Raw genomic sequence first — 57671 nt, forward strand, 5'->3', positions numbered from 1 at the left:
GATCTGGTGATTCTAGCAAAGTGGTCACACCTGTTCCCATCTCGAACACAGAAGTTAAGCACTTTAGCGGCGACAATATCTAGCCCAGCGTTAGTGAAGATAGCTCATTGCCAGGTAATTCGACATCCATTTGGATGTCTTTTTTTTATGGGTTTGAATGCACTACTGAACTTGTGATTATGGTATAATATTTAACATGGTGATATTATGAAAAATTTAAAAGAATATAAAACAAATTCCGTCGATGAGACAATTCAGTGCGGAAAAACATTAACAGAAGCATTTACAAAAGGAGCGTTGATTGCTCTTGCTGGTGATTTAGGAGTAGGAAAAACTGCATTCACAAAAGGAATTGCATTAGGACTTGATATTACTGAAGCAGTAACGAGTCCGACTTTCACGCTTCTCAAAGAATACGAAGGACGTCTAAATTTAAAACATATTGATGCCTATCGATTGGAAGGTATAGACTCTGACTCTTTGGGTCTATTCGATCTTATTGATGAGGGGAATGTTGTGGTATTGGAATGGAGCAATTTTTTAGAAGACCTTGATTTTGCACCAGATTATATTGTGACAATTGACTATGTTACGGAAAATGAGCGTTTGATTAGAATTGAGGAACTTTCATGAATACATTAATTATTGATACATCACATACTTTGTTAGCTGTAGGATTGGTTATTGACGAGGTGTTAGTTTACAATTACCAAGAACAAGTTAATAAGTCTCACTCTGAGCAATTACTTCCAATTGTAGATGCAGCATTAAAAGCACATGGTATTAATCCTCTTGAGATTAGTAATGTAGTTTTAACTGTTGGACCAGGTAGCTATACTGGACTCAGAATAGGAATGACTTTTGTGAAGACCTTTGCAATTGCGAATCCAAATTTAAACGTCTATACCGTGAATACACTTGCAAGTCTAGTCGGTAATAAGTCTGGGTTTGCATTTATTGATGCCCGATCCAAGCGAACATTTGGTGCCTATGTGGATAATGGTGTTGTTCGTGATCAACGTGTCTATATGATTGACGAAGTAACTCAAATAAATGCGGAGTTGTATGGAGACTTAGACTTAATTGAAAATGACAAAGAAAAACGTTACGGTTCAATTTTGGAGAACATTGTTTCCATTAAGCAATTGTGGAAACCTGTAGCATCAATTGATACACTTGTTCCTGATTATCTCAAATGATACGCAGAGCAACACAGCGAGATTTAATTCAAATCGTTGGTATTGATGAAAAGGCACTTAACAATCACTGGTCGCTCCAGACCTATCATGATGCAATAAATAATGACAATTATTGGTTTTTTATTTCTGAAGAGAAAGCACTAATCAATGGTTTCGTAATTGTACTTAATCTTGATACGGAGGCGGAGATATTGCAGATTGCAGTTTTACCGCAGCAACAACGTCAAGGTATTGGTACTTTACTGCTAAACCACGTTGAACAAGAAATGCAGTATCGAGGTTCAATGTTTCTTGAAGTGGCTTCAAATAATGTCAGTGCGTGTGCACTGTACTCACATTTAGGTTTTGAAGATATCGCTGTTCGTCACAATTATTATGATGATGGTACGGCTGCACATATCTTAAGGAAGGATTTAAAATGAAAATATTAGCAATTGAATCAAGTTGTGATGAAACTTCAGCAGCTGTCGTTGAAAATGGTCAAGACGTATTAAGCAACGTTGTCTCAACACAAATAGATATACATAAACAATTTGGTGGTGTGTTTCCAGAAGTTGCATCCCGTCTACATGTTGAAAAAATAAACTTCGTAATAAAAGAGTCACTGGAAAAAGCTGATGTAACATTTGACGATATCGATGCTATTGCTGTTACTGAAGGTCCTGGTCTAGTAGGGTCATTGCATGTAGGTGTTACTGCTGCAAAATCGCTCGCATGGGCATTGGATAAACCGCTTATTCCTGTTCATCACATTGCCGGACATATTTATGCAAATAAACTTTCTGGTACTTTGGATTTTCCGTTATTATCACTCGTTGTTTCTGGTGGTCATACTGAATTAATTTATATGGAAAGTGATTATCATTTTGAAATTATTGGAAAAACTCAGGATGATGCGGTTGGGGAAGCCTATGATAAAGTAGCGCGTCTTCTTGGACTTTCATATCCGGGTGGTCCTGTTATCGATAAGATGGCTCAACAGGGTAAGGCAAACTATATCTTGCCCAAAGTAAAAACAGAAAATCCGCTAGACTTTTCTTTTAGTGGTCTTAAATCTGCAGTTCGTCAGTTGACCTTACGAGAAGAACGCAATGAACGTCCTGTTATCGTGGAAGATGTTGCGTATGCATTTCAACATGCTGCGGTAAATGAACTAGTGACACGAGTAAAATTAGCACTCGCATCGTATGATGTGAAAACACTTGCATTAGCAGGCGGTGTTGCTGCGAACTCTGAGGTTCGAAAACAAATGAATGAATTAAAAGATACTTATCCGGAACTTAACATTCTTCAACCACCTTTGTGGGCATGTATGGATCAAGCAGCAATGATAGGACTTGCTGCATTTACAGCATTTGAAAAAGGTGCGCGTGCAACTTGTGAATTAACAGCACAATCTAACAAACAACTCCAATCTTATTAATATTTTCACATTCTATCACTACTGACTTTGTGATATGATTTACACGGTGGTGATAACATGATTAATCAAATCAATTCAAATAATGTACCAAAAGCAACAATGCAGCGTTATCCAATATATCTTAAAGCGCTTCGAAAACTCTATAATATGGGTGTAGAACGTATTTTATCCCGAGAGTTGTCGTTGTTTGTTGATATCGAATCAACAACCATTCGACGTGACTTTTCCTTTATTGGATCTCTTGGAAAACAAGGATATGGCTATGACGTGAAGACGCTTATTGACACCTTTGATAACCTATTAGGGGTTAGCTTTGATGAGGAATTAATTCTTGTTGGAGCGGGGAATCTTGGGCGTGCAATCTTGAACTATAACCGATGGAATCATGTTGTCGGTGAAATTTCGTGTGCATTTGATATTGACCCAAACAAATTAGGTGAAGTATCGGATATTCCGATTTACCATATGAGTGAACTCGAAGAGCGGATTCCAAAAGGATGCCGCATTGCAATAGTAACTGTATCTAAAAATGTGCAAGAGACTATTGATCGTCTTGTAGATTTAGGAATCGTCGGGATTGTTGACTTTTCAAGTGAGCATATTCAAGTTCCTAAAGATGTTGTCGTAAAAACTGTTGATGTTGTTTCGACAATTCAGGAGCTAATCTTCCAAACAAATAATATTCGATAATAAGAGGTGTAGAATGATATCGTATTTAACAATTAGAGAAATATATGACTTAATGTCTTATGGATCAGACATCGAGATAGATGCCATCGAGTATGTGCAACTTCAAGGATGGATTCGTACCAATCGTAAAGGTAAAAATGTTGGTTTTATCGAATTGAATGATGGAACTTACTTTAAAAATGCCCAATGTGTTTATGCTGCTGAGATTTCCAACTATGATGAAATCGGTAAATACGGAACTGGAACTGCGATTACAGTTACAGGAAAGTTTAAGCGTACACCAGATGGTCGTCAGCCTTTTGAAATTGACGTTACTGAAGTAATTTTAGAAGGGGCTGCATCGTCAGACTACCCAATGCAAAAGAAACGTCATAGCTATGAATATTTACGAGAAATTGCGCACTTACGCACTCGTACTAATACCTTTATGGCTGTCTTTAGAGTACGTTCAGTATTATCCATGGCAATTCATGAATTCTTCCAAAACCAGGGATTCGTGTATGTTCATTCGCCAATTATTACTGGAAATGACGCTGAGGGTGCGGGTGAAGCTTTTGTAGTTACAACCCGTCACGATGATAAATATGAAGAAGACTTCTTTGGTAAAAAAGCGAGTCTAACAGTTTCAGGACAATTGCATGGTGAAGCATTTGCGCTTGCATTCCGCGACATCTATACATTTGGACCAACATTTAGAGCAGAAAAATCAAATACTGCACGTCATGCGAGTGAATTCTGGATGATTGAACCAGAGATTGCGTTTGCGGATCTAGAAGATAACATGAACTTAATTGAAGATCTTGTAAAATATACGATTGAGTATGTTTTAGAAAATGCTCCAGAGGAGATGAAATTCTTCAATGAACGTATTGATACAACGATTCTTGAGCGTCTCAATGGAATCGTAAATAGTGAATTTAAACGTATGCCATATACGGAAGCAATCGAAATCCTTGAAAAAGTAAATGACCGTTTCGAGTATAAAGTTGAATGGGGAAGTGACCTTCAGTCAGAACATGAACGCTACTTGAGTGAAGAAGTTGTTAAGGGTCCTGTATTCTTAACAGACTATCCGAAAGACATTAAATCATTCTACATGCGATTGAATGATGATGGAAAAACGGTAGCAGCATGTGACTTACTGGTCCCTTATGTTGGGGAGTTAGTTGGTGGATCACAACGTGAAGAACGATTGGATCTTCTTGAAGAGCGCATGGACGAGTTAAACATTCCAAAAGAACACTTACAGTGGTACTTAGATTTACGCCGTTATGGTGGCGTTAAACATGCAGGATTTGGAATCGGATTTGACCGTTTCCTAATGTACATTACCGGTATGCAAAACATTCGTGATGTTGTGCCATTCCCACGTACACCAAGAAATTTAGAATATTAAGCGTGAGGTTTCTATGGACTATAGATCAAACTATGTTCCGAAGACTAAAAAAGTGAACTACAAACTTGTAGTTCCTTTTCTGTTTGTATTGGCATTACTGATTGTTTATGGGATTAATGCATTGCGCCCTACACCTGTAGAGAATCAAGAACAATTCGCATTCTGCCGTATGACACCAGAAGAGTCACGGAGTGTGATTAAAAAGAATTTAACCGATAATGTGATTGAGTTCTCCGATTATGGCGTCTACGGGCAATCTTTGGGCTTATATGGAGCAGATTATCAAGTGACTACTGCAGACCCATTCAATGGACGTACGGTATTCCTAACTAACCTTTGCACGGGTACAGAACAAGTGTTCCTTATGGGTGCGGAGTTGGATGCAAAGATTCCAATGAACGCACTGGATCCCGGATTCTACATTATCGAAGTCAGTGTTGGGTTTGAACGTTCACGTCTTATTGCAGATGAAAAAATGGATGAAGTCTTTCATGCTACATCTCGTAGTGGAGAAGCACGAGAAGTACGCTTAATCGCAAACAAAAATTTATTTAATACAAATGAAGAAACAATTATGGATCAACACTATGCATTTTTAGATGTGAAAAATACGCAAATAGATGCGAATACTTATGACGTAGTACTTGACCCAAGTGGTCTTTATGACGATATGGGCATGATTCTACATGGTAGTGAGTTTAAGGATTTTGTTGAGTCAAAAGAAATGTACCGTATGGCGGAAGCTATTGAAGCACATCTGACCAGTGCCGGCTACAAAGTGAAAATCGTTCGTGAGAAAGATAAACCTCGCGATACTAATGATGTGAATGGCCGTCTCCATGCTGGTTATTTAGCGGATGCAAAATATTATGTGAACTTAACAATGTTGCAGCAACCATATCCTAAGGAAACAGGAGCATCAATTATATATTCAAGTCATGCAACAAGCCGTATGGCATCGACGATTGCGAAACAGCTTGAAGCACAAACTACACTCGAATTGTTTGACTATGGTTCTAATGAAGGAATCGTGCAAACATCCAAGGTAGAAGGTTATGATAATAACGCTAAAATTCGTGAAGCAGGCGGTCGTTTTACGGGTGCAGGCGTACTCGAAGAATTTAAAGAATGGAATATTTTTGCCAAAGACAGTAATCGTGGAATGCAAGGAACTGTTATTGAATTTGGCTACATCGAAGACACAAAGGCCTACACAACTTGGTTTGCAGAGTTTGATCAAATTGCGAAGGCTGTCGCGGATGGTATTGCCATTGAATTAGCAAGTTAGGTGAAAGTATGATCGTACAAGTTAGAAATGCTACAAAATCTTTTGGTTCGCAAGATCTATTTAAAGATCTCAATATGCTGATCAAAGAAAATGAAAAAGTAGCACTTATTGGTGCAAACGGTGTTGGTAAATCAACACTTTTTCACGTGTTGTCGGGAGAAATTACGTTGGATGAAGGGGATGTCTTTTGGAAGTCAGGTGTGCGCACAGGATTTCTCGAACAAATTCATGTAACCCAGGATAGTATTCTCGTTAAGGATTATTTTGATGAGGTCTTCCAAGATGTTTTCGAACTTCAAAACCGTCTGAATGAACTGGAACTGATCCTTCAGGAGGATCCAAGCGAGAAAAACTTAAAACAATTTGATCGGGTTCAACATGAATTCTTGCGTCGAGGCGGATATACCTACGAAACGGAAATCCATACAATTCTGACACAGTTTAATTTCTCAGTTGAAGATCTCAATCGTTCGTTAAGCACATTTTCAGGTGGTCAAGTAACGCGGTTGGCGTTTATCAGACTTCTTTTAAGTAAACCAGATATTCTCTTTTTAGATGAGCCAACAAACCATTTGGACATATCAACGATTGAATGGTTAGAAGGTTACTTGAATAAATACGATGGTGCAGTGGTTGTGGTATCTCATGACCGCTTGTTCCTTGATCGTGTATGTAATGTTGTTGTTGAAATCGATGATTATCAAGCGACACGATTTGAGTCGAACTATTCTGGATATCTCAAACAAAAAGAAGTCATGATTGAACGTCATAATGTTAAATATGAGAATCAACAACGCGAAATTGAGCGGCTTGAAAAATTAATTGAAAAGTTCCGATACAAACGAAGTAAAGCTGCATTTGCGCAGTCAAAAATTAAATATCTAGACCGCATGGATAAACTCGAAAAGAAAACTGAGTCGAAACGTGAATTTAAAGCAGATTTCAAAGCGCGTTTACGTGGTGGAAAAGATGTCTTGACTGCTAATGAACTTCAAGTTGGTTATGATAAACCGTTGTTAGAGTTTAGTGGTATCTTTAACCGTGGTAAGCGGTATGCCATTATTGGTAATAATGGAACTGGTAAATCAACATTGCTTAAAACTATCTCAGGTCGTATGGAACCATTAAGTGGAGAGGTTCTTTTGGGACATCAAATTGAAATGGGATACTTTGACCAACAATTGTTGGAGTTTAACATGAATAAAACGGTCCTTGAGGAGGTCTGGGATGGATTTCCGGAACTTGATCATACTGAAATTCGTACAGCTTTAGGACGATTCTTGTTTAAAGGAGAAGAAGTGTTTAAATCTGTGGGTGTTTTATCAGGGGGCGAGCGGGTTCGTTTGGCCCTAGTTAAGCTCATGTTGAAACAGGATAATCTTTTAATTCTTGATGAGCCGACAAACCACTTAGATATCCAAGGGAAAGAAGCATTAGAAAAGGCTTTAAGTGATTATGATGGGACGATGATTTTTGTATCCCATGACCGTTACTTTATCGAGAAGATGGCAACGGACACATATGTCATTAAAGATGGTGCGATAACACACACTGAAAAGAAAGTGACTGAAATTCTTGCGGAGTCGAAACAACAAGTTGATGAGCAAAAAGAAATCAATAAGCTTTCATATCAGAATATTAAAAAAATGAAGAATCGTATTAAAAAAATCGAGGAAGAACTTGTTGAGTTATCTGAAGATTTAGAAGTGCATCGCGAATTGCGTTTTGATCCCGACTATTATCACGACTTCGAAAAAATGGATGAACTTAATGCAGTAATTGACGGTATTCATAATGAAATCAAACACCTCGAAATTGAGTGGGCAGAGATTGCTGAGGCTTTAGAAGAGAGTAACAACGGATAGGGCTTGGTTAATTAGATTTTATTGTGTATAATGAGAATGGAAAAAAAAGGAGTAGGTATACTACTATATGGCTAAATGTTTAGTGGCTCAATCAGGTGGGCCAACATCAGTTATTAACGCAACCGTTGCGGGTGTCGTTAAAGCAAACCAATTAAACCCAGTCTATGACACAGTCTTAGGTGGTCTTCATGGAATCGAAGGAATTCTTGATGAACTATTTGTGGATCTTACACACATGAGTGAGGACGAAAACCGTGTGTTACGTCAATCACCTTCAAGTGCTTTAGGATCATGCCGTTACAAATTAAAGCGTGAAAACAAAGCAGATTTCGAAAAACTCTTCGCAATCCTTGAAAAACACGATATCCGTACAATGTTCTATACAGGTGGTAACGACTCAATGGATACAGTTGCTGCTCTTGATGAATATGCAAAAGCAAACGGAATCGAAGGTTTCCAATTTGTTGGATGTCCTAAAACAGTTGACAATGACTTAATGGTCATGGATCATGCTCCTGGATTTGCTTCAGCAGCTAAATTCATTGCAACAACAGCTTACCAAACATGGATGGACTCAACAGTCTATACGCGTCAAGATGTTTTCATTCTTGAAACAATGGGTCGCGATGCAGGTTGGTTAGCAGCGAGTGCATGTGTTTCAGGTATCGTTGATATGGTCGTTCTTCCAGAAGTACCATTCGATAAAGAAGCATTCTTAGCAACTGTTAAGAAACATGTTGATGCAAAAAACAAATGCTATATCGTTGTCAGTGAAGGGGTACGTTACGAAGACGGAACATACCTTGCAGCTGGAGAATCAAAAAATGATACATTCGGACATGCTGTTTTAGGTGGTTCAGGTCACGCATTACGTGAAATGATCCTTGAAGCAGGTGTATCAGAACGTGCTAAAGTTCAAGACTTAAGCAACGCACAACGTTCACATGCAAGTGAGCAATCAAAAGTTGACGTTGAAGAATCATTCAAACTTGGAATGTCAGCACACATGCGTTCAATCGATCCATCATTTACAGGACAAACTGTATATGTTAAACGTATTGAAGGCGAAACATACGACGTAGAATTCTTAGCAACTGCATCAAGCAATATTGCAAACCACGTACGTCACTTCCCAACAGAGTGGATCTTACCAGAATATGCTGGAATCACTCAAGAAGCTCATGATTACTTTGCACCACTCTTAGTAGGTCAACCAGAAATCATGCGTGATGAAAAAGGATTACCACGCCAAGTAAAACCTTACTACATGCGTTAATAAACCTTAAAGCCATTGCTTGTGAGCAATGGCTTTTTCTTTTGACAAAAAATTATTCATGATGAAAGCGTTTAGATGCACGATAACCGCTATATAAGTTGACTATATCGCATACAAGTGGTTTAATTTAGATGTACACGAAAAACACAATTCAATATTGATTTTTTGTGAAACGAGTTCTCAAAGTTACAAATTCAGGTTTTTGAATGGGAAGGGAATTTGTAAGAAATCTTGAGGTGCTTGATGGGTTTAATAACTTGTATACCAATTCAAAGTCTTCTTAGACACAAAAAAACCCACTCTTAAGTGGGTGAATTGTTTAATTGGCGGAGAAAGAGGGATTTGAACCCTCGCGAGCTATGAACTCCTATCGGTTTTCGAGACCGACCCCTTCAGCCTCTTGGGTATTTCTCCAACGTGATGATTATAGCAAAAATAATTATCAAATGGAATAATATTCTTGAAATTCAAAAAACTTAGGAGTATTATTGATTTTGTCTTTTTAAGGAGGGACAGTTTATGGATGATTACATTTTACAGATTCTTAAAGCGAATTCAGTAGCTAAAGACCAAGTGAAAGACACACTTGACTCTCATGCAGATGGGCTAGAAGCAATCAAAGAAATGAAACAAAAAATTGATCAAGAATTGGAAACATATTTAGCAACAGAAACTGAGTCTATCTTAAACGAAACAGATTCATACCGTGCATCGATGAAACCCAAATACGATCAAGAATATCAAGAGCGTGTCTCAAACCTTGTTGATCGATTTAATGGTGCCAAATCCGAATGGTACTCAAAGCTGTATGAAAGGATAACCCTTCCAGATGGCAAGTGATTATGCAATGGCTGCGAAGGCACGTTCTTTGTTTTCTCAACATTTAACGGCTGAGCAATATCGTATAATGACAAACTATAAAGATGTCCCAAGTATTGCAGCATATCTAAAAAATGATACGCGCTATGCACAGGTATTGGATGGCATCAACGAATCGTCGATTCACCGTGAGGTTTTGGAACAAAAAGTTCGTATCATGGGACAGGTTGAGTTTGTTAAGTTAATGCATTACGTGAAAGTTAATCGGGTAAATTTCTTTTCCTACTATACAAAGCGTCGTGAGATTGAACAAATTTTATTTGTTTTACACTCGATTGAATCGGGTGTTGATCATCATGTGAATTATTACATTGATGATATTAATGAAATGTTGTCGTTTGACGTACATAAGTTAGCAGAGTTAAAAAGCTTCTCTGCATTGCATGATTTTTTAGAACTTACAGATTATCGAGGTGTCTTGACGGGACTTCTTGATGAAAATGTTGATATTGGGAAATGTGAATATGAACTGAATGCTTATTACCAAGATTTCTTTAAGAAACTAATTCAAAAAGAACCAAGTAATAAAGATATTCAAGATGCCTTCAATCTTGAAATTGAATTGAAAACAATTGGCTATGTGTACCGTCTCAAAAAGTATTATGATACGCCTGCCGAAGATATCCTTGCAATGATCCATTATGAACCATACCTCATCCCTGTTGCGCGTATGGAAAAATGGATTCGTACCATGAATGCAGAAGAGTTCTTAGATGCTTTTCATAAGTCACCTTATGGTAAATACGTCGAAGCCCCAGAAGAAGTCAATATTGAATTGCATCTCAACAATATTCGTAAGTTAATTGCGCAACACTATTTGCGGTTTACAACGAATACGAATTTAACCATGCTTTCATATATGACATTACTAAGCTTTGAAATTGATAATATAATTGATGTCATCGAAGGTGTTCGATATCAAATGAATTCCGAGGAAATTATGAAGTTGCTTACGAAGTAGGAGGTGTTTCTGTGGCAATTGAAAAGATGCGTTTGGTGTTAACCGTGACGACGCCAGACAATGTCTTGAATATGATAAGTGCGATAAAAGAGTATGAGCATTTCCATCCCGAATTGTCGACGGATGTTATGACAAACGATGATGGTGGTGAGCCGTATGTGGCAGATCATATCTATGAAGCTTATTTATCAAGGATTGAGCATTTAATACACGAATATGATATTCATATCAAACCAACATATGTAAAAGATATGGATTTAGAAACTGTTGAAAAAAATATTGCAGCTGCGGAGGCGGTATGTGATAAGAACGTGGCGATTGCAACGACTATTTCAACATTACACAAAGATGATAAGATTGCGTTGGAGAACTTGCAGTCTTATCCACTTGATGAATTGGATGAAGGTTTCATTACATTTAAATTTGGACGGATGCCGCTTAATTCGTTTCAAAAGTTAACCTTGTATCATAGCGAAGAATTTGTGTTTACAGAATTACATCGTAATAAGCACAATGCGTGGATTATCTATGTATGTCTTAAATCAAAAGAGGAGCATTTTGCTGAGTTCTTTGAGTCAATGTATTTTGAACCTATAACGATTCCAGAATCACGTGAGAAAACACTTGCATTTGATTTTGCAGGGCTTCTTAACGAAACCTATGGCTACGTTAAAGAACAAGCAGAACGTGAAGCTTTCTATAAATATATTTCGGTTTACAACGGTCAAACAACAATGACTGGTTTTGTATCTGAAGGAAACTTGGAAGCGTTTGATCAATTATTCGATGATCGGGTTAAAACGTATGACTTCCCACCAGAAATCCAAAAAGAAATTCTGGCGCCAACAGCATTAAAGAATAATTGGTTCTCATACCCTTTTGAAATGCTTGTTGAAATGTATGGACTTCCAAAATATGGAGAATATGATCCAACGCGTTACTTTGCGATTACGTACTCCCTATTATTCGGAATGATGTTTGGAGATGTTGGACAAGGACTCGTAATTGTCTTGGTCGGATATTTGCTTGCTAAGAAAAAAGATATGATGTTAGGACGCATTATGTTCCGCTTGGGATTCTTCTCAATGTTCTTTGGGATAATTTATGGTTCAGTGTTTGGAAATGAAGAATTGCTGACGCCGTTCTTAAAACCCTTGGGTCTTCCGATTCATGTTGCGAGTCCAGACTTTACAAGTAACCTCTTGATTTCTACAGTTGGAATCGGAGTTGTCCTGATTCTTGGATCGATATTGATAAATATTATTGTGTCGTTGAAGCACAAACGCTATACCCGAGCTTTATTCTCGCAAAATGGACTTGCAGGACTAATGTTCTATGGGTTTATGATGGCTTGGATTGTAACAATGACATTGGGATATTCAATTATGAACCCCCTCACAATTATTGTGTTTATTGTTGTTCCACTCTTATCAATACTCTTCCACGAACCTTTATCAAATCTAATTGCAAAAATGAAGGTTACACCGCAAGAGGGTTGGGGTGGTTATATAGTGGAAGGCTTCTTTGAATTGTTTGAAGTTTTACTTGGATTTGTGACCAATACATTGTCGTTCTTACGTGTCGGTGGGTTTATCCTTAGTCACGCAGGGATGATGAGTGTCGTTATGGTTTTAAAAGATATGTCAGGTGGTGCAGGATTTATCGTCTTTATTATCGGTAATATCATTGTCATCGGGCTTGAGGGTCTAATCGTAGGGATCCAGACATTACGTCTACAATACTACGAAATGTTTAGTCGTTATTATGATGGTGGCGGTAAGCCGTTTAAGCCAGTTAACTAAGGAGGAATATGACGATGTTAAGTTTATTAGAAATTATTTTACCACTAGTGTTAATCGCGGTAATTACGTTACCACTCATTCCAGTATTTAGAGGAAAAGTTGATGTTCGTAATGCAAAATTTAGAGTTTATATGCAAGTATCAATGTTCTTTGTTGCATTGATTGGAACAGTATTAATTACTGGTGCTACCTATGCTGCGGAAGAAGTTGCAACAGGGTTCCAAGGAAGTTTTGGACAAGGTATGGGATTCATTGCTGCTTCTATTGCTGTTAGTGCTTCAGTATTGGGTGCGGGTTATGCCGTAGGTCAAGCTGCTCCTGCTGCTATCGGTGCGATCTCAGAAAACTCAGAAAACTTTGGTAAAGCAATGATCTTCGTTGCGCTTGCTGAAGGGGTTGCTATTTACGGACTTCTAATCGCTATCCAAATTATTGCTAAATTATGAAAATGTTTCTTATCAGCGACAATATTGATACTCAAATGGGATTACGTCTTGCGGGTATTGAAGGAATCGTTGTTCATGAAGCAGATGAACTTAAGGAAGCCATTCAAGACGTCTTGCAAGATGACACCATTGGTGTCTTATTGTTAACAACAAAACTTTTCGACTTGGATCGTGAGCATATATTAGATTTGAAATTGACTCTGAAACAACCATTAATTGTTGAAATCAGTGACCGTCACAAGTCCCATGAAGTTCAAGCAATGATTGATGAGACAATTTCTAAAATCGTTGGAAAGGTGGTTTAAATGGAGAATATTAAAGCAAAAGTTACTCAAGATATCGTTGATTCGATTATTGAAGATGTAAAGCGTGAAACAAATGACATTAATTCTCATTTTGATAAACGCCTACAACAAGAAGTGGATGAATACCGAGAAAAAAAAGAAAGTATTATTAATACAAAACTCGAAACACTGCGCGACAAAGCCGATCGTGAACGATTTAAACTCGAATCAGAAATGCGCTTTGAAGTTGCGAAAGCATTGCGTGAGAAACGCAATGCATTACTGGCACAGTTTGAGAAAGAACTCAAAGATGATCTTGCTCGATTCATACAAAGTGACGGGTATGTTGCGTATTTAAACGGAACCCTTGACTACTTAGAATCGCGTATTGATTTAACGCGTGCCAAAATTTTAGTTCGTAAACAAGATTATGAACTCTTAAATCGTAAAGTTCATGCAGAATATGCTGATTTAAAAATGGGTGGACTGATGTGTGAATTTGAAAATAGTATTCTTGATTTCTCATTAGAAACGCGGTTTAAAAATGCAATGACAGAATTTATCAATGAAAGTAAAGTAAACATTTAGGAGGCGTCAATATGAGTACAGTATATTGGATAAATGGTCCAATTATTAAAAGTCGTGATGTTGACAACTTCGTAATGTCAGAAATGGTTTACGTTGGTAATAGTCACATTATGGGTGAGGTCATCGGAATTGATTCTGAGTACGTCACCATCCAAGTTTATGAATCAACAACATCAATGCGTGTGGGTGAAAGCATTACGCATACTGGGAAACCGTTGAGTGTTGAACTTGGTCCAGGTTTATTAGGAAATATTTATGATGGGATTGGCCGTCCATTAAAAGGTTTATCAGAAAAATACGGATCTTATTTGGAAGTGGGTCAAAGTATGCGAACACTTCCAGACTCAAAAAAATGGAATGTTACATACAAGGTTGCGAAAGGCGATTTTGTTAAACGTGGCCAAGTTTATGCGATTTTCCAAGAAACAGGTTCCATAGAACACCGTTTAATGGCAACACATGAAGGAATTGTTTCCATTGACCCTGTTGATGGTCCATACGGGCTTGATGACGTTGTCTTACACTATGAAGATGGAACAACACTCTCAATGTCCGTACATTGGCCAATTCGCCACGAACGTCCTGTGACAAGCCGTATCGATGCTAAAGAGCCACTTATTACGGGGCAACGTGTTATTGATACGTTGTTCCCAATTGTTAAAGGTGGAAGTGCCGCAATTCCTGGTGGCTTCGGTGCTGGAAAAACAATGCTCCAGCATCAACTTGCAAAATGGTGTGATGCAGACATCATTGTTTATATTGGTTGTGGTGAACGTGGTAACGAAATGGCACAAGTTCTTGAAGAGTTCTCCGAATTGGTGGACCCTAAGACAGGCCGTACAATGCTTGAACGGACTATCTTAATTGCGAATACATCAAACATGCCTGTCGCTGCACGTGAAGCGTCAATTTATACCGGAATCACATTTGCTGAGTACTATCGGGATATGGGGTATCATGTTGCCTTAATGGCAGACTCAACGTCTCGTTGGGCCGAAGCTTTACGTGAACTTTCAGGTCGATTGGAAGAAATGCCTGCGGAGGAAGGATTCCCAGCATATCTTGCATCACGATTAGCACAATTCTATGAACGAAGTTCTTTTGTAAACACATTAAATGGGGATATTGGTTCAATTAGTATTGTTGGTGCAATTTCACCTCAAGGTGCCGACTTCTCTGAACCGGTAACTCAAAACACCCAACGATTTATTGGAAGTTTCTGGGCATTGGATAAATCATTGGCGTATATTCGCCATTTCCCATCCATTAACTACACCCAAAGCTATTCCGAATATTTAGTCCAATTACAAGATTGGTATACCGTAAACATAGCTGAAGATTATTTGGATCTTCGCCAAATGGTTTTATCCGTTCTTAATGAAGAAACAAGTTTAATGGAAATTGTTAAATTGATTGGGCAAGATGTTCTTGCAGACCGTCAAAAACTCGTCTTGGAAATTGCACGAGTCATTCGTGTTGGATATCTTCAACAAAATGCTTTCCATAAGTTTGATAGTTCAGTATCGTTGCAAAAACAATATGAAATGCTCAAATTAATTAAGTATGTTTTTGATCAAAGTCAAAAATTACTGGATCAAAAGAAAACGATGAATGCGATTATCGAAACACGTATCTTTGAAGAAATCATTGGTCTAAAGTATGTAATCGATGAGGATTTATCACAGTTTAAAGCTTATTATGACAAAGTTGATGCAGCACTTGCATCGATAGAATAGGAGGACATTCATGAGTATCTATTTTAAAGGATTATCAAGTATCAATGGTCCTCTTGTTGCAATAGAGGGTGTTGAAACAGCATCATACGATGAACTTGTTGAGTTAATTGATGAAAATGACCACACACGTCTAGGACGTATCATTGAAATTCAGGGAGACCGTGCCCTCATCCAAGTCTTTGAAAGTACCGAAGGACTCTCAAAAAATAATGTTGTTTCAAAATTAACGGGCCGCCCGATTGAGATTGGGTTATCTGAAGAAATTCTTGGTCGTTCTTTCAACGGATCTGGTGCTCCGATTGATGGGCTTGGTCCGGTCTTTATCGACAAACATGCTGATATTAATGGCCGTGTTATCAACCCAGTCGCACGAACATATCCTCGTAACTTCATCAATACTGGAATCAGTGCGATAGACGGACTTAATACCTTGATTCGTGGTCAAAAATTACCAATCTTCTCGGGAAGTGGTTTATCCCATAATGAACTTGCGGCACAAATTGTGCGTCAAGCGAAATTACATGGGGATTCTGGTGAAGACTTTGCGATTGTCTTTGCGGCAATGGGTGTTAAGCATGATGTTGCGGCTTTCTTTAAACAAACATTTTTAGATCATGGGGTTATGGATCACGTTACGATGTTCCTCAACCTCGCCAATGATCCAATTATTGAAAGAATTCTCACGCCACGTTTTGCATTAACGGCTGCTGAATACCTAGCATTTGAAAAGAACAAACATATCCTTGTTGTTATGACTGATATTACTTCGTATTGTGAGGCACTTCGTGAATATAGTTCCTCTAAAGAAGAAGTTCCAGGTCGTAAAGGATATCCAGGATACCTCTACTCCGACCTTGCATCGATGTATGAACGTGCTGGATGTATCGAAGGAAGTACTGGATCTTTAACACAAATTCCAATTCTCACGATGCCAAATGATGATATTTCACATCCAATTCCAGACTGTACGGGATACATTACTGAGGGTCAAATTGTATTGGATCGAGGTATGACCCAACAAGGTATCTACCCACCAATTAATGTGTTACCATCATTATCACGCTTGATGAAGGATGGTATCGGTGAAGGATTGACGCGAAAAGACCATTCCAGTGTTTCCGCACAATTGTTTGCAGCCTATGCGAAAGTAATTGATGTTCGTAACCTTGCGTCTGTCATTGGACTGGATGAACTTTCACGACATGATCAACGCTATCTTGGGTTTGGTCGACTCTTCGAACATTTCTTTGTAGGTCAAGGTGGAAATAGTAACCGACCAATCACCGAAACTTTAGATATTGGTTGGCATCTTTTATCACTGTTGCCAAAATACGACTTAGATCGTCTTGATGCAGAGACACTTGAGGCGTTCTACAATAATCAAGAAGCCATCAACTATTTCAAGGTTAATAGCCCAACTGTGATTGATGATAGCCTTCTTGAAGGCAATAACTAGTGTTAATTACCAAAGGTAACTTACTCGCAAGCAAAGAATCACTTCGATTAGCGAATTTGGGCTATGAGCTAATGGATCGAAAACGTATCATTCTCATGCAAGAACTTTCAAAAATGATGGATGATGTTAAAGATTTACGTGAAGTGATTGATAATGCATACGAAGAAGCATATATTGCACTTCAAAAAGCCAACGTAAGTTATGGGGTTATTGATCGCATTGCGCAATTAATGCCTGTCGAAGAAGATATAAAAATCGTCTATCGTTCGGTAATGGGAATTGAAATTCCCAAAGTATCACTGGAAGATAAACCATTAGAAATCCCATTTTCTCTTGGAATTACCAATTCAAAATTAGATGATGTCTACCTAAAAATGCGGGCCGTAAAATATTACACCGTGAAATTAGCAGAACTTGATAATGGCATGTATCGATTGGCTAAAGCCATCGAAAAGAGTCGTAAACGAGCGAATGCTCTGGATCGTGTTGTTATTCCGAATCTTGAGCGAGACATTAAAACAATTTCAGAAGCCCTTGAAGAAAAAGAGCGTGAGGAATTCCTGCGCATGAAGATGGTAAAAAAACTCTAGCAGCACAATTTGTGCTGCTTTTTACATTTAAGAATAAATTCTCAAATATACACGTTTAAAAGACTTTGATAAGCACCTGTAAAAGTGATAGAATGAAGAAGATGTGATAAGGAAAAAGGAGATTAGTTTATGATTAAAGGAATTGCTGCATCAGCAGGAGTATCAGTATCAAAAGTATTCAAATTACAACACCCAGAATTTGTAATTGAACGTCGTGATGCAATCGTTGAGGAAGAATTAGCGAAATTGCACAATGCAATCGCTGCAACACAAAAAGACATTGAAATGATTAAAGCAAAAGCGGTAGGACGCCTTGCTGACGAAGAACTTGCTATTTTTGATGCTCACTTAATGGTTTCACAAGACCCAGAATTTGTTGGCCAAATCGAAGAAATGATCAAAAATGACGCAGTAAACGCTGAATTTGCGGTTGAACAAGTATCAAACATGTTTATTGGTATGTTTGAAAGCATGGAAGATGAATACTTCCGTGAACGTGCAGCTGACATCAAAGACGTTACCTTCCGTATTAAAGTTCACGTACTTGGACTTGTGATTCCTGATTTATCAGCAATCAATGAAGAAGTCGTGATCGTAGCTGAAGATTTAACACCTTCAGACACTGCTCAATTGAACCGTGAATTTGTAAAAGGATTCGCAACTGAAATTGGTGGGCGTACTTCTCACTCAGCAATCATGGCACGTAGTCTTGAAATTCCAGCAGTTGTTGGAGCAGGTTCATTACTCGATAAATGCGAACATGGTGATGAAATTATCTTAGATGCAATCGCGGGAACAATTATCTTCAAACCTACAGACGCACAAAAAACTGAGTATGCTGAAAAAGCACAAGCATTCGCAGATCATAAAGCAAGTTTACTTGCACTTAAAGATGCAGAAACAGTTACAACAGATGGACATCACGTTGAACTTGCTGGTAACATCGGAACACCAAAAGACGTTGAAGGTGTTATCAACAATGGTGGAGAAGGTGTTGGATTATATCGTACAGAATTCTTATACATGGATGCATCAGAACTTCCTAACGAAGAAGATCAATTCCAAGCGTATAAAGCAGTTCTTGAAAATATGGCTCCAGGTCGTGTTGTCGTTCGTACGCTCGACATTGGTGGTGACAAAGAGTTATCATATCTAAAATTCCCACACGAAATGAACCCGTTCTTAGGATACCGTGCGATTCGTCTATGTCTAGACCGTCCAGATATCTTCCGTGTTCAATTACGTGCACTCTTACGCGCAAGTGTATTCGGAAAATTAAGCATCATGTTCCCAATGATTGCAACAATTCAAGAATTCCGTCAAGCAAAAGCACTTGTTGAAGATGAAAAGAAAAACTTATCAAAAGAAGGTATTGCATTCAGTGATGATATTGAATTAGGAATGATGGTTGAAATTCCTGCAGCAGCAATGTTAGCAGACCAATTTGCTAAAGAAGCTGACTTCTTCAGTATTGGTACTAATGACTTAATTCAATACTCAATGGCTGCAGACCGTATGAACGAAAAAGTTTCATACCTTTACCAACCATATAGCCCATCAATTCTACGCCTCATCAAACTTACCATTGATGGTGGACACAAAGAAGGAAAATGGGTCGGAATGTGTGGAGAGATGGCTGGAGACGAGCGTGCAATTCCATTGTTACTAGGACTTGGACTTGACGAATTCTCAATGTCAGCCTCATCAATTCTTGAAGCACGTCGTATTATCCGTGACTTAAGCTTTGCTGAAATGCAAGATTTAGCTACTAAAGCATTAGATATGCCAACAACTGAAGATGTTCTTGAGTTATTGGCTGCAAATGTTAAGTAAGCACGAGCAATCAGTTTTATCAAATATTGACACTCACATTTTTGATTACTTTCAAAATGAAACGAGCGGTCATGATTACTATCATATTAAGCGTGTTGTGGATATCACTTCACGCTTAATTGCTTTAGAGGACGAAGCCCGGTATTTGGCACTTCTGATTGCGTATTTTCATGATGTTTTTGATGACAAAGTTAATCCGACAGATGACTTGGACAGCTCGTTACGCGAGTTGTTTATATCATGGAATCTTGACTTTGATGGACTAGAATCCGAAATAATTGCCGGTGTCGCACAAATTGGTTACAAGGGTGGACATGGCGTTGTAAATAAAACGTATGCGGCTCAGTATGTGAGTGATGCGGATATGATTGACTCAATGGGGGCGATCGGCATTGCACGAACCTTCTATTATGCAGGATCCAAGGGAACACCGATTTACGATCCTTCGCTCAAAGGTGTCACAATCGAGAGTTATGATGACTATCGCAATGTGCAACGTAATGCTATTGATCACTTTGATGAAAAACTATTAAAGCTCATTGACTGGATTAAGACGCCTGAGGGTAAACGTATGGCACAAGAACGTCATGATGTCATGCAGGCATTTAAAAATCAGTTCTACAAAGAAATGGATATTTAATCATGGCAAGGGATGAAAACATAATGGTTTTTGTACATGGCTTAGGTCAAGATGCGACTGCATGGAATGATGTCCTAAAAGTAATGCCTGATACACTTACACTTCGAGTTCCAAGTTTATTGAAGTCTACTGGTACGCAACAACTCACATATCAAACACTTTATGAAAGTTTTGAGACTATGTGCTTAGAATACAAAGCACCAATCCAGTTATGTGGACTTTCGCTAGGGGCAATTCTATCTCTAAATTATGCCATCGATCATCCAGAACGCGTTGAATCACTGGTTTTGATTGCACCACAATATCGTATCCCTAAGTTCCTCTTTACAATACAAAATGGAGTTTTTCGGATTCTTCCTCAAAAATTTTTTAAAAATATGGGGTTTTCAAAGAATGATACGCTATCATTAATGAAATCAATGACACACTTAGATTTCACATCGCGTTTGGATGCAGTTCATATGAATACATGGGTTCTATGTGGTACCAAAGACCGAGCGAATCGCAAAGCGGCAGAGTCATTAACCACTTTGCTTTCGAATGCAACCTTTAAACAGGTGAGTGATGCAGGACATGAAGTCAATAAAGATAACCCGTTAGCGCTTGCTGCAATACTCAATAGTATTGTGTGTGGTGAATAATCAATACAAGTTTCACATAAAAATTCACGGAATATTCAATTCTGTCACGTGAATAACGATGATAAACCCCTCAAAATCTGTTAAGATAATATAAAGGGGGTATTACTATGAAACAATCAACAAAATTTGGATTAGGAATTGCTTTTGCAACCGGTTTAACAGTAGCTGCGGGTTCATTCGCATACTACCAGTTACGAGACTCAGAAGCAGCTCAAAACAAACGTAAAGCCAAAGAAGCCCTTGATTATCTTCAAGAAAAATATGGTGAAGAAATCATGGAAGGCAAACGTATCGAAATTTTAGAAGACTAAGCAAAAGGGAAACCTTTTGTTTTTTCTTTTCTTAATAAGAGTCACATATTCTAACATTATCTTATGGTATTTTCACCGTAATGTCTTGCTATACTTACACATGTAAGAACTCCTTCTTACGACTCAATAATAAGATCTTCTCCTATAATTCATTCCCTGTGAATTTAATGTATCTTATTATTCCATATTCTTTCCCCTTAAGAGAAAAACGAGGCACATAATCGCCTCTTTTTTTTATTTCAAATGTAATCACACATTCTAACACGAACCTGTGAAAGTTTATCCGTATTTGAGGGCTATACTTACAAATGTAAGAACTCCTTCTTACGACCCTAATAAGATCTTCTCCTACAATTCATTCCCCTATGAATTACAATGTATCTTATTAATCCATATTCTTTCCCTTAAAAGAAATGAGGCACATAATCGCCTCTTTTTTTGTGTTTGATATGAAGTTGTCGTGAAGAAATTGGAGAACTGGGTGATGCTATGAAGTGCTATGCTATAATCAAAATGGTGATATTATGGAAACAATACTTGTAATTGAAGATGAATTTGAAATTCGACGCTCACTCGTTAAGAACCTGGAAAAAGAGGGGTTTTTAGTTTATGCGACGGGTTATGCGGAGGAAGGATTTGACCTTCTTAGAAAACATCCAATAGATCTCATTTTATTAGATATGATGCTACCTCAAATGCAAGGGGATGTGTTTTTGGAAACATTGCGCCAGCAGAATCAAACGATTCCAATAATTGTTATAAGTGCTTTGAGCGATGAGCAAATTCAATACAAAGCATTTGATCATGATGTTGACGATTATGTCGTCAAACCATTTTCGATGAATATTCTCACATACAAAATTAAAGCAGTCCTCCGGCGGATTCCAAAAGATACAGCACCCGAAGATATGATTAATTATGCAGGCTTAGTGCTATCAATTGATAATTATGAAGTGCGTTATCACCAAACTGCTATTATTCTGACAGCTAAAGAATTTGAGATTTTGCAGCTTTTGATGTTAAATATTGGACGTGTGTTTACCCGTGAGGAAATTTTAACACTGGTTTGGGGTTATGACTATTTTGGCGATGCTCGTAATATTGATGTGCACGTCAAGAATCTTCGTAAAAAACTTCCAATTCAATGTATTGCAACAATTAAGGGCGTTGGTTACCGTTTGGAGGTGAAATCATAATGAAGTACTTTAAAAACCTCAAACTCTTTCCGAAAACATTTGCACTGACTTTAATTACAATCTTAACAACAATCATGGTCTTTGCGTTTGGCTTCAAATTTATGTATACATCGTATATTAATAGTTTTCTTGATAAGCAATTTAACAGTTCCGTCTCACAAGTACAGAATATGCTCGAAACTTCATCAATGGATAATCTTATTTTGAATAATAAGCTAATTGAATTTGAGCGTAGTGCGGGAGTGTATATTGTCGTTACAGATGCATATCGCAATGTTGTGTATCCGTATACTGGTGGGATTTATCTGCCATCTTTGGAAACGGCAACGACCCAAATTATTTCTGGTGATGTGAATATCTCTGCAAGTGTTGTGGGCACCACATCAACGGCGCGAACTAAAGAGTTTCAATTTCTTAATGCGGGAAATGTGTATACAGCCCGGATTGCCTCGAATACGGGTATTGATAATGAAATGTTCTCGTCAATATTTTTTAGTGTGATGCCGTACATGGTTATTGTTGGTCTCATTGTTTCGGCACTCATATCTTACATTTATGCGCGGTATACCGCTCATAAAATTATTCACTTGAATCACATTATGGAAAAAATGGAGTCGTTTCAATATGTCGCTTTAGATGCACCGGTTCGTGGTGATGAAATCGCAACCTTGGAAAATCAGATTGATCACTTATACAAACGTCTGATGCATGAGATGGATACTATACAAAAATTTGAAAAGGATCGCGATATCTTTATGAAAGGAAGTATTCATGAGCTTAAGACACCACTTATGGTCATGAGTTTGTATATTGAAGAGTTAATGCATGATGAAGAACTCCCGTTAAATTACCAGGAGATAATTTACGAACTAAATCATAAATTAGTGCACATGAATGCTTTGATTAACGAAACGCTAAAGGTTAGTCGCTTAGAATCAATTCGAGATATACCAAATCTAATTGTTAAAGAGCCATTAGAGACGGTACAGGCCTTGTATCATCCTATGTTGGTTGATAATCGCCAACAACTTGATCTAGATATTACGTCTTCAACGGTACCAATGAGTGAATTAGATTTTAGTCGTGTCACTTCGAACTTAATTGGAAATGCGATTCGCTATGGAACCGTTGATTCTACGATAAAAATGATACTCTCTGATACTGTGCTCAGTGTTTCAAATGTCTATGAAGGGGCATGGGATGACAGTGTCAATCTTTGCGCACCGTTCACGAGCATGGGACAACATGATGACAGTCATGGACTGGGCCTCTATGTTGTATCGATGATTCTCAACAAATACAACTATTCCTATAATTATATATACGATTCACGTGAACATTGTTTTACCTTTACCATATTTTTAAAATAGAGCCTTCGGGCTCTTTTTTTATCTTTACACTAACTTCATCTTGACCCCATGAGTACTCCATATCTTATTGTTATGATGGGTTCGAAAGCGAGGAATATACATGAATATTTATCAGCGGGCACTCACGAGTATCTCGAAACGAAAGGGAAAAACACTCATCTTATTTATGGTTGTTTTTCTTCTTGGAAATTTAATTGCGGGTGCGGCGGCGGTCTACAATGCAACACAGCAATTAGAAACATCGATGAAAGAACAGTTGGGTGCAAAAGCACGCATTGATCTGGACTTTATGAATTTGAAACAGAATGATGTCATTATGCCATTAACCGCAGACCAAGCGGATGCGATTGGTGCGCTTCCTGAGGTAAAATCAGTTTCGTACCAATTAAATACGCATATGGGTTCAGAAAAGCTAAAGCGCTATACTCAAGAAAAGCAAGATGAGACAACCAATGGCATCATGATTTCTGGAAGTGCCAGTCTTGCGGACTTTGCGAATTTCAGTTTAGTGGGAAGTAGACATGAACTCCCAGATGCATTTATGAATGGAAAGCAAAAAATTATCGAAGGAAGGTATCCCAAAGCAAGTGACACCGAACGTGAAATTCTTATTTCCAAGAAACTTGCATCACAAAATGCGCTCGAATTGGGATCTGAAATTACATTGGATCATAGCCTAGTAGAATTTGATCCGAAAGCACAAGACATCAACGTTAAACAAAAGGAATCGTTTACCTTTAAAGTTGTAGGAATATTTGACACGACAGACTCAGCGTCAAGTAATGACCCGATGGCATCTTTTATGGAAGAAGGACAACACAATACCCTGTACACGAACTATGAGTTTCTAGCGGCCTTAGATCTAGCGGATGCTAAAGTCATGGCAACATTTGAAAAAGGTTTTTGTAACAGTGTTGAAACATGTCGTACCATGGTAACGCCCACGTATGAATTAACGTCACCCGATGTTATTGATCAGTTTGTTGAAAAGGCAAACCAACTGCTTAATAGTAAGCAATTTAAAATCGAAACGACTAAAGACAGTTTTGATGCCGTTGCTGGATCGCTAATGAACATGAAGGAAATGTCGAACACGATTTTACTATTTGGAGTTGGAGGATCTGTTTTGGTATTATCATTAGTTCTTATCTTGTTTATGCGTGATCGCAAACATGAGTTTGGTATCTATCAAGCTTTAGGTGAGACAAAACTAAAATCAATGTTCCAAGTACTTCTAGAAGTTATCTTGATATCGGTACTAGCGGTAAGTTTAGCGCTCTTTACTGGATTGAAACTGGCAGGCGGCTTATCACAGTCGATGATTCAAAATCAATTAAAACAACAAGAAACACCACCGGAAGGAAACTTTGTCATGAGTATTGGAGGGTCGGAAAACCAACTTACCGATATTACTGAGGAAGAGATTGCAAAAAACTTTAAAGTTGAAATTAGTCAAGAATATGTTGTGGTCTTTTATAGCATCATGCTTGGAACAACACTTGCTGCAACCATGGTTTCATCGATATATATTTTAAGACTTAAACCAAGAGAAATTTTACTATAGGAGGTATTTATGTTAGAAATCGAAAATGTTTCATTTAGCTATCAGGATGGTACACAACGCAAAAATGTCTTGGATGATATCAGTGCAAATTTTGAAAGGGGTGTTTTCTATACTATTTTAGGTGAATCGGGATCTGGAAAGACTACATTACTTTCAATGTTGAGTGCTTTAGATATCCCGGAAAAGGGACGAATTCTGTGCGATGGTCGTGACATTCAAAAGACAGGACTTCAGAAGTATCGGCGCAATGAGATTGGTATTGTCTTTCAGAATTTTCATTTGATCCCGTATATGTCAGGCTTACAAAATGTATTGGTAGCGATGTCTATTACCGACAATGAAGTAGGTGGAACACAACGAGCTCTTGAAATTCTAGAAGATTTAGGAATTACTGAACGTATGGCGAAACGTCCAGTAACGCAATTATCTGGGGGTGAACAACAACGTGTTGCGATTGCGCGTGCTCTTGCAACGGATATCGATATTATGCTCGCAGATGAGCCAACAGGTAATCTCGATAAGAAAACCCAACAGGAAATTATTAATGTCTTCAAAACATTGGCGCATGAATATAATAAATGTGTTATTGTCGTTACACATTCTAATGATGTATCACGAGGTAGTGACAAAGTGTATCGAATGGAAGCGGGCAGACTGGTCGAAGGATAAGTCACATTTTCTTCCATAGTTCTATCGTGTTCTCATCACAAAGATACAATATACTAACAGTGTAAGATAATTCTTACATATGTTAGTTCTCCAAATAATTCATTCCCCTTTGAATTATCAGATATTACATATTCTTCTCCCTTAAAAAAACGAGGCTCATAATCGCCTCTTTTTTTTTGCAGAAACAGTCACATTTTCTTCCATAGTTCTATCGTATTCTCATCACAAAGATACAGTATACTAACAGTGTAAGATAATTCTTACATATGTTAGTTCTCCAAATAATTCATTCCCCTATGAATTATCAGATATTACATATTCTTCTCCCTTAAAAAAAACGAGGCTCATAATTGCCTCTTTTTTTTCGCAGAAACAGTCACATTTTCTTCCATAGTTCTATCGTATTCTCATCACAAAGGTACAGTATACTAACAGTGTAAGATAATTCTTACATATGTTAGTTCTCCAAATAATTCATTCCCCTGTGAATTATCAGATATTACATATTCTTTCCCTTAAGAAAAAGAGGCCCATAATCGCCTCTTTTTTGTTATATTAAAAAAATGAAACATCTGTATTATCCATGAAAATATAAAAAACTCATAATTATTAAATTTTGATTAACTTGTTCAAAAATTAATTTAAATTATCTTCAAAAATGACATACAATTTATATATAGAAAATCAGGGGGGGGTATTCTATGATTACAATTATAAGTGAGGACGTCTTTAAAAGCCATGAGCTTCGAGACGCTTTAACGGGCATAAAATCCATTGTTGATGTGGTATCGCCATTAGAGGCATTGACACAAAACTATGGAGATATTTGCTTTGTTATGGATGCGCATATGGAACGATTCAACTGGATTGATTATTATGAGATTTTGAAATTTCAAAATAAGAATTCTGCGATTGTATTGTTACATGATGATGGTGATGAAACGGAACTAGAAATCATTCAACGTGATATTCGATTCCATACACATCGCGATGCTAACATTGATCTGATTAAAGCCTATGTACTGAAAGCTGTAACAGAATGTGATTCATTGAAAAAGACACGTAACTCTGGCTACGAGCCAATTCGTTATTTGGATAATGATTTAGAAATAAATAACCTGACGAATACAATACAACGGGGTAAACAAATGGTTTCATTAACCGCGATTGAAAAAGAAATTCTCTTGTTGCTCATCGATGCGAAAGAGAATATTGTAACACGTCAAGAAGTTATGGAAACACTCTATCCAGAAAAACGCGATGATGAGAGTGTGAACCACCGTTTCGTTGATGTTCACATTAAGAACATTCGTGACAAACTCGGCCGTGATTCAATTCGAACCGTCCGTGGTCGTGGCTATTTCATCAACTTAAATGCAATTTTAGGATAATTCTCTGTTCAAAATACATTGAAACTAATTTAAAAAAAGAACAGATTACAATAAATAAATTAATAATCAGAAGAAAGCACCAAATCAGTCACAATTCGTTTGACAAGATAGGTGCTTTTCTCTATAATTAAGTAGCGTTAAAAAAGTAGGTGAGAGTATGATTTTTGTTAGAAATGATTTGGACAAGCTAACGTCACAACGTATCGATCTGGATGAGGCTGTGGAATTAGACCCAACACGACTTAAAGAAAACCCTCGTCTCTTAGGTTTACGTGATATCTTCGCAGTAGGTCATGGTTATTATGACAGCCACTCTTCAAGACTGATTTTAGATCTTCGGGTTGAGGGGATCATGACAGTGCCTTGTGCGATAACGTTACGTCCATTTGATATTGAATTCTCAGTACGTGTGGATGATATGTTTAGTTTTGATCCATTAGGACCAGAAGACGAAGGTATAGAAGAAGTTGAAGGGGAAACACTTGATTTGTCTCCATACTTTATGGATGCAATCTTTGCTGAAGTTCCACTGAAAGCAGTTCACCCGGATTTGGAAACATATCCTGAAGGTGATGGCTGGGTAGTGATGACTGAAGAAGATTATATAAACGAAAAAAGTCAAGAAATTGATCCTAGACTCGCGAAATTGAAAGATTTCAAGTTTGATTAAACGGAGGTGAAAACATGGCAGTTCCAAAAAGACGTACTTCTAAGGCTCGTAAAAACAGCCGTCGTACACATTACAAATTACCTAGAGTAACTCTAGCTAAAGATCCACAAACAGGTGAGTGGAAAGTACCTCATCGTGTTGACCGTAAAGAGGTTAAATAATAAAAATAGTCTTGGATAACAAGACTTTTTTTATGTGATTTTGTGGGAAAAGGAAGTGACAGGATGAAAAACAAAACGGTAAAACCTTATGCAACAATCTTCATCGTCATAGCGAGTGCCATCTTAGTGATGTCACTTTTAAGTATGCGATTCTTACCGATGCAGTATCGATTGATACTAATCTTTGCGTGTGGGGCACTTTCAATGTTAGTTTTACTCTTAACAAAAAAATCAATATGGCGATATACATTAGGTGTTTCTATGTTGATTATTGCTTTTGGTTTTGTGTTGGGACAACAATTTGTCGATAATCTATCCGATGCTAAAGACTACGAAGTCTTGGAATTTGTGGTAGTACGTCGCAATGACGTTGTTGATGCAGATACAATAAATAAAGTTGGCTATTACGGACATTTTTCTAAAGAGACGTTAGCGGACGTTAAAAAAAATAATGAACAAGTTGCTAAAGCAGAATTAATACATTATGGTGATACCAACCAATTAGTCGATGATCTTAAGTCAGAGAAAATTGATGGTATTTTATCTCAAAGCAACGTTTTACAAGATATAATGTTCTTTGAAACAGATTTCGAATCATGGGCTCATGTATCTGAAAAAATTGTCTTTCAAGTAGCACGTCCTGAGATTGTGAAACCTGTAGATGTTACGAAGGAGCCTTTCACAGTATTAATAAGTGGTGTTGATCTCTATGGTGATGTAGTAACCCGATCACGAAGTGACATGAATATGATTGTTGCAGTAAATCCAACAACCCAATCATTGCTGAGTGTAAGTCTACCACGTGATACTTATATACCGCTAGGGTGCGAAGATGGATCACTCGATAAACTTACACACGCAGGGCTTTATGGAATCTCGTGTACTGTTAAAACTGTCGAGAATCTTATGGACCAGCCGATTAATTATTTTGTCCGGATAAACTTTACAGGATTAGTAGATATAATTGATATTCTGGGTGGTGTAGAGGTTTACTCAGATAATGAGTTTACGACAGATTCAGGAATGCATATCAAAAAAGGCATGAATACTCTGGATGGTACGCAAGCATTAGAATTTGCACGTGAGCGTTATAATATCGAATCAGGTGATCTTGCTCGGGTAGCGAATCATCAAGCCTTACTAAAAGGAATTATTACGAAGATTTCGTCATCTGAACAAATGATGAAAATTCCACAATTGAGTCGATACTTCAAGGATATGGTCGATACCAACTTAACAGAGGACGACATATCAAAATTACTGTCACAACACCTATCTCAAAACAACAGTTGGACCATCCATGAGGCAATACTTGGCGGAACCGGTGATATGCAAGAGGTTTATTCCTTACCATCGGATTACAAGTATTATGTTTACTGGCCAAATGCTGAAAGTTTGCAAGAAATTCGACGTCAAATTGATGATATAATGACAGTGGGTGAGGAATCATAATGGATACCAAAAATTCTGAAAAATTTATTGATGCATTTGTAACGATTGAAATGTTCTTGAAAGACTACTTGGGTAGCCCCAATGTTGGGTTTTCGCAAATGGTTCATATGGCCGCACCGAAACACCCGGTGATTGGAACCTATAAAAACGAGCTGACTGAGTTTGGCCAGCTTCGTAATGCTATTGTTCATAATCGTGCAGGGAAAAATGAAGCAATTGCTGAGCCTCATGATTCTGTAATTTCGACAATGGAATTGATTATCCAAGCTTTAGAATCGCCTCGTCGTATTCGCGATGTCTTTCCGATGAATCGTGTGTTTGTTGCAGAAGGAACCGAATCGTTCTCGAAAATTTTAAAAATTCAACGTGAGCAAAATTATTCGGCTGTACCTGTTTATCGAGATAACCGATATGTTGGCTTATTACACACACGCCTTTATCAAATGTTCTTAGAACAAAATGCTGACGCTACGTTAGACCTTAAACAATATACTGTGAACGATATTCTCAAGTACTATGAAAAGGACTCACGAGTAATTTTTGTAAGTGGTGAGACAACACTGTATGATGTGTTAAAGATATTTAATCGGATGCATGAAAAGGGACAATCTATGATTGCAATGATTATCACCGAACAAGGATTTGTGAACGAAAAACCGATTGGAATTATTACGGTAGCAGATGTGCCGAAAATTCTATCAGAACTTGAATAATGACCCCTAAAAATGATAGACTTTAGGTTGATGACTACACGTTAAAAAAGGAGTTTGTATGACTGAATACTTCGTAATGAGAGATGCGTCTTTGAAACGCTTCAATACACTAAGATTAGATGTTAAAGCTGATACGATTGTAATGCCACACACGATTAATGGATTCGTGCAAGCATTGCGAGCATTTAAAGATAAAAAAATTGTAATTATTGGAAATGGATCAAATATGATGTTTGATCAAGATTATTTTGATGACAGCACGGTATTTATTATCACATCGATGATAAACGATATCGAACTCAATGATGGAGAAATCGTCGTTGAAGCTGGGACACGTCTCAATCGTCTCGCATGGTTTTCATGTGAACAATCCATTGGTGGCTATGAATTCTGCGAAGATATTCCTGGTACCATGGGTGGTGCATTGATTATGAATGCCGGACAATGGCAGTATGCTATTGGTCAATATGTAAACTGGATTGAAGTGTATAACTATGAGACAGATCAGGTTGAACGTATTGTGCCAGATGAAGCATTCTTTGCTTATCGCTATTCACGACTCACACAAATGCCCGTCTTCATGTTGCGTGCTGGACTAAGTGCTCCTGAAGGTGATTATAACGAATCCCTTGAGAAGATGCTTTACTACCGCCATGAACGTTACGTTAAACAACCGCGTAATTTTGCAAATGCGGGAAGTGTGTTTAAACGTCCAAAAGACAAAGATGGAAACTCACTCTTCGTATGGAAATTATTCGATGGTGTCAATCTTCGTGGCTTCACATCTGGGGGAGCAATGGTATCAGAAAAACACCCAGGATTTATTGTTAACACAGGAAACGCAACGGTTGCGGATATGAAAGCTGTTATCAATGAATGCATGACACGCGTTAAAGATACGTATGATGTCCAACTTGAATTAGAATGGCGCGTAATCCGCTAAGGAAGTAGAAACTATGAAAAAAATGACCGTTGTCGTTATGTTCATAACCATACTTTCAAAAGTATTGGGATTTATACGAGACATAACGCTTAGTTCTAACTTTGGATTTGGTGCAGTTTCAGATTCATTCACACTTGCTATTACCATTCCAAATAGTGTTCTTTCAATCATTGGAGCAGTCTTGGTAACGGGAATTATCCCGATGCTAACACGAATTCTTAATGAAGACGAAGATCGCGCAAACCGATTCACAAGTAATATATTAAATATCATGTTGCTATTCTGTATGGTCATGATGGTCTTGATGTTTGTATTACCAGAATTTGTAATTTTCTTGTTTGCTTCAAATTTAAGTCATGAAGCGATGTTGTACGCAGTACCGTTTTTACGAGTTATTGCCTTTGGAATCTTCTCGATTGCCATAGTCCAACTCGGAAGTGGATATCTAAACGTCAAGAAAAATTTTATTATCCCTGCGTTGGTGACAATTCCATCAAATATGATTGTTATCGTCGCAATTATTATTGCAAATAAAAGCGGGAATACGCTCTTACTTGCATATGGACAACTTGCTGCTTTAATTTTCCAAGCTGCAGTCATATTCATTTATATGAAAAAGATGGGCTTCGATTACCGTGCAGTAATTGACTTAAATGATAAAGATTTACGCTTAATGGTTACATTAGCATTGCCGTTACTCTTATCAGCTGTCTTGGGTCAATTAAATGATATTATTATGAAAAACTTTGCGACAGTCCTTGTGCCGGTCGGTGGATACAGTTATATGTCTTATGCTACAAAACTTATTGGGTTTGTATCAGGGATCTTCATTACTGCAATTCTTAATGTATCCTATCCAACGATTGCTCAAAATGTTGTAAACAATGATAATAAACGTCTTAACAAGTCAATCAATGATGCAATCCTAATGATTTTCGTGTTTGTAACACCAGCTGTTGTTGGATTTATTACATTAGCACGTCCTATCATTGAATTTGTCTTCTTGAGTGGTGAAGTAACTGCAGCCGATGTAAGTATCATCGTCCCAATCTTTGTTGCTGATGCACTTGTGCTTCTTGCAATGGGTATGCGAGAATTACTCTTTAGAATTCACTATGCATATCATGACATGAAGTCACCGGTACGCAATACGGTCTTTGTGACGATTGTCTTTATAATTGGACTTATCATTTTCCCATTCTTATTTGGAAAATTAGGACATCCACTCGCAGGACTTTCGTTCTCCTATTCTGTGGCTGCACTGATTGCAGTTGTTCCACTCTTCAAGAGTGCTAAGAAACTGATAGGAAAAACATACTTCAAATATATCGTTAAAGATATGACGAAAATTCTGTTGTCTGCTCTAATGATGGGGGTATTCCTCTTGTTAGTAAGAGGGCCATTACTAAGTGTGATGCCAGGTCGAATCGGAACATTGGTTGCGATTGCAGGTGCAGGAATTGTTTACGTTGTTGCATTAATTGCACTCCGTACTCGTTTTGCACTCTCACTGCTATCAAGTGTTCTCTTTAAAGAAACCAATTAATACACGAATTTAAGACTCAAGGACTTTCCTTGAGTCTTTTCTTTTGCTAGTATTAATAGGAAAAGGGGAACGCTATGCAATCATTTATTTATCCGGTTAAAACCGCTCTGTTTATTTTTCCGGTTTTGGCATTTCTATTTACAATGCCGTACACAATTTACCAGTACCGTAAATATGGTGTCATTCCATTATTTCGAACATTTGTCATTTTTTCATTTCTCTACTATATGATGAATGCTTACTTTATGGTAATTCTTCCGTTACCAGCACGAGAATCTGTACACACTACATATCGAGAGATGATGCAACTCGTGCCGTTTCAGTTTATTACTGATATACGTAATGAAGCAGGCTTGGTATTATCCAATCCATCAACATACATCAGTGCACTCAAACAACCTGTTGTGACTCAAGTGCTCTTCAATATTATCCTGACCATACCTTTTGGTGTATATTTACGTTACTTCTTCAAACGCTCATTGCTCCAAACTTTTATGATGTCCTTTGCGCTTGCATTATTCTTTGAGTTAAGTCAACTTTCTGGATTGTTCTTTATTTATCCAGGTCCGTATCGTCTTTTCGACGTTGATGATTTAATGCTCAACACATTCGGAGGGATTATTGGTTATGCGATTGCTCCACTCTTTATGAGTGTGCTGCCTAACCAAGATAAAATGCTTGAACGGCATCAAGATTATACAAATCATGTTACCATTTGGAAACGATTTACGGGATTCGTTGTAGATCTTATCGTGATTAATGTTTTGGTGATGCTGGTCACAATTGGCCTTTATGCCATCGAAAGACCAATTAATGAAGCAGTACTTCAGGGTATTGTCTTTGTGCTTTACTTTGTACTAGTGCCTTATCTTACCAAGGGATATACTGTTGGAAGTAAGATATTGAAGACCCGCTTCAATTCTCATGAACTCTCCTTCAAAGTATTCCGCTATCTATGGCGCGCATTGTTAGTTTTCTTTGTACTGTATAGTCCAGGGATTATCGTTAATGTGTTGACTGAATCATTACTGTTTTTCGAAGAGCCGATGATTATCATGGGTGGGGGTGCAATCATTGCGGGTATCATTCTATTTGGCGTGATTTACTGGATTCAGTTATTAATCCGTCGTCCCTATGTTCTTTTCTTCGAAAAGATGAGTGGGGTTACCTTAGACTCAAATTATCACAAGTAACCGCCAAACTTCTTAAATTTTTCTACAAGAGTTGTGAAAACAGCTCTTTTTTTTATGTTTCCGTACACTATGGTGAACGTTTATGATAATATAGTGGTAGAAAGTGGTGAAAAGTGGTAGAAAGTGGGGTGTTACGTCATGTTCATGGGCGAGTACCAACATACAATCGATAGCAAGGGACGTATCATCGTACCTGCTAAGTTCCGTGATGAACTCGGTGAAACAATGATTGTTACCCGATGGCTTGACGGCTGTTTGGCTATCTACACACAAGATCAATGGCTTAAAGTTTATGAAAACTTGAAACGCCTTCCTTCAACAAAACGTGAAGCGCGTATGTATACGCACATGATTATGTCGAAGGCCGCTGAATGTGATATCGATGGACAAGGGCGTATCCGTATCCCCAGTCATCTCGTTAAAGAAGCGACACTGGAGAAAAACTGTGTGCTTGTCGGTGTGAGTGATCACGTTGAAATATGGGATAAAGACAAGTGGGATAACTACTATGCACTTGCTAGTGAGAATTTTGAAGAGATCGCTGAATCTCTAACGGAGTTTTTTGAATGAAACATATACCAGTAATGCTTAAAGAAACAATCGAACTCTTAAATGTAAAACCTGATGGTGTCTACATAGACGCAACATTGGGAGCGGGAGGTCATAGCTTCGAAATTGTGAAGCAATTGACGACTGGACGTTTAATTGGATTTGATAAAGATTATGATGCGTTAGAGCGAACGAAAAAGCGTCTCGAAGCATATTCCGATAAAGTAACATTTGTGCAAGGGAGCTATACACAACTTGCAGAAACATTAAAAACGTTAAATATTGAAGCAGTTGATGGTGTTCTCTTTGATTTAGGAGTATCGTCACCACAGTTTGATGATCCAGAGCGCGGCTTTAGTTATCGCTATGATGCACGGCTTGATATGCGAATGGACCAAACACAAGCACTGAGCGCCTATGAAGTTGTCAATGAGTACAGTGACACTGAGCTCATCCGAATTTTTAAAGAGAATGCAGAAGAACGGTATGCGGCTCGTATTGTTAAAAACATTATGAGTAATAGACCGGTCACAACGACATTTGAATTAGTCGAATGCATCCGTGCAGCATATCCTGCAAAAGACTTAAAAAAAGGACATCCTGCAAAGAAAGTATTTCAAGCCTTAAGAATTGAAGTAAACAACGAATTTGAAGAAGCACAAAGTGCTATCGAACAAGCAATAAACGCAGTTAACGTTGGGGGACGTGTTGTGGTTATTACTTTCCATTCATTGGAAGATCGTATTGTTAAAAATATCTTTAACAAATACGGAAAACCAACTAAAGTCAACCCACGTATACCAGTTATTGAAGAAGAAGTATTAGATTACAAATTGGTATCGAAAGCTATAAAAGCATCGACTTCTGAACTAGAGACAAACAATCGTGCACATAGTGCGATCTTAAGAGGAATCGAAAGGGTAAAATAGACATGGCAAAACATATAATCGTTAAGAAAACTAGAAAAGTACGTTGGAGTGGATTGATTGGATCAATCTTCGCACTTTCATTATGCTTCGCATTTGTAACTCAAATCTTTGTGAAGACAACAAACCAACACCTTGCAAACAACATTCAAAAAATTGAAGCTGAAATCATGAATGTTCAAACTGCCAATGAATCCGTAACTGTTAGCATCCAACAATTACGTGACGCAACACGCATCGTCGGTATCGCAAATGAAGCAGGACTTCAAGCGAGCAAGAATACAGTAACGATTAAGGGTGAATAGTTTTGAAACGTTCTGTTAATTTTAAAGTATTGATGATCACATTAGGCATGGCGCTCACCTTTACAGTAGTGGGTGCCAATGTTTTTATTGTGTCTGTGTTTGGGTACCATCTCAACTCGGGGACTAATATTGGTAATGAGATTAAAGGAATACACAAAGTTGATCAAAAATTATTGGCCGAACGTGGTCGAATTTTAGATCGAAATGGTGTTGTGCTTGCGCAGGATGTTATAGCGTATACTTTATCAGCAAATATCGACACAGAACGTGTCGCTGCTAATGGGGATATTGCACACATTAATGATAAAGAAGCTGCAGCTGAAATTATTGGCGGCATTATTGGACAAGATCCAGCCACGACGTTAGCGCATTTAAATACTGATGCGAAACAAGTGGAGTTTGGATATGAAGGAAAATATATTACATCGTCGATGAAGGCACAGCTCGAAGAGAGCGGTCTTAAAGGATTAGGATTTACACAAGTACGTACCCGCGAGTATCCTAATACGGATGGAACATCGAAACTTATCGGAAATACGTATTATGACGATGAAGATGACAAGCTCAAAGGTGCTATGGGAATCGAACAACTCTATGATAATGAGTTGAGTGGAACCAATGGTTATGAGAAATATCAGCAAGATCGAGATGGTTATAAACTCTACAGTACTATTGACGATCGTAAAGAACCGAAGAACGGTCAAGACGTACAATTAACGTTAGATGCCAATATTCAACGCCAGTTGGATGAATCACTACGCGGTATCACAGAAGATCCGGGTGTTAAAGCAACTGCTGCATGGGGTCTTGTGATGGAAGCTAAAACAGGTCGTATTTTGGCTTGGGGTGAATATCCAGGATTTGATCCAAATAAAGAGGGCAATGTTTATGAGGACCGTGTTGGAACATGGACTTATGAGCCAGGATCAACAATGAAGACCTTCACCGTTGCGAGTGCCATTGAAGAGGGTGTATGGGATGATGCTGCTGTCTATGACACTGGACCTTTCCATGTTGGTGAAGACACTAACGGAAATCCAATTCGTTTATCGTCGCCTGAAAATGCTACAAATACAATTACGAATGCTAACGAAAGTGATAGTGGGATGTACCGATATGATTACGGTTATGCTGTATCATCAAACGTTATGATAGCGGAAATGTTATCAAATCAACTTAAATACGACGTTTATCAAAACTATTTAACCAAACTTCGTTTCTTTCAGCCAATTGAAATAGATCGCGTCCAAACCTCTGAAGGGTATTTCAATCCAGACGACATGTCACCGGCGTCAAAATTGTCGCGAGGCTATGGACATGCTCTTACGGTGAACTCGGCACAAATTGCGCAAGCTTATACGACGGTGATGACAGATGGAAGTTTAATTAAACCGTATATCATAGATTCATTTACCGATCCAGTAACAAAAGAAAAGGTGCAAATTGGAAAAACACAAAACTTAGGTCGTGTTTATTCGCCAGAAACGGCGGCACACATGCGTGATTTGATGCGCCAAGTTGTTACAACGGGATCAGCGCGTCGTTTTGATAGTCCTGATGTTGAAGTTATTGCGAAAACCGGAACCGCTCAATATGTTGAAAATGGAGTCTACTCGAAAGAAGATTATATCTTCTCAAGTGTTCAAGGATTCCCTTACAACGACCCAGAGGTCATTGTGTATACTTCATATGCTGCGAAATATGGTCATGATGTTGACTATTCTGCTGTGCATGTCAATAAAATTGTGAGAGCGGCCGTTAATGCGATGAATGTGAGTCAAGCAAACGGAAATTCCGTGATTGAGGCAGTTAAACCAACAGCATTAGAAAACTATACGAATACTAATGCAGTAACTGCAGAGGAAAGTGTTAAGTCACATGGACTCACACCGATTCGTGCTGGAAATGGATCACATGTTATTAAACAATTCCCGTTGCCAGAAACGAATATGATTGCGAATGAACGGGTTATCTTATATACCGGGGGAAGTGAAATTGTCATGCCAGATATGACGGGATGGTCTCATAAAGAAGTTACATCATTCATGTCGATGACTGGTTATATCATTTCAATTGAAGGTTCTGGATATGTCGCATCACAAAGTGTCGCAGCGGGTACTGTACTGAGCGCCGACACAACAATCAGTGTCAAATTGTCATAAATTTGGTATAATAGTACAGATTTAAGGAGAATTGTATATGGAAATCGCATTGTTAGGCCTTGTTGCCTCAGCAATACTTACGATCTTAGCGTATCCTCGTTTCATTGCTTTTTTAGAAACACGAGGGTCAAAACAAACTGTGAGTGAGTATGCACTAGACGCATTTAAGAATAAGAAAAAAACACCAACATTTGGAGGCGCATTGTTTGTTATTGTACCAATTGTTGTAGCATTAATCCTCAATGGATTCAATGTTAATCGTGATTTATGGTTGTTGGTCCTAGTCTTTGGAAGCTATGCTTTTATTGGTTTTGTGGATGATTACAAAATCGTGACTGAAGGAAAAAACGATGGTATTTCACCTCGTACAAAAATGCTTTCACAGCTTGTTTTATCAGTTGTGTTCTACGTAATATATATTCAAACAGGTGGCGATAATTTACTCGCGATTCCGTTTGTTAAACAACCGATAGATTTAGGAATTGGTTACTTGTTCTTGATTATGTTTATGTTTGCTGGAGCATCCAATGCTGTAAACTTAACAGATGGCATGGATGGCTTAGCTGGTGGAACAACCTTGATTGCACTGATTCCGTTTGCGTATCTTGCGATTAAATTAGGTCGTAACAGTGTACTTCTTTTTATACTATCCTTAATTGGTGCCTTAATTGGCTTCTTAGTATTTAACCGTAAACCCGCAAAAATATTTATGGGTGACGTTGGGTCGTTGGCATTGGGAGCAGCACTTGCTGCGATTTCAGTGCTATTAGGTGCTGAGCTTATCTTTGCAGTTGTTGGTGGTGTTTTCGTTTTTGAAACAGTATGTGTTATTATTCAACGTACTTCATGGAAAATTCGTAAAAAACGTGTTTTCCGTTATACACCAATTCACTATAGTTTTACATTAAATGGTTGGGAAGAAACAGATGTTGTAAATCTATTTTATGCAATCGGACTTGTGTGTATGGTGATTGGATCAGTCTTGATTGCTCTCACATGAATGCATTAGTTATCGGTGGTGCACGTTCGGGTTTAGCTGTGGCTAAACTTTTGAACGCTAAGGGGTATGATGTTACGCTCACCACGAACCAAGATTTCCGAGAGCGTGAGGCAATAGAGCGTCTAGGCATTCATGTGTCACTCAATGACCGCGATTTAAATTTAGTAAAGCCGTATGATGTGGTTGTCAAGAATCCTGGAATTCCCAATAATCACCCCTTAGTCTGCAAATTTGAATCAGTAGTTAACGAGATTGAAGTAGCAACATGGTTTGCGCCTCATTACACGTACTACGCCGTATCGGGAACGAATGGTAAAACAACGACCGTATCGTTATTAAATGAAATGCTCGTATCGAAAAATAACAATGCGTTGCTTGCTGGAAATGTGGGTTATGCATTAAGTGAAGCAGTCTTCCAAGATGGGGATGCAGTGCGTGATGTTGCATTAGAAATTTCTGCTTTTCAAATGGAAGGAACGCCTTCGTTTACTCCAGATGTTTATGGGATATTAAACTTAAGTCCTGATCACTTGGATCGTTATGACGGTGATGCTGAGGCATATTATGCTGAAAAGGTACGAATTTTACCAAATGTTAAATGTTTTGTGAAGAACATGGATGACGCAAATATCGTACGCTTAACGCAAAACTATCAAGGGGAAACAATAACCCTTTCGCTTAAAAATCAAAATACAGATATTTATCGTGATGGAACGCATATTATGTATCGGGATATGATACTGTTTGACATCTCGTCGCTAAAAATTGTGGGCGAACATAACGTTTATAACGCCACAATGGCAGCATATATGGCCTATCGGGCTGGTGTCCCGGTGGATACTATCCAAAATGTGATTGCATCGTTTACTGGCGTTGAACATCGTATAGAGTATGTAGCGACGGTGAATGGTGTTCGCTATTATAATGACTCGAAAGCGACAAATCCTGAATCAACAGAAGTCGCGCTAAAAGCATTTGATAAGAATATCATCTTACTTGCTGGTGGATTTGACAAACGAATATCATTTGAGGGGCTTCGCCCTTACTCAAATCGTATCAAATCAATATATGTTTTTGGCGAAAGTGCGGAACAGATTAAATCAGTTTTCCCAAATGCAGTTGTGGTCAAAACAATGCTCGATGGTACCAAAAATGCTATAAACACAGCTGTTAGTGGTGATGTAGTCCTTTTATCTCCAGCTTGTGCAAGTTATGATCAATTTGATAATTACGAGCAGCGGGGAACAATCTTTAAAGAATACATAAAAACTCTTGAATAAGAGTTTTTTATTTATGCATTTTCGTGTATGATGATAGGTATGAATGGGGTGAAGCAATGAACGAGAATTCTCAACAATTTAGATTGTTACTAACATTAAAATTGCGACAACTCCATAACGGAGGGCTTGAGGGAATTTCCTATGACGATTTGTATCGTATGTTTACGACGCATATTTGGAAAAACCAAAAACCGACACGCCTAAGTGATTTGGCAGATCAAGTTCTTAATATAAAAGATGAAGATATTATACGTTGGCTCGCTGTAGAATCAAAAATCCAAGGCTACAAATCAACACTCGATGATTTCAAAGCGTTGTTGGATACTGAGGAGCTCTAATGAAAACAAGAAAAGATTATCGACTCGCGTTTATTGGACTCATCCTAACGCTTGGGATGGTTTTTTTTACTTTGGCTATTTCCAGTTCAATTCATACGGGAATAGGTTTTGGACGTGATATCTCAACAATTGTGAAGACAAGTGATGTGCCATCTTTGAATTCATTTTTGGACAGTCAAACAACACAAAATCGTGAATGGGAACGGAAACAGATATCGGATGATACGTTTATTATTACAATTTCAGGCGTTGAAAGTGCGGAAGATTTTCGTAAGGCAATGATATCCAGTGTTGATGATGTAGAGGTATTGCGTTTGGATACCTTTGGCTCGACAACGAAACTTCGAAACAATCAAAGTTTCGTCAGTTTGTATATTATCGCAATCGTTGCTTTAACGTATATATTCTTAATTGTAAAATTCCGCTTTGTCGGAATTTTAAGTGCGACACAAATTAGTGTTTCTATTCTTGCAGGTCTTCTATTTATGGATATCATGGGTTATCCGTTTACCAAATCACTCTGGTATACGATTGTTCTTGTTTACCTAATTGCGATGATTCAAACACATGTCTTTAATAGAACACACAATGGTAAGACCATAGAATCGGTTAATCAATCCAAGTTAAGTATGAGACGCGCAGAGATTATGGCATCCAGCTTTGCTGTGATTGCTTTACTTATGTATACATTTTATGGTTATGGTTTTACCATTAATGCATCCTATGTCTTAGTCTTTACATTTACATATTTTATGGTTGATATCCTGATTTCACAGTGGGCTTTCAACCGAATTAAAAGTCATCTTGAACCAGAAGATCTAATCTTTACTGAACAAGACTTCTTCGGTAAACCGAGCCAACCCCGTCGTGCATTCTATAACATTTTGATTCTGGTAACAGGAATTGTTATTATCATGGGTCTTTTCTCCATCAACAATACCCCACGGTTCCACAAGAGTAAGGATTTTGCGAAACAGAATGTTTTAATTGTACCGCACGGTAGTTCACGCACTTACCTAGAAATAGAAGCTATTTTAAATTCAATTGGAATGTTCGAAAATCAAATTGATTATCAAGTAAGTGAACAAGGCTACATTTGGATTTATTTCGATGAAAATGTAAATACGATTGATTTACAAATTGCACGCGAATCGATTGCAAAGAAAACTGGATTTGAGAGTTCGTACTACTCAACCGAGCCTATTCCATTTCCGTTGGTGCGACCAGAATTCTACCTTACCTACGTTTTAATGAGTGTGGTCGCGATGTTAATGTTACGACTTGTTTACGTTAAAACACCGACCGTTATGGCAGGGATAATCAGTCTTTTATCATTTATCTTCTATGTCCTCTTCTCAATGATTTTCAGTGTTCGTTGGAATCGTGAAATGATTTTTGTCACATGGGCAATACCGTTTATCGTATCCAACATCTATTCCAACGAATTGATGCTCGAAAACAACTTAGATTTTGACAATTTCGTAAATAAATTTGTAACAACAGCATTTATGCTCGGAAGTATCCTTGCATCGATTATATCGGTGATACTGATTGTTATACCATTAACGACAGGTATAGAAATTAGTAAAAATTTCTTCTTTGTGGTCGTATCAATTTTAGTTGCAATTGTTACATATTATGGCCTCTGTCTTCTAAAAAGAAAGGTATTTAAATCTTATGATGACTTCACATCTTAAACATTATGAACCGTTAGTTCAAAAACTCTTTGAAGCACTCGAACTGAGTGATGCACAAGAGTTAGCATTGATTCACCCTGAAACAAAAAAAGTAGAAAATCCAGCAATAGCGCATATTGCGGATTTTTTAAAGTCTGCCGATAAACTGATAATCTGTGGAGATTATGATTGTGACGGTATCGCATCCACGAGTTTGACAGTACTTTTGGCTCGCAAACTTGGTTTAGATCCTGGTTACTATATCCCAGACCGATTTAAGGAAGGCTATGGTGTTAACGTCAATACGATTGATGCAGCCCATAAAAAAGGATATACGGATGTCTTAATAATTGATAATGGTGTAAAAGCACACGTTGAAATTGAACGGGCACAATCCTATGGAATGCGGGTTGCTGTTGTAGATCACCATATCATTGAAGAGCCACTGCCAATCGAAGCTTTCTTGCATCCGGACGTTTGTGAACCCTATGCTGCATCGATGTGTGCAACAGGTTTAATATATTGTGTTGCAGAGACGATGGGACTTGCTGATGATTACATGCTTTCTCTTGCAGCACTCGCAACGGTTGCGGATGTGATGCCACTATGGGGGAAAAACCGTGAAATCGTGCGTCGTGGCACAAAAGCACTTAATGAAAACCAGTTTAAACAATTTGATAAAATCGTTAAACGAAACCAATATACACATTATTCTGCCAAATTATTAGCATTTCAGCTTGTGCCGAAAATCAACAGTGTCGGTCGAATGGCAGATGTTGCGAATGTTAATACTGTGGTTCAGTATTTTACAACCGCAGATGATGCAATCATTAATTCATATTCAAAACAACTACTTAAATTGAATGATTTCCGAAAAGAGAAAGGGAAACAACTTCAAGCCGTTGCTATGGAGAAAGTGACCGATGATGCCATTCAGATTATTACTGATGCTTCATTTCATGAAGGTCTTCTAGGTATTGTTGCTAATCAAGTTGCATCTGTAACACAAAAGCCAACATTAGTTTTGACAGAATATGAAACAACGCTTAAAGGGAGTGGGCGTTCAATGACTCACTCATTGCAGGATATCTTCTCCAGTATTAATCGTGACTATTTTGAAGCGATGGGTGGACACGACTTTGCATTTGGGATGACAATAAAAAAAGAATTTTACGCTCAATTTGTCACTGACGTAAGGGCGGTCGTCGATACATTGCCACCATTTGTACAAACAGATACAGCTATCGTTTCAGTAGACCCTGAAGATGTTACACATAAAGCAATGTGTCAGTTAACTGATTTTGAACCGTATGGCGAGGCGTTCAAGCTACCAAAAGTTAAGATTCCATTACCAACTGTTTATGGACTTGTTAATCTCAATGGTTATGGATTTAAATTTACATTCAGTGATTATCCGATTCAAGAAGCAGTATTTTTCACGAAACAATATACACGCAACCAACTTGCGGGAAGAACCTATATGATTGGTGAGTTAGACTTAAGCAACACACGTAAATTATCAATATTAATCGAAGATATAATTTAAGTGTGTTATGATAAATAAAAAGGAGGAACGCCTATGAAACGTCTAAGATTACGCAATACATTGGGGATATTTTTAATTGTGTCACTGATAGTTCCCACTGTCGTTCCACATACATTCAAAGTTCATGCTGAGGTATCAGACGACACAGCGGCGACAGATCCTAAAGAAAATCTCACAGATCCGATTATCGTAAACGAAACGCAATTAACATTAGAACAGTTTCAAGCGACAACAATAACCTACTCAATTGTTGATAATAAAGAAGCTCAAGTCACGTTTTCGACCGCAGATGCCAATATCGCTACAATCGATAGTAAAGGGTTTGTCAGTGCAAAAAATCCAGGAACGACAACAGTATCGATTTACGCCGTTATAGAAGGTGAACGATATCAAAAAGACATTCTAGTTACCGTAAAACCTGTTGGTGGTTCGGTAACCTTTGCACACAATGAAATCTCATTGAACCGAGGTTCAAGTTATGCACTAGAATATACGCTTTCCGATCCAAACTTAAACCAAAGTGCAATTGTATGGAGTAGTACCAATTCGGCTGTTGCTACGGTAGAAAATGGAACTGTAACGGGTCATAGTATTGGAGAGACAATCATATCTGCTTCAATCGGTGATCAAGTTGCATCGGTAAAAGTAAATGTTGTTGTACCGCTAGAAAGTATTACATTTAATCCAGAATCACTTTCAATCATTGAAGGAAATAGCAAAGATTTACCAGGTCTCATTTATGTTCCTTATGATACGAGTACAAAACGTCACGTCGAATATAGCGTTAAAGATCCAAGCATTGTCCAGATTGAAGAATCGATGATTGTTGGTCTAAATGTTGGAAAAACTACGATCACAGCCACTGTTAATGGAATTTCTACAGTGTTAGCGGTAGAAGTAACGCCCAAACAAACTGAAACAGGTGCTGAAATGATTACGCTTTCTGAACTTGGGGTGACAAATGATACAATAACTGTCGGACTTCAGAAGAACCAAATAAGTGATAAGATGAAACAATCACTGACTATTTCTGAAGATATCATTGTGAAAGCAATCGCAGGAAAGCAAAAAATTGTCGTCCAACTTCCACGTCAGTACTTTGAGAAAAATATGTCGCGTATTGATGCAATCAAGGTTCCAGAAGGATCGTTAGCGACGCTTTCAGATACACCACTAATTGTTGAACTTCAAGCCGGCGAACAAAAACGAACGGTTGCAGAATATACTTTTTCAAAACCTCTAACCAAAGATTACAATATGCGTTTTGCAATTGATCCGCTTTCCGATACATCACCTTTAAGAGAACACGTTCATGGCAAAGCATTTGATATTCGTTTTCCTAAGAATTTGGATGTAAGTGGTGTCAAAGTTACATTTCCGGCTAAAATCTTTGAGTCCAGTGATAGTCAAATTCATTTTGTATATACAGTTAGTGGGTCAGAGTTAGGAAGTAATCCGCAAACTGTCACTACTGCTGATAAAAAAGTAACGATAGCTCCGCTTGATTCCCGTCTCGTGTTGTCGTTCAATAAAGCATCAAAAACGTCCGATATGACGGTTATTTGGATTCTTGGAAGTATTGTACTTTTATTAGGTGCAGGCTTCGGTGTATTTTATTTTAATCGTTATCAAAAACAGAAAAAAATATGATATAATGGCTATTGCACTATGGAGGACATTATGGATTTAAAAAACTATATTGCTACAATCGAAGATTTTCCCAAACCAGGTATTAAATTCAGAGATATTACGCCATTAATGGCTAATGGTGAAGCATTTGCCGAAGCAACGCGACGTTTCACAGAATTTGCGAAGAAAGTCGGTGCTGACGTTATTGTTGGACCCGAATCACGCGGTTTTATCTTTGGATGCCCTGTTGCCTATAACTTAGAAGTCGGATTCATTCCAGTCCGTAAGCCAGGTAAATTACCACGAGAAACAGTAAGCTATGCTTATGATTTAGAATATGGATCAAATGAACTTCATATTCATAAAGATGGCATAAAACCAGGACAAAAGGTCCTCATCATTGATGATCTCTTAGCAACTGGTGGAACCATCGAAGCAAGCGTTGCTCTTGTGCGTGAATTAGGTGGTGAAGTCGTCGGGTGTGGGTTCTTAATTGAACTTGAAGAGCTCGAAGGCCGTAAAAAATTAGAAGGCATTGAAGTCTTTGCAATGATGCAATATTAATAACGAAGTGTGAACTTCGTTTTTTTCCAAATTAAGGAGGGGTAACCATGAGTCAATTCAAAGAAGTATCATTCGAAACAATGATGGATGAAGTTGGGAAATACATTACAAACCCAGAAAACATCGATCTAATCGAACGTGCGTACGCATATGCCAAAGAACATCATGAAGGTCAATATCGTAAAAGTGGGGAACCTTACCTTGTCCATTTAGTCCATGTTGGATATATTTTAGCTGACATGGGAATGTCTCCGACAACCATTGCGGCGGGTTTGCTCCATGATGTTGTTGAAGATACAGATGTCACCAAAGAAGAACTAACTGAAGCTTTCTCTGAAGAGATTGCGACGCTTGTCGAAAGTGTCACTAAAATTGGAAATATTGAATTTAAAGATGAGCGCGAGTACCTAGCTGCAAATCACCGTAAAATCTTTATCGCGATGGCGAAAGATGTTCGTGTTATCTTTATCAAACTGGTGGATCGCCTCCATAATATGCGAACCTTACAATATCAAAAACCAGAAAAACAACAGAAAATTGCTGCGGAAACACTCGATGTTTATGCTCCAATTGCCCATAGGCTTGGGCTTGGAGAAATCAAGAACGAACTTGAAGATTTAAGTTTTAGCTATCTTCACCGAGACAAGTACTATGAAATTGCGCGTCTTGTCGATTCTCGAAAAGCGGAGCGTGATGCATCGGTCACAAGCATGATTGAAGAAATTGCTGAACTCTTGCTTGAAAATAATATTAAGTTTAATGTGTTTGGGCGTTCAAAACATCTCTACAGTATTTATAAAAAAATGAATCAAAAACATAAACGATTTGATGAGATTTTGGATTTGCTTGCAATTCGTATCATTACTGAAACAGAACTCAACTGTTATGAAATCTTAGGGCATATTCATGCAACGTATCGTCCGATTCCAGGGCGCTTGAAAGATTATATTGCAATGCCAAAGATGAATATGTACCAATCACTTCATACCACCATTGTTGGTGATGAAGGCAATATTTTTGAAGTTCAAATTCGTACGAAACGAATGGATGAAATTGCTGAACGCGGAGTTGCGGCCCACTGGCGATATAAAGAGGGATCCACAAATACGGAAACTAACCAACGCGAAATTGAAGATCGTCTCTCATGGTTTAGAGATTTTAATACCATCACAGAAGGGGTCGATCAAAACGCAGAGGACTACATGAACTTGTTACAAAAGGATATTTTTGAAGCAAATGTGTATGTTATGACACCAAAGGGTCGCGTGATTGATTTACCCAATGGTGCCACACCGATTGATTTTGCATACCGTGTTCATACAGAGGTAGGACATCAGACAGTCGGTGCGATTGTTAACGGAACACTCGTGCCACTAAATACGCCCCTAAAAACGGGTGATGTCGTTCAGTTGAAAACCAATAAGCAGTCAACACCAAGTGAAGATTGGCTTAAAGTTGTAAAAACAACACATGCTCGGAATAAAATCCGAAGTTACATTCAAAAGAAACAACAAGATGATAAAACCCAATACATCAGTAAAGGCGAAACGATGTTCAAAGAAGAATGTAAGCGCCGTGGTGTTGATGAGAAAGAGTTGCGTCATTCTAAAAAATTTGAAGCTGCATACAAAGAATTTTCGGTGGCGTCGTACGATGATTTGATGTTTGCCATTGCGACGAAATCATTATCATTACCTGCATTGTTTGAGCGTCTTGATATTAAAATTCAACAAGAGTCTAGTAAGCTTGACCGTGCTGTAAGTCGAAACGCCCTACAATCTAGCAAACAATCAAATGGAAAAACTGGGGTTCGTGTCCCTGGAATTGACTCCATGATGATTAGTTTAAGTCAATGTTGTAATCCTGTTTATGGTGATGAAATCATTGGCTATGTTTCCAAAGGAAGCGGCGTTAAGGTACACCGTACGGATTGCCCCAATATTGTGAATGAGACATCACGCTTGATTGATGTTTATTGGGAAGATGAACATAGTGGTAAAGAATACGAGGCAGTACTAAAAATTCTGTCGACTGATCGAAGTTTCTTATTGACGGACTTAGTTACGATTGTATCGCAACTTAAAGTAAAACTTAATGCCGTTAATTCTGAAGTTGACCCCGATGCCATCCATGTTAATACAACCATGCGTGTCGTTGTTAAAGATGCCGATCATTTACGTAATTTAATCGTCAACCTGCGCAAAGTTGATAGCGTATTACGTGTTGACCGGATAACATTGTGATTGCCTTTTCAATCATACTATGTTAAAGTGATATCAATATTCGAAGAACATGATTAAGTTGTTGAAAGTAGCAAAGAGAAGTGCTGGTTGGTGAGAAGCACATGTACGTGAGGCAATGGGACACATGGGAGAAATAACCCTGAAATGAGTAGGGGTTGTCGTATACCTGCGTTAAAGGTTTGAGTAAACAAACAAAGGTGGTACCACGTCGCAGACGTCCTTGGTAGCACCTTTTTATATATTCGAGGAGGAACAGACATGAGTCAAAAATATATTGCACCCCGTGGTACACAAGATGTATACGGTGCTGAAGCCCGAAAATGGCAAAAACTTGAAAAGATTGCACGTGAGATTTGTGATCGTTACCATATCCAAGAAATGCGTACACCTATGTATGAACATACTGAAGTATTTAAACGTGAAAATGATGCAAGTGATGTCGTCAACAAAGAAATGTACACATTTGTAATCAAGAATCGTGATGGTGAGAGTCCTTCACTAACACTTCGTCCTGAAGGAACTGCAGGTGTTGCCCGTGCTTTTGTACAACACAAATTGTATGCAACTGGTGGAAGCTATCAAAAATATTTCTATATCGCGCCAAACTTCCGTTATGAACGGCCACAAAAAGGACGTATGCGAATTCACCACCAATTTGGAGTTGAATTAATTGGCCCGATTAGCCCAATGGTTGATGTAGAGGCAATTTCAGTAGGATTATCATTCTTACATGAAGTTGGATTGAAGAAATTCAAACTCCTCGTCAATACAATCGGAGATGCAGAAAGTCAAGAAAATTATAAAGTTGCGCTACGTGAGCATTTTAAACCGCATCTTTCGACAATGTGTGGAGATTGCAACCGTCGTTACGAGCAAAACCCACTCCGTATGCTTGATTGCAAAGTAGATCACGATCACGTTGCAGTTCAAACAGCCCCAACAAACTATGCTTATTTAAATGAGATGTCTCGTGAATACTTCGAATCCCTCAAGACACTACTTGATGCGCAGGGTATCGCGTATGAAATAGATAGTCGATTGGTTCGTGGTTTGGATTACTATCACCATACTGTTTTTGAAGTAGTTTCCACAGATGAAAAAGCAGGTGCTCAATCAACCATTTTTGGTGGTGGACGTTATAACCACCTCATTGACTACTTTGGTGGTCCGGAAACCGGTGCTGTTGGGCTCGGAATTGGACTTGAACGCTTGCTTATTTTAGCAGAAGATTCAGGGATTGAGTTCGATACTGAGGACGGTGTTGATGTCTTTGGTATGCCGATGGGAGCTGCATCCAATAATGCGGTCTTTGCGATGATTCAATCATTGCGTCAAGCAGGCTATGTCTGCGACATGGATGTAGAAAATAAATCATTTAAAGCACAATTTAAATTGGTTGATCGTAATAATGCGAAAATCGCATTATTATGCGGTGATGATGAACTTGAAAAAGGGGAATTCACACTTAAAAATATTGAAACACAGGAACAAATTCGTGTCAGTGCGAACGAAGTTGTAACACATGTAAAAGCATGGTTAGGAGAAAAATAGTATGAATAGAACACATCATAATGGAACATTACGAATGGAACATGTCGGTCAAGAAGTATCACTAGTAGGATGGGTAGCAAAACGTCGAAATTTTGGCTCCATCAACTTTATTGATCTTCGTGACCGCAGTGGAATTGTCCAACTTGTAGTCAATCATGACGAGTACCCAATTGTTGAAGGGATAAAAAATGAATATGTCTTAGCGGTAACGGGAATTGTTCGTGAACGTCAAGATAAGAACCCTAAAATCGCAACAGGTGATGTAGAAATTGAAATCTCAAACGTTGAAATTATCAATAAAGCAGCACAAACACCGATGATAATTGCTGATGAAACAGATGCACTTGAAGAAACACGTTTGAAGTACCGTTATTTAGATTTACGTCGTCCAATCATGCAACAACGCCTTGTGACCCGTGCGAAAATCGTGGGTGAAATGCGTCGTACACTAGAGAAACAAGATTTCATTGATATTGAAACACCAATGTTAACGAAATCGACACCTGAAGGTGCCCGTGAATATCTCGTACCGTCCCGTGTGCATCCCGGAGAATTTTATGCGCTTGCTCAATCACCACAGATCTTCAAACAATTATTAATGATCGGTGGGTTTGAACGTTATTACCAAGTAGCGCGTTGTTTCCGTGATGAAGACTTACGTGCTGATCGCCAATTGGACTTTACACAAGTCGATATTGAAGCATCCTTCTTGTCAGAAAATCAATTCCAAGAAATTGTCGAAGGAGTTGTAGATAATGTTATGGTAAACGTTTTAGGGGAAGCCAAACCAGATATTCCCAAAATTAAGTTTGTTGATGCAATGAATGACTATGGAAGTGATAAACCGGATTTACGTTTTGATATGAAATTAAAAGACTTTGGTGAAATCTTTGCTGCATCCGAATTTAAAGTATTTAGTGATACTTTAACGACAGGTGGAACATTGAAGGGATTGGTTCTTAAAGGACAAGCAGATGCCATCACCCGTAAAGTAACGGATAAATATACAGACTTAGTTAAAAAATATGGTCTTAAAGGACTTGTTGTCTTAAAAGTAGAAGCAGACACATTGACTGGATCTGCTGCGAAATTTATTAGTGAGCAAGAACGCGAAGCCATGATTGAAGCGTTCAACCTAGAAGTTGGTGACGTCGTCTTCATCGGAAGTGGTGAGTGGGAACTTACTGCTACAGCGATTGGAGCTTTACGCCTTGCTTTAGGTAAAGACTTCGATCTTGTACCATTGAATACATTTGCATATTGCTGGGTTGTTGACTTCCCGATGTTTGCAGAAGAAGATGGGGTATTAGTTGCACGACACCATCCATTTACAGCACCTAAAGCTGAAGATGTGGCATTACTAGATGAAAAGCCTCTAGAAGTAATTGCTCAAGCATATGACCTCGTATTAAATGGTTTTGAGGTAGCTGGTGGATCAATGCGTATCTTCCAACAAGAACTTCAACAAAAACTTTTCCAAATGATCGGATTTACTGATGAAGAAATTCAACGTCGTTTCGGATTCTTTGTGGATGCATTCCAATATGGAACACCACCACACGGAGGAATTGCGTTTGGACTTGACCGATTCGCAATGGCATTAACACATTCGGATACAATTCGTGATGTTATTGCATTCCCTAAAAATGCATCAGCACGATGCCCGCTTACAAATGCACCAAGCCCTGCGATTGAAAAACAACTGAACGAATTACATCTTGAAATCGTTCGTGAAGACTAAGTAGAAAGAGACCTGAGTTCAGGTCTTTTTCTTTGTTTATAAAATTAGATGATTATCTAATGATGTGTTGACATCAATCTAATGATAGTTTACAATATCACTAGAGGTGAATCTAATGATAAAATCATATATAGTTCTAAAGAAGTATCCAGACTTCATTAAAGTTTGGATTGCCGGCGTTATTAATACGTTTGGTGATAGTTTTGATGCACTAGCAATGTCCTGGCTAGTCTACGAGATTACAGAATCAAAATTTTGGTTTGCGCTAAACTTTACTATTAATGCAATTCCGAATCTTATTATTCAACCATTTTTAGGCGTATATATCGAACGATTGTCGAAACGTTGGGTTATGGTTGTGACAGATGTTGGGCGTGGCGTTTTGGTGCTTACACTCATTATGATTACCAACTTAGGTTATACAAATGGGTATCTTATACTTGTGTTCACATTCTTAATGACTTGCATGGAATCGTTGCGACAGCCAGCAGCAACATCCTTGATGCCGCATATCGTTGACGTGGAGCATTTTGAATCAGCAACATCACTTCGTCAAATGTCTGCGACATTGTCGGCACTCGTAGGAACATCCCTTGCAGGGATTGTTATTGCAATGTTTGGAAGTATTACAGCATTGTGGGTTGATGGGATTTCATTCTTTATGAGTGCACTTATCCTCATACGGTTAAAAACAGATGCAAGAAATCGCTCAATCGAAAAACAATCCTATAGCGAGTCACTCAAAGAAGGGTGGGAAACATTCATTCATCATCCTTATCTTGTTAAGTTGACAGTTGTGATTTTCTTAATGCAAGTATTTTTGACAGGGATTAATATTATCATGACCCCAATCACAATAGAAGTTATCTTTGGTGGTCCAAAGACGCTCGCATTCTTAAATATTCTCTTCCTTTTAGGCACACTGTTCGGGTCATTCATTTACCCAACACTTGCTCAAAAATACAATCCATACACGTTGTTTATTGTGTCGGGTTTAGTTGGATGTAGTGGACTTTTATTAATGGGAACTGTTGGGTATGTTTCCTTTATGACCGCCATGATGGGTATTAGTATAACAGTTTTAAGTGTTGGATTCGGTATCCTTAATCCAACGATAAATGTATCCCTTATGAAATCAGTTGATAAAGATCAACTTGCACGTGTCAGTGCGTTGTTAAATGCAGCAGTTTATGGTTCGATGCCGTTAGGATCACTCATAACAACACTATTAATGACTCAAATTCCATTGCCCTTGATAGCAATGACCTATGGTATACTGTTGATATCAATACTCTTGCGATATAAAAATGATCGCTTGATGCAAAGGATGGCCTAACATGGAAATATCAATCAAACCACTCGGAACTGTAACCCAAGAATTACTTCGGTATTTGACATTGCGTTATGAACACAAAGTACCCCTAAACTTGGATACATTAGATCAGCGTTTTAGCACCAAACAGGATGTTGCACTCACATTGTCGGAAGCTTTTGTTGAGCGTCATCGTTTTATAGAAGCCTACGGAATAGTAGTAAACAATGACTATGACTTAATGTTCAAACCTCTTAATGTCAATAATCACTATTCACTTGCGGAACTTTTTGGTTTGGTTAAACACTTTGGTAGTGATAAAATGATTGACATCATCAATGAGGCATTGAACACGACGTTTGAAAGTATGTACACAATTTCTCAATTCATCATCGAATCGGATTCCATTCAAGTTGAAGATAAATATCGTCTGAATCTATTGATGCATGATCGAGAGATTGTTGAGGTTGTCTATGCAAGAATGATGGATCATTATACAACGCTAATCGCACAGCTCGATCAACAACTTCCTGCAGTAAATACTGCGTTTGAGAAAACCATCGATAAGCAAAAAATGATTGATGTTGTCGCAGGATTCTTTCCGCAAATAAAAAAAATTCCGACAGTTTTACTCACACCAAGTTTTCTATTTCATGATCGGTTGACGATCAATCACACACCTGCTCAAAATGAAGTCCAAATCGTTGTTTCGGACATTATGCTGGAGTTAGAACAATTGGAAACAAATCTTGAAGCTACCGAAAAGAGGTTCCAAGACGGATTGAAAGTTTTAGGGGAGACCACAAAATTTGAAATTTTGAAACGCTGCTTAGAAGAAACAAAGTATGGTGCGCAATTGGCTGAAGAACTGAATATCAGTGGTGCAACTGTGAGTCATCATATGCAAGCACTGTTGAACCTGAGTTATGTAACAGTTGAAATCATAAATAAAAGAGCATACTACCAAACAAATATTGAAAAAGTGAGAGAAGATTTAGCACTCTTCGACCAGATTTTTACACAGAATTAGGGGTGAATCATGATGCATACACTAGATACACTAATCAAATATGACGTTTTTAAAACCGTGACTGCTGAATCACTTGATGTTGATTTTTTTGCAATCAGTTTTACAGATGGAATGTGCTCTTGTTGTCATGACGTGTTTGATTTACCTGATGATTCGTGGCGACATGGAAAATCTCGCAAATCATCTGATAATCCAACGTGGATTCTGTTTAATAATGCAGATAATCTTGTTGGGGAAGTAACAACAGAAATGTACATCAATGATTATACATTCATAAAATACTCTGAAAACCTTCAAAATACATTGCAGTTACAAAATTTCATAGTGCTTCTTGAAGATGTACTGAATGAAAATTATAAAATCGATGTTGAAGCTACAGGAATCTCGATAGAGTTTGTAGAGCGTGCTGACCGCCTCTATAGGGATAACCTGTATCTTGAAGTGAAAGAGTACAACGAGCAATTCCGAAAGGGATTGAAGACTGCTTATTTTACTTAATGTTCGCTTAAGAGGTTTGTTGGTATAGACGAGTGAGGGTAAAGCATAATGGATAATAAAGAAATTTTTAAACGAATTGTATCAATTGTCGAAAATGATTATTCTGGGTTTGTTGATAAATTTGATTGGGCTGATCCATTTGAATTTGAAGTGCAAATTAAAAGTGATATGACTCGTAACGAATTCCGAGATGTATTGAATAACTACCTTGGCAAATTTAAAGACGGACACTTAAGAATTGTTGATTTATCTCAAGATGATACATACTGCGGATTTAGCATACGGCGATATGAGAACATTCTTGTTGTAACAGAGGCAAATCCTGACAGTGGTTACAAAAAAGGAGATATTATTCATGAAGTTGATGGTAAGTCGATTATCGAACTTGAATCAGTTTATTGTCATCTCTTTTTCTCTGATGTTACAGACCGACAAGATTGGAGTATAATTTTAAAAAAGCACAGAACCTGTCGATTAGTTCGTGACGGAAAGAGTCTTACAAGAGAAATAAAGAGATTTCCGAAAAGTAAGTATTCACCCAGATTTTACGTTGATGTGGTTCATGGTATACCAAAGATGACGATTACTGATTTTGTGGATAGTGCGTCATTGAAACAGTTAATTGACAAGTACATTGCAATAAGAACTAATGATGAAGCACTGATTATTGATGTTCGATACAACATTGGTGGGGCTGATTTTTCATATTTTCCTTTGCTTGACTTCATTTTCAAAGATAAAAAATCATTTGTCTCTTTGTTTCCAAACGAAAAACAGCAAATGTTGTATTCTAAACGTAACTGTGAGCTTATGACACTAATGTTGAATGAATATTCTCAAAATACTAGCGACCCAGTGATTCAAGACTTAATACAAAAGGATCTACACTTGATGAAAGAAAACTTCGGAAAAGGATATGTAGATTTTGAAGGATTAAGTGATGATTTCAATTTTGAGGGCAACGAGATCCCAAAGAGGATCTACGTGTTGATTGATCAATACTGTGCGAGTTCGGGAGAAAACTTTGCAAGAGCAGTAAGACATTCTGAAAAAGTGACACTAATCGGAAGAAATACAGCAGGAATACTAGACTACAGTAATGTAATTACGGAAAGTATTACAGATGACTTGAATATCATTTATCCAACTACACGGCTAATTAAGGGTAATAAAGTGCTTGGAATTGATAACATTGGAGTAAGTCCGGATATTTATGTACCGTGGACACCAAAAGCATTGGAAATTGATATTGATTTAAATAAAGTAGTACAGTTGGAAAAAATTATTGAGAAAGAAACTGTCGACCGAACTTCTGTGGTAAGTTCACATTTGTGAATACTATTAGACAGAATGAGTTGTAATTTGTTACACTAATCGAGTAAGGAGATATTATGGACAAGAATCTAGAAAAAACAGTTGAGAAAATCGAAAGTGGATTTGAAACGATTTTACGTTTTATCGAGAAATACGGAGATACATTAACAGATGATCAACGAAAAGTATTCCTTGATAAAGTAGTTCAGATTGATGAAATGCTTGAAAAACTTGAAGCAACACAAGATGAACAATAAAAGCTTAAGACAGCTTTACTTTGCAACAAATTAAATAAGATAAAACCTTGACGAAAGCCACTGGGGATGCTATACTTTACGAGCAATAAGAAAGTAGAAGCACTCTTCTCACCTGATGACTGACGTCATAGGTAAAGGCTTAGGTTCTAAATTATAACCTTTGAGTGTGTTCTTATAATATGTACACACTTTTTTATTGTTTCAACACCAGAGGAGGTGAGTTTTATCAGTAGAAGAATGGGACAAGACAATCGCAAGCCAGCTCAAGATGATATGGTGAACGATGCAATTCGTTTTAAAGAATTGTTAGTTATCGGACCAAACGGAGAACAACTTGGTATTTTGATGCGCCGCGAAGCTTTGGAAAAAGCATCTGAGCTAAATCTTGACTTAGTTGTTGTTGCACCAAATGGTAATCCGCCAGTAGCGAAAATTCTCGATCACGGGCGTTACCGCTATGAGCAACAAAAGAAGGCCAAAGAAGCGAAACGTAATCAACACGTTACTCAAATTAAACCATTGCGTCTTTCTCCAGTTATTGACCAACATGACTTTGATACAAAATTGAAGCATGCTCGTAAATGGCTTGCAGAGGGCACAAAAGTTAAACTTGATATGCGATTTAGAGGTCGTATGATGACACGTATCGATGTTGGTCGCAAGACAATGAATCGTTTCATCGAGGAGACAAAAGACTTGGGTAGTGTCGAAAAAATGCCTAAACTCGAAGGTAACACAATGTCAGTAGTTATCTCTCCAAATAAAAACTAAGAATATTGAAGGAGGGCTTCAGAATGCCTAAAATGAAAACAAAGCGTACTTTAGCAAAACGTGTAAAACGTACAGGTACGGGAAAATTAAAACGCCAACAAGCATACGTTTCTCACTTTAAACGTCACAAAACAACAAAACAAAACCGTCAATTACGTGGGGCTGTTCTTGTTTCTAAGAGCGACTACAAACGTATTAAACACTTGTTACAAGGTTTCTAAGGAGGACGAATTAAATGCCAAGATCAACAAATTCAGTGGCGTCACGTGCACGCCGTAAAAAGGTTTTAAAATTAGCTAAAGGGTACTATGGTTCAAAACATACGTTATACCGTACAGCGAATGAACAAGTTATGCGTTCACTACGTTACGCTTACCGTGACCGTAAACAACTTAAACGTGAAATGCGTAAACTTTGGATTACACGTATTAATGCAGCAGCACGTCAAAATGACATGAGCTACAGCACTTTAATGCATGGACTTCGTTTAGCAAACATCGATATTAACCGTAAAATGTTATCAGAAATTGCTATTCACGATCCAAAAGGATTTGCTACATTAGTAACAAAAGCTCAAAAAGCTTTAGAAGCGTAAATCTAGCATATGACAGCTGATGCTCGAAAGGTATTGAATGAATTGCTGGTCGATATTTTTAATCAAATTTTGATTATTGAAGAACGCTACCATCGTGTTCATGGCGTAAAACTATCCATGACTGAAGTTCATACGCTTGAAGGCATACAAAATAGTGATACTAAAATGATGAGTGATGTTGCAGCTCGCCTTAGGATTACCCAAGGAACGCT

Annotated in this window: 57 protein-coding genes, 1 tRNA gene and 1 rRNA gene (1 of these 59 running past the window's edge); 58 read left to right on the forward strand and 1 reads right to left on the reverse strand. The window is 38.0% G+C overall.

Going from position 1 to position 57671, the window contains the following annotated elements; all coding sequences use genetic code 11:
* The first annotated feature begins 2 nt into the window (after positions 1-2).
* The 10 genes from rrf to GVV19_RS09595 all read left to right on the forward strand — a co-directional run bounded on the left by rrf (position 3) and on the right by GVV19_RS09595 (position 9137).
* Positions 3-116, forward strand: a 5S ribosomal RNA gene (rrf, locus tag GVV19_RS09550).
* Between the two features lie 91 nt (positions 117-207).
* Complete coding sequence (gene tsaE / locus GVV19_RS09555) at positions 208-633, forward strand: tRNA (adenosine(37)-N6)-threonylcarbamoyltransferase complex ATPase subunit type 1 TsaE (protein WP_159641456.1); 426 nt, start codon at positions 208-210, stop codon at positions 631-633.
* Positions 630-1199, forward strand: a complete 570-nt coding sequence (tsaB, locus tag GVV19_RS09560; RefSeq protein WP_159647257.1) for a tRNA (adenosine(37)-N6)-threonylcarbamoyltransferase complex dimerization subunit type 1 TsaB — start codon at positions 630-632, stop codon at positions 1197-1199. The genes tsaE and tsaB overlap by 4 nt, the downstream gene beginning before the upstream one ends.
* Entirely contained in the window at positions 1196-1621 is a 426-nt protein-coding gene (gene rimI, locus GVV19_RS09565; protein WP_159647259.1) for a ribosomal protein S18-alanine N-acetyltransferase, read from the forward strand. The genes tsaB and rimI overlap by 4 nt, the downstream gene beginning before the upstream one ends.
* Positions 1618-2622 carry a tRNA (adenosine(37)-N6)-threonylcarbamoyltransferase complex transferase subunit TsaD gene (gene tsaD, locus GVV19_RS09570; RefSeq protein ID WP_159647261.1) on the forward strand — a complete coding sequence of 335 codons (1005 nt, stop codon included), beginning with the start codon at positions 1618-1620 and terminating at the stop codon, positions 2620-2622. The genes rimI and tsaD overlap by 4 nt, the downstream gene beginning before the upstream one ends.
* Positions 2623-2679: 57 nt before the next feature.
* Complete coding sequence (locus GVV19_RS09575) at positions 2680-3312, forward strand: redox-sensing transcriptional repressor Rex (RefSeq protein WP_159638018.1); 633 nt, start codon at positions 2680-2682, stop codon at positions 3310-3312.
* 13 nt (positions 3313-3325) lie between these two features.
* Positions 3326-4708, forward strand: coding sequence for an asparagine--tRNA ligase (gene asnS, locus GVV19_RS09580; RefSeq protein WP_159641460.1), 1383 nt, complete (start codon positions 3326-3328; stop codon positions 4706-4708).
* Positions 4709-4721: 13 nt separating this feature from the next.
* On the forward strand, positions 4722-5996 hold the full coding sequence (locus tag GVV19_RS09585) for an N-acetylmuramoyl-L-alanine amidase (RefSeq protein ID WP_159641461.1): 1275 nt from the start codon (positions 4722-4724) through the stop codon (positions 5994-5996).
* An 8-nt stretch (positions 5997-6004) separates the two neighbouring features.
* The gene (locus GVV19_RS09590; protein WP_159647263.1) at positions 6005-7861 is read left to right on the forward strand and encodes an ABC-F family ATP-binding cassette domain-containing protein; all 1857 of its coding nucleotides are present in this window, start codon (positions 6005-6007) and stop codon (positions 7859-7861) included.
* Between the two features lie 67 nt (positions 7862-7928).
* Entirely contained in the window at positions 7929-9137 is a 1209-nt protein-coding gene (locus GVV19_RS09595; RefSeq protein WP_159641463.1) for a diphosphate--fructose-6-phosphate 1-phosphotransferase, read from the forward strand.
* 324 nt (positions 9138-9461) lie between these two features.
* On the opposite strand, the gene GVV19_RS09600 is transcribed toward GVV19_RS09595, so the two are convergent.
* Positions 9462-9551 (reverse strand) — tRNA-Ser (locus GVV19_RS09600).
* Between the two features lie 105 nt (positions 9552-9656).
* Between GVV19_RS09600 and GVV19_RS09605 the strand changes: the two genes are divergently transcribed.
* From GVV19_RS09605 to GVV19_RS09840, 48 genes are all read left to right on the forward strand, one after another.
* Positions 9657-9977 carry a hypothetical protein gene (locus GVV19_RS09605; RefSeq protein WP_159638007.1) on the forward strand — a complete coding sequence of 107 codons (321 nt, stop codon included), beginning with the start codon at positions 9657-9659 and terminating at the stop codon, positions 9975-9977.
* On the forward strand, positions 9967-10977 hold the full coding sequence (locus GVV19_RS09610; protein WP_159641464.1) for a V-type ATPase subunit: 1011 nt from the start codon (positions 9967-9969) through the stop codon (positions 10975-10977). Before GVV19_RS09605 ends, GVV19_RS09610 begins: the two co-directional genes overlap by 11 nt.
* An 11-nt stretch (positions 10978-10988) precedes the next feature.
* Positions 10989-12779, forward strand: a complete 1791-nt coding sequence (locus tag GVV19_RS09615; RefSeq protein WP_159647265.1) for a V-type ATP synthase subunit I — start codon at positions 10989-10991, stop codon at positions 12777-12779.
* A 14-nt stretch (positions 12780-12793) separates the two neighbouring features.
* Positions 12794-13225, forward strand: a complete 432-nt coding sequence (locus GVV19_RS09620) for an ATP synthase subunit C (protein WP_159638001.1) — start codon at positions 12794-12796, stop codon at positions 13223-13225.
* Positions 13222-13530: a V-type ATP synthase subunit F gene (locus GVV19_RS09625; protein ID WP_159647267.1), complete on the forward strand. Its 309-nt coding sequence runs from the start codon at positions 13222-13224 to the stop codon at positions 13528-13530. Before GVV19_RS09620 ends, GVV19_RS09625 begins: the two co-directional genes overlap by 4 nt.
* Positions 13531-14097, forward strand: a complete 567-nt coding sequence (locus GVV19_RS09630; protein ID WP_159647269.1) for a hypothetical protein — start codon at positions 13531-13533, stop codon at positions 14095-14097.
* A gap of 11 nt (positions 14098-14108) precedes the next feature.
* Positions 14109-15833: a V-type ATP synthase subunit A gene (locus tag GVV19_RS09635; protein WP_159637995.1), complete on the forward strand. Its 1725-nt coding sequence runs from the start codon at positions 14109-14111 to the stop codon at positions 15831-15833.
* Positions 15834-15843: 10 nt separating this feature from the next.
* Positions 15844-17289 carry a V-type ATP synthase subunit B gene (locus GVV19_RS09640; RefSeq protein WP_159637993.1) on the forward strand — a complete coding sequence of 482 codons (1446 nt, stop codon included), beginning with the start codon at positions 15844-15846 and terminating at the stop codon, positions 17287-17289.
* Positions 17289-17879, forward strand: coding sequence for a V-type ATP synthase subunit D (locus GVV19_RS09645; RefSeq protein ID WP_159637991.1), 591 nt, complete (start codon positions 17289-17291; stop codon positions 17877-17879). Before GVV19_RS09640 ends, GVV19_RS09645 begins: the two co-directional genes overlap by 1 nt.
* Positions 17880-18008: 129 nt before the next feature.
* The gene (ptsP, locus tag GVV19_RS09650) at positions 18009-19712 is read left to right on the forward strand and encodes a phosphoenolpyruvate--protein phosphotransferase (RefSeq protein WP_159647271.1); all 1704 of its coding nucleotides are present in this window, start codon (positions 18009-18011) and stop codon (positions 19710-19712) included.
* Complete coding sequence (locus GVV19_RS09655) at positions 19702-20352, forward strand: HD domain-containing protein (protein WP_159647273.1); 651 nt, start codon at positions 19702-19704, stop codon at positions 20350-20352. Before ptsP ends, GVV19_RS09655 begins: the two co-directional genes overlap by 11 nt.
* A gap of 23 nt (positions 20353-20375) precedes the next feature.
* On the forward strand, positions 20376-20993 hold the full coding sequence (locus tag GVV19_RS09660) for an alpha/beta fold hydrolase (protein WP_159647275.1): 618 nt from the start codon (positions 20376-20378) through the stop codon (positions 20991-20993).
* A gap of 107 nt (positions 20994-21100) precedes the next feature.
* Positions 21101-21304, forward strand: coding sequence for a hypothetical protein (locus GVV19_RS09665; RefSeq protein WP_159637983.1), 204 nt, complete (start codon positions 21101-21103; stop codon positions 21302-21304).
* A gap of 524 nt (positions 21305-21828) precedes the next feature.
* Complete coding sequence (locus GVV19_RS09670; RefSeq protein WP_159647277.1) at positions 21829-22500, forward strand: response regulator transcription factor; 672 nt, start codon at positions 21829-21831, stop codon at positions 22498-22500.
* Positions 22500-23870: a HAMP domain-containing sensor histidine kinase gene (locus tag GVV19_RS09675; protein WP_159647279.1), complete on the forward strand. Its 1371-nt coding sequence runs from the start codon at positions 22500-22502 to the stop codon at positions 23868-23870. The genes GVV19_RS09670 and GVV19_RS09675 overlap by 1 nt, the downstream gene beginning before the upstream one ends.
* Before the next feature lie 100 nt (positions 23871-23970).
* The gene (locus tag GVV19_RS09680; RefSeq protein ID WP_159647281.1) at positions 23971-25434 is read left to right on the forward strand and encodes an ABC transporter permease; all 1464 of its coding nucleotides are present in this window, start codon (positions 23971-23973) and stop codon (positions 25432-25434) included.
* Positions 25435-25443: 9 nt separating this feature from the next.
* Complete coding sequence (locus tag GVV19_RS09685; RefSeq protein ID WP_159641475.1) at positions 25444-26103, forward strand: ABC transporter ATP-binding protein; 660 nt, start codon at positions 25444-25446, stop codon at positions 26101-26103.
* Between the two features lie 701 nt (positions 26104-26804).
* Complete coding sequence (locus GVV19_RS09690) at positions 26805-27494, forward strand: winged helix-turn-helix domain-containing protein (RefSeq protein WP_159647283.1); 690 nt, start codon at positions 26805-26807, stop codon at positions 27492-27494.
* 157 nt (positions 27495-27651) lie between these two features.
* Positions 27652-28164: a YceD family protein gene (locus GVV19_RS09695; protein ID WP_159637970.1), complete on the forward strand. Its 513-nt coding sequence runs from the start codon at positions 27652-27654 to the stop codon at positions 28162-28164.
* Between the two features lie 14 nt (positions 28165-28178).
* The gene (rpmF, locus tag GVV19_RS09700) at positions 28179-28325 is read left to right on the forward strand and encodes a 50S ribosomal protein L32 (protein WP_159637968.1); all 147 of its coding nucleotides are present in this window, start codon (positions 28179-28181) and stop codon (positions 28323-28325) included.
* A gap of 63 nt (positions 28326-28388) precedes the next feature.
* Positions 28389-29777: an LCP family protein gene (locus tag GVV19_RS09705; protein WP_159647285.1), complete on the forward strand. Its 1389-nt coding sequence runs from the start codon at positions 28389-28391 to the stop codon at positions 29775-29777.
* Positions 29777-30490 (forward strand): CBS domain-containing protein, encoded by a 714-nt coding sequence (locus GVV19_RS09710; RefSeq protein WP_159641478.1) that lies wholly within the window; start codon positions 29777-29779, stop codon positions 30488-30490. Before GVV19_RS09705 ends, GVV19_RS09710 begins: the two co-directional genes overlap by 1 nt.
* Before the next feature lie 58 nt (positions 30491-30548).
* Positions 30549-31433, forward strand: coding sequence for a UDP-N-acetylmuramate dehydrogenase (murB, locus tag GVV19_RS09715; RefSeq protein WP_159637962.1), 885 nt, complete (start codon positions 30549-30551; stop codon positions 31431-31433).
* Positions 31434-31446: 13 nt separating this feature from the next.
* On the forward strand, positions 31447-32979 hold the full coding sequence (murJ, locus tag GVV19_RS09720) for a murein biosynthesis integral membrane protein MurJ (protein WP_159641479.1): 1533 nt from the start codon (positions 31447-31449) through the stop codon (positions 32977-32979).
* A 74-nt stretch (positions 32980-33053) separates the two neighbouring features.
* The gene (locus GVV19_RS09725) at positions 33054-34172 is read left to right on the forward strand and encodes a VanZ family protein (protein WP_159647287.1); all 1119 of its coding nucleotides are present in this window, start codon (positions 33054-33056) and stop codon (positions 34170-34172) included.
* A gap of 138 nt (positions 34173-34310) precedes the next feature.
* Entirely contained in the window at positions 34311-34742 is a 432-nt protein-coding gene (gene mraZ, locus GVV19_RS09730; RefSeq protein WP_159637956.1) for a division/cell wall cluster transcriptional repressor MraZ, read from the forward strand.
* Positions 34739-35650 (forward strand): 16S rRNA (cytosine(1402)-N(4))-methyltransferase RsmH, encoded by a 912-nt coding sequence (gene rsmH, locus GVV19_RS09735; RefSeq protein ID WP_159647289.1) that lies wholly within the window; start codon positions 34739-34741, stop codon positions 35648-35650. Before mraZ ends, rsmH begins: the two co-directional genes overlap by 4 nt.
* A gap of 2 nt (positions 35651-35652) precedes the next feature.
* Complete coding sequence (locus GVV19_RS09740; protein WP_159637952.1) at positions 35653-35952, forward strand: cell division protein FtsL; 300 nt, start codon at positions 35653-35655, stop codon at positions 35950-35952.
* Positions 35953-35954: 2 nt separating this feature from the next.
* Positions 35955-38114 carry a penicillin-binding protein gene (locus tag GVV19_RS09745; RefSeq protein ID WP_236262342.1) on the forward strand — a complete coding sequence of 720 codons (2160 nt, stop codon included), beginning with the start codon at positions 35955-35957 and terminating at the stop codon, positions 38112-38114.
* Between the two features lie 37 nt (positions 38115-38151).
* The gene (gene mraY / locus GVV19_RS09750; RefSeq protein WP_159637950.1) at positions 38152-39114 is read left to right on the forward strand and encodes a phospho-N-acetylmuramoyl-pentapeptide-transferase; all 963 of its coding nucleotides are present in this window, start codon (positions 38152-38154) and stop codon (positions 39112-39114) included.
* Positions 39111-40394: a UDP-N-acetylmuramoyl-L-alanine--D-glutamate ligase gene (murD, locus tag GVV19_RS09755; protein WP_159647291.1), complete on the forward strand. Its 1284-nt coding sequence runs from the start codon at positions 39111-39113 to the stop codon at positions 40392-40394. The genes mraY and murD overlap by 4 nt, the downstream gene beginning before the upstream one ends.
* Positions 40395-40450: 56 nt before the next feature.
* Complete coding sequence (locus GVV19_RS09760) at positions 40451-40732, forward strand: post-transcriptional regulator (RefSeq protein WP_159637946.1); 282 nt, start codon at positions 40451-40453, stop codon at positions 40730-40732.
* The gene (locus tag GVV19_RS09765) at positions 40732-42429 is read left to right on the forward strand and encodes a hypothetical protein (RefSeq protein WP_159647293.1); all 1698 of its coding nucleotides are present in this window, start codon (positions 40732-40734) and stop codon (positions 42427-42429) included. The genes GVV19_RS09760 and GVV19_RS09765 overlap by 1 nt, the downstream gene beginning before the upstream one ends.
* A complete protein-coding gene (locus GVV19_RS09770; protein WP_236262343.1) occupies positions 42410-43954 on the forward strand; it encodes a single-stranded-DNA-specific exonuclease RecJ in 1545 nt (514 codons plus the stop codon). Before GVV19_RS09765 ends, GVV19_RS09770 begins: the two co-directional genes overlap by 20 nt.
* A 33-nt stretch (positions 43955-43987) precedes the next feature.
* Positions 43988-45604, forward strand: a complete 1617-nt coding sequence (locus GVV19_RS09775) for an Ig-like domain-containing protein (protein ID WP_159647295.1) — start codon at positions 43988-43990, stop codon at positions 45602-45604.
* Positions 45605-45634: 30 nt separating this feature from the next.
* Positions 45635-46147 (forward strand): adenine phosphoribosyltransferase, encoded by a 513-nt coding sequence (locus tag GVV19_RS09780; protein WP_159637940.1) that lies wholly within the window; start codon positions 45635-45637, stop codon positions 46145-46147.
* Positions 46148-46194: 47 nt separating this feature from the next.
* Positions 46195-48390, forward strand: coding sequence for a RelA/SpoT family protein (locus GVV19_RS09785; protein ID WP_159641485.1), 2196 nt, complete (start codon positions 46195-46197; stop codon positions 48388-48390).
* 258 nt (positions 48391-48648) lie between these two features.
* On the forward strand, positions 48649-49941 hold the full coding sequence (hisS, locus tag GVV19_RS09790; RefSeq protein ID WP_159647297.1) for a histidine--tRNA ligase: 1293 nt from the start codon (positions 48649-48651) through the stop codon (positions 49939-49941).
* A gap of 1 nt (position 49942) precedes the next feature.
* Positions 49943-51682: an aspartate--tRNA ligase gene (aspS, locus tag GVV19_RS09795; RefSeq protein WP_159641487.1), complete on the forward strand. Its 1740-nt coding sequence runs from the start codon at positions 49943-49945 to the stop codon at positions 51680-51682.
* Positions 51683-51797: 115 nt separating this feature from the next.
* The gene (locus GVV19_RS09800) at positions 51798-53018 is read left to right on the forward strand and encodes an MFS transporter (protein WP_159647299.1); all 1221 of its coding nucleotides are present in this window, start codon (positions 51798-51800) and stop codon (positions 53016-53018) included.
* A gap of 1 nt (position 53019) precedes the next feature.
* Positions 53020-54024, forward strand: coding sequence for a helix-turn-helix domain-containing protein (locus GVV19_RS09805; RefSeq protein WP_159647301.1), 1005 nt, complete (start codon positions 53020-53022; stop codon positions 54022-54024).
* Positions 54025-54033: 9 nt separating this feature from the next.
* Complete coding sequence (locus GVV19_RS09810; protein ID WP_159647303.1) at positions 54034-54522, forward strand: hypothetical protein; 489 nt, start codon at positions 54034-54036, stop codon at positions 54520-54522.
* Between the two features lie 48 nt (positions 54523-54570).
* Entirely contained in the window at positions 54571-55857 is a 1287-nt protein-coding gene (locus tag GVV19_RS09815; protein ID WP_159647305.1) for a S41 family peptidase, read from the forward strand.
* Between the two features lie 56 nt (positions 55858-55913).
* Positions 55914-56093: a hypothetical protein gene (locus GVV19_RS09820; RefSeq protein WP_159641491.1), complete on the forward strand. Its 180-nt coding sequence runs from the start codon at positions 55914-55916 to the stop codon at positions 56091-56093.
* A gap of 237 nt (positions 56094-56330) precedes the next feature.
* Complete coding sequence (gene infC, locus GVV19_RS09825) at positions 56331-56864, forward strand: translation initiation factor IF-3 (protein WP_201287539.1); 534 nt, start codon at positions 56331-56333, stop codon at positions 56862-56864.
* 23 nt (positions 56865-56887) lie between these two features.
* On the forward strand, positions 56888-57085 hold the full coding sequence (rpmI, locus tag GVV19_RS09830; protein ID WP_159637922.1) for a 50S ribosomal protein L35: 198 nt from the start codon (positions 56888-56890) through the stop codon (positions 57083-57085).
* A 14-nt stretch (positions 57086-57099) separates the two neighbouring features.
* A complete protein-coding gene (rplT, locus tag GVV19_RS09835; RefSeq protein ID WP_159637919.1) occupies positions 57100-57459 on the forward strand; it encodes a 50S ribosomal protein L20 in 360 nt (119 codons plus the stop codon).
* A 9-nt stretch (positions 57460-57468) separates the two neighbouring features.
* On the forward strand, positions 57469-57671 hold the beginning of the coding sequence (locus GVV19_RS09840; protein ID WP_159637917.1) for a MarR family winged helix-turn-helix transcriptional regulator. Its footprint extends 238 nt past the window's final position; the window shows 203 of its 441 coding nt (coding positions 1-203); its start codon is at positions 57469-57471; its stop codon lies off the right edge, out of view.

Origin of the sequence: Erysipelothrix anatis (genome assembly GCF_009828745.1) — a bacterium.
Lineage (GTDB): Bacteria > Bacillota_I > Bacilli_A > Erysipelotrichales > Erysipelotrichaceae > Erysipelothrix > Erysipelothrix anatis.

Excerpts from the sequence above, each read along its gene's own strand:
- tsaE (WP_159641456.1), top strand. The coding sequence starts at position 208 with ATGAAAAATTTAAAAGAATATAAAACAAATTCCGTCGATGAGACAATT.
- tsaB (WP_159647257.1), top strand. The coding sequence starts at position 630 with ATGAATACATTAATTATTGATACATCACATACTTTGTTAGCTGTAGGA.
- rimI (WP_159647259.1), top strand. The coding sequence starts at position 1,196 with ATGATACGCAGAGCAACACAGCGAGATTTAATTCAAATCGTTGGTATT.
- tsaD (WP_159647261.1), top strand. The coding sequence starts at position 1,618 with ATGAAAATATTAGCAATTGAATCAAGTTGTGATGAAACTTCAGCAGCT.
- GVV19_RS09575 (WP_159638018.1), top strand. The coding sequence starts at position 2,680 with ATGATTAATCAAATCAATTCAAATAATGTACCAAAAGCAACAATGCAG.
- asnS (WP_159641460.1), top strand. The coding sequence starts at position 3,326 with ATGATATCGTATTTAACAATTAGAGAAATATATGACTTAATGTCTTAT.
- GVV19_RS09585 (WP_159641461.1), top strand. The coding sequence starts at position 4,722 with ATGGACTATAGATCAAACTATGTTCCGAAGACTAAAAAAGTGAACTAC.
- GVV19_RS09590 (WP_159647263.1), top strand. The coding sequence starts at position 6,005 with ATGATCGTACAAGTTAGAAATGCTACAAAATCTTTTGGTTCGCAAGAT.
- GVV19_RS09595 (WP_159641463.1), top strand. The coding sequence starts at position 7,929 with ATGGCTAAATGTTTAGTGGCTCAATCAGGTGGGCCAACATCAGTTATT.
- GVV19_RS09605 (WP_159638007.1), top strand. The coding sequence starts at position 9,657 with ATGGATGATTACATTTTACAGATTCTTAAAGCGAATTCAGTAGCTAAA.
- GVV19_RS09610 (WP_159641464.1), top strand. The coding sequence starts at position 9,967 with ATGGCAAGTGATTATGCAATGGCTGCGAAGGCACGTTCTTTGTTTTCT.
- GVV19_RS09620 (WP_159638001.1), top strand. The coding sequence starts at position 12,794 with ATGTTAAGTTTATTAGAAATTATTTTACCACTAGTGTTAATCGCGGTA.
- GVV19_RS09625 (WP_159647267.1), top strand. The coding sequence starts at position 13,222 with ATGAAAATGTTTCTTATCAGCGACAATATTGATACTCAAATGGGATTA.
- GVV19_RS09630 (WP_159647269.1), top strand. The coding sequence starts at position 13,531 with ATGGAGAATATTAAAGCAAAAGTTACTCAAGATATCGTTGATTCGATT.
- GVV19_RS09635 (WP_159637995.1), top strand. The coding sequence starts at position 14,109 with ATGAGTACAGTATATTGGATAAATGGTCCAATTATTAAAAGTCGTGAT.
- GVV19_RS09640 (WP_159637993.1), top strand. The coding sequence starts at position 15,844 with ATGAGTATCTATTTTAAAGGATTATCAAGTATCAATGGTCCTCTTGTT.
- ptsP (WP_159647271.1), top strand. The coding sequence starts at position 18,009 with ATGATTAAAGGAATTGCTGCATCAGCAGGAGTATCAGTATCAAAAGTA.
- GVV19_RS09655 (WP_159647273.1), top strand. The coding sequence starts at position 19,702 with ATGTTAAGTAAGCACGAGCAATCAGTTTTATCAAATATTGACACTCAC.
- GVV19_RS09660 (WP_159647275.1), top strand. The coding sequence starts at position 20,376 with ATGGTTTTTGTACATGGCTTAGGTCAAGATGCGACTGCATGGAATGAT.
- GVV19_RS09665 (WP_159637983.1), top strand. The coding sequence starts at position 21,101 with ATGAAACAATCAACAAAATTTGGATTAGGAATTGCTTTTGCAACCGGT.
- GVV19_RS09670 (WP_159647277.1), top strand. The coding sequence starts at position 21,829 with ATGGAAACAATACTTGTAATTGAAGATGAATTTGAAATTCGACGCTCA.
- GVV19_RS09675 (WP_159647279.1), top strand. The coding sequence starts at position 22,500 with ATGAAGTACTTTAAAAACCTCAAACTCTTTCCGAAAACATTTGCACTG.
- GVV19_RS09680 (WP_159647281.1), top strand. The coding sequence starts at position 23,971 with ATGAATATTTATCAGCGGGCACTCACGAGTATCTCGAAACGAAAGGGA.
- GVV19_RS09685 (WP_159641475.1), top strand. The coding sequence starts at position 25,444 with ATGTTAGAAATCGAAAATGTTTCATTTAGCTATCAGGATGGTACACAA.
- GVV19_RS09690 (WP_159647283.1), top strand. The coding sequence starts at position 26,805 with ATGATTACAATTATAAGTGAGGACGTCTTTAAAAGCCATGAGCTTCGA.
- GVV19_RS09695 (WP_159637970.1), top strand. The coding sequence starts at position 27,652 with ATGATTTTTGTTAGAAATGATTTGGACAAGCTAACGTCACAACGTATC.
- rpmF (WP_159637968.1), top strand. The coding sequence starts at position 28,179 with ATGGCAGTTCCAAAAAGACGTACTTCTAAGGCTCGTAAAAACAGCCGT.
- GVV19_RS09705 (WP_159647285.1), top strand. The coding sequence starts at position 28,389 with ATGAAAAACAAAACGGTAAAACCTTATGCAACAATCTTCATCGTCATA.
- GVV19_RS09710 (WP_159641478.1), top strand. The coding sequence starts at position 29,777 with ATGGATACCAAAAATTCTGAAAAATTTATTGATGCATTTGTAACGATT.
- murB (WP_159637962.1), top strand. The coding sequence starts at position 30,549 with ATGACTGAATACTTCGTAATGAGAGATGCGTCTTTGAAACGCTTCAAT.
- murJ (WP_159641479.1), top strand. The coding sequence starts at position 31,447 with ATGAAAAAAATGACCGTTGTCGTTATGTTCATAACCATACTTTCAAAA.
- GVV19_RS09725 (WP_159647287.1), top strand. The coding sequence starts at position 33,054 with ATGCAATCATTTATTTATCCGGTTAAAACCGCTCTGTTTATTTTTCCG.
- mraZ (WP_159637956.1), top strand. The coding sequence starts at position 34,311 with ATGTTCATGGGCGAGTACCAACATACAATCGATAGCAAGGGACGTATC.
- rsmH (WP_159647289.1), top strand. The coding sequence starts at position 34,739 with ATGAAACATATACCAGTAATGCTTAAAGAAACAATCGAACTCTTAAAT.
- GVV19_RS09740 (WP_159637952.1), top strand. The coding sequence starts at position 35,653 with ATGGCAAAACATATAATCGTTAAGAAAACTAGAAAAGTACGTTGGAGT.
- mraY (WP_159637950.1), top strand. The coding sequence starts at position 38,152 with ATGGAAATCGCATTGTTAGGCCTTGTTGCCTCAGCAATACTTACGATC.
- murD (WP_159647291.1), top strand. The coding sequence starts at position 39,111 with ATGAATGCATTAGTTATCGGTGGTGCACGTTCGGGTTTAGCTGTGGCT.
- GVV19_RS09760 (WP_159637946.1), top strand. The coding sequence starts at position 40,451 with ATGAACGAGAATTCTCAACAATTTAGATTGTTACTAACATTAAAATTG.
- GVV19_RS09765 (WP_159647293.1), top strand. The coding sequence starts at position 40,732 with ATGAAAACAAGAAAAGATTATCGACTCGCGTTTATTGGACTCATCCTA.
- GVV19_RS09770 (WP_236262343.1), top strand. The coding sequence starts at position 42,410 with ATGATGACTTCACATCTTAAACATTATGAACCGTTAGTTCAAAAACTC.
- GVV19_RS09775 (WP_159647295.1), top strand. The coding sequence starts at position 43,988 with ATGAAACGTCTAAGATTACGCAATACATTGGGGATATTTTTAATTGTG.
- GVV19_RS09780 (WP_159637940.1), top strand. The coding sequence starts at position 45,635 with ATGGATTTAAAAAACTATATTGCTACAATCGAAGATTTTCCCAAACCA.
- GVV19_RS09785 (WP_159641485.1), top strand. The coding sequence starts at position 46,195 with ATGAGTCAATTCAAAGAAGTATCATTCGAAACAATGATGGATGAAGTT.
- hisS (WP_159647297.1), top strand. The coding sequence starts at position 48,649 with ATGAGTCAAAAATATATTGCACCCCGTGGTACACAAGATGTATACGGT.
- aspS (WP_159641487.1), top strand. The coding sequence starts at position 49,943 with ATGAATAGAACACATCATAATGGAACATTACGAATGGAACATGTCGGT.
- GVV19_RS09800 (WP_159647299.1), top strand. The coding sequence starts at position 51,798 with ATGATAAAATCATATATAGTTCTAAAGAAGTATCCAGACTTCATTAAA.
- GVV19_RS09805 (WP_159647301.1), top strand. The coding sequence starts at position 53,020 with ATGGAAATATCAATCAAACCACTCGGAACTGTAACCCAAGAATTACTT.
- GVV19_RS09810 (WP_159647303.1), top strand. The coding sequence starts at position 54,034 with ATGATGCATACACTAGATACACTAATCAAATATGACGTTTTTAAAACC.
- GVV19_RS09815 (WP_159647305.1), top strand. The coding sequence starts at position 54,571 with ATGGATAATAAAGAAATTTTTAAACGAATTGTATCAATTGTCGAAAAT.
- GVV19_RS09820 (WP_159641491.1), top strand. The coding sequence starts at position 55,914 with ATGGACAAGAATCTAGAAAAAACAGTTGAGAAAATCGAAAGTGGATTT.
- infC (WP_201287539.1), top strand. The coding sequence starts at position 56,331 with ATGGGACAAGACAATCGCAAGCCAGCTCAAGATGATATGGTGAACGAT.
- rpmI (WP_159637922.1), top strand. The coding sequence starts at position 56,888 with ATGCCTAAAATGAAAACAAAGCGTACTTTAGCAAAACGTGTAAAACGT.
- rplT (WP_159637919.1), top strand. The coding sequence starts at position 57,100 with ATGCCAAGATCAACAAATTCAGTGGCGTCACGTGCACGCCGTAAAAAG.